This window comes from Proteus sp. PR00224 (assembly GCF_016238105.1).
Taxonomy (GTDB): domain Bacteria; phylum Pseudomonadota; class Gammaproteobacteria; order Enterobacterales; family Enterobacteriaceae; genus Proteus.
Genome location: NZ_JAEHQU010000001.1, coordinates 634,385 through 692,055, shown reverse-complemented (window position 1 = coordinate 692,055; position 57,671 = coordinate 634,385). Strand labels below are relative to the sequence as shown.

Here is a 57,671-nt window from a genome sequence, read left to right as displayed (position 1 = left end):
TGATATAACCAATTGCACCACAATATCCATGGCGACGATGAGGCTCTAATTCTTCAATGATCTCCATAGCTCTGATCTTCGGCGCTCCGGTAATTGAACCACCAGGGAAAGCTGCTCTTAATAGATCCGTTGCTTTTAAATGCTCAGGAAGCGCTGCGGTGATGGTACTGACTAAATGGTGTACTGCAGGGAAACGCTCGACAACAAACAATTCAGGAACCTTAACAGAACCTGTTACTGCAACTTTGCCAATATCATTACGCATCAAATCTACAATCATTAAGTTTTCAGCGCGATCTTTACGTGAATTTGCTAATAATTGAGCTTGTTCATCATCTTCTTTTGGCGATGCTTTACGAGGTAGTGTGCCTTTTATAGGACGTGTTTCAATTTTATTATCAACTAAATGAATAAAACGTTCAGGTGAAACACTAATCACAAAGTTATTTGGCAAACACATAAACGAAGAAAAAGGTGCCTTATTAGCTTGATTCAATGTTAAGAATGCGTTCCACTCACTGCCTGTATAGCTTGCACAAAAACGTTGAGCTAAATTAACTTGATAGCAGTCACCCGAAAGTAAGTATTGATGAATTTTAGCAATTTTCTCGTTATATTCATCACTACTAATGTTTGATTGCCAATCTGTTGTTAAGGTGAATTGTGAATCAAGAGCAGTGGAAGTTTGGCTTTCTAACCACTGTAAGCGCTCATCAATATTGTGATAGCTAATTAAAGTGGCTTTTTTTAAGTCGTGATCGACAATAAGTGCCCAATCATAAATACCAATTGCCATATCTGCGAAACTAAGTTCATTTTTCGCTATTTCAGGTAGATTTTCAAAACGACGACCTAAGTCATAACTCCAGATACCTAAAGCGCCACCCAAAAAAGGCAATGAATCACTTTGTTCTGGGTGAAAATCGAATTGGTCCAACGCAGATTGAATGAGAGTGAAGGGATCTTTTTTGGAACGTTTGACCGTACCGTTTTTTTCTTTAATCGTTGTCGTTTGTTTGCGAGTTTCTAAAGTCACAGCAGGATCGGAGACAACAATATCAAAACGATTATGAGGATGTTCGGCAAAGCCAGAATGAAGTAAACTAGACCAAGGCAATGACGCAATAGGAGAAAATACCCGCAATGCTAGATCAGGGGTATAAGTTAGTTCGCGTTGTTGTAATTGCATATCCATCTTATGACCATGTAAACAAAGTGTGTTGTATTATTTGCACAATAAATTGTAATCAAAAAGATTACATTCATGTAAATACAAAATAGACGTTAATAAAGATAAGAGTAACATTATGTTTCTAGGAATGCCTACATTAACACATGAAGAGCAACAAAAAGCGGTAGAAAAAATCCAATCTCTTATGGCTGAGGGAATGAGCAGTGGAGAGGCTATCCAACTAGTAGCTCAAGAGTTAAGAGAGAAACACGCGACCCGTGAATCTGTTTCTATTGTATTTGATGATGAAAATGAATAAAACAATTTTTTAACAAATGTCACAATTGTGTTATTAACCATATGCTATGCTTAATGAAAACACATCCTGTTTTAAGGGATATTTTCGGGAGGTTATATGAAATTAAGCAAGCTTGTGAGTCAAACAGGGATACTTGGAGCAGGTCTTTTACTTGCCGTTTCTTTTGGAGCATTTGCAGAAAATATCGAAAATGTGAATAAAGATATTGTGCGCTCTGCACCATTTTCGAGTTGTGTTAATTTAGATAACAATCAACTTGTTACAAGAGTAAAAAATGATTATTTACAAAATCGTTTACCTCGCTGGCAAGATGATAAAAATGCATTAGGATCAAAACCTGTTGCAAGTATTAATGCTAATGAAGTTATCAAGATGGATAATAACTATCAGATGGTATTGAATGTAAGAGGGGCGAGAACAGATCTTCGTTACAATGTTCAAGTCAATTGTGATGACAATACTATTACTTATGTTTCCCCTAAATAATAGATAGGTGATAGTGAGTTGTAGTTAATCGATTGAAAGAAAAAGAGATAAACCAAGGTTTATCTCTTTTTTTTACCATTATCAAAATAACGGAGAGTGTTTGACTATTTTTTTACCGGTGGGTCATAAGGTAAACGAGAATAGTGTTGGCTTCTTGCACGATAAAATACCAGCCTTTCTTGAAAGAAGGCTTGAAAAGCTTGAGGCTGTTCTCTTAAAACAGCATCTGCTACAACGGGCATGTTATAGCGCTCTTTAAAAGCAACGCCTGAAGCGGCTAAGCTTATATTTAGCTTATCTTTTTCTTCTTGTGTTAATTCTGAAAGGTTATAACTCATTATCTTTCCCTCTATAACAATATAAGTAAGGTAAAAGAGCGTGCTTATTAATGCAAGTAAATAAAGATATTAGTCATTAATGTGTAGTAAAAATGATGTGCTTTATTTGGGTCGATTTTTAATCAAGGTCATTAAATATAACAATAAAAGTCTATCCTTCTTGAATTGTTATACCACTTTATGAGTAATTCAAATAAGGCTAATGATAAAATGAGCATTTTTAATCCTTATTAAATAGATTTTAAAATAGAGAAAAAAGCAGTTTATCTCTGAAAAGAGTAAATAATATGAATGTTTAATTTGATTTAGATCAATGAAAAGAGTGATGGATTTTGCATTAAAAATAGGTAAATAATGTTAATTTATTAATGAGATATTTCATGTGTTTTTATTTTGTATTATTTGACAATGAGTTATGATAAGGCACTGAAATATTGAGATAAAAAAATGCCCTGTTGGGGAAACAGGGCGAAAATTAATACAACACCAGGGAAAAACATAGTATAAATAAAATTAACCAAATGGTTAATAGGTAAACTTACGTGATTCTACATTTTTTTATTAATATTAAATAAAGGTTATTAAACTTTAATTAATGTTCAAAAAAGAATAAGGTTATTAATGAATAGCTAGTGAATAAAAAAGAGAAGAGAAAGCAATCAACAGTATTCATTAAAAATGAAAGATAACAAACCATGCTAGAATTAATGCATTAGGAAAGTATGATAAAATAAAGATGTAAAGTTTATTTTTATCTTATTTTAATATATTATTAATATTAAAGCATTTTATTGACATGACAATATAAAATATTTATTGTTAATTGTTATAAAAATCTTTATTTCTTAAATGTTAATTACTGAAATTTTAAATCTGACATTAAAGAAAATCTTAATTAAACACTTTAATAGTTCATTTAAATCTTATTTTAGATAAATAGAAAAGATTATTAATTGATGTTTTTTTAATCTGTTTGTTCTTTTTTCTAAAATGACTGATTAACTTAATGACTAAAGTATTTACTTTACTTTTCTGAGTTAATAAAATAAAGAAATAATTATTTATCCTAATGATATGTATGGTTTTTTATCTTTTAAATATTGTTCATTTTAGTTAACGATATAATTAAATTAAAATAATAACATGTAAAAAAATAAACAAAAAATATACATATCACGCAATATTGTGTTACATTTAGTTCGCTTTTCACACAGTAATTTTTGATATTACTTTAAGACGGATTCGGATCAGTAATTGACTCAATTACACGATATCTGCTTACTTTTTTATTTCAATAGCGATGTAAGGATAGGTTATATACGTTATTACATAAGGGGATTGATTTGACAGGGCTAATAAACTTTGCGAATAACATTTTATGGGGATATGTTCTTATCTACTTACTTCTTGGAGTAGGTATTTACTTTACTATCCGTACTGGATTTATACAAATCCGACATTTTAGTCATATGTTCTCTATTTTAAAAAATAGCCATAAGTCAGATAAATCAGGGATTTCTTCCTTTCAGGCATTATGCACCAGTCTAGCTGCGCGTGTAGGTACTGGAAACTTGACGGGAGTCGCGATTGCTTTAACTGCGGGCGGCCCTGGCGCTATTTTTTGGATGTGGGTAGTCGCTTTAATTGGTATGGCGACATCATTAATAGAAAGTACACTCGCACAACTTTATAAAACAAAAGATGATGATGGTAACTACCGTGGTGGTCCTGCTTATTATATGACAAAAGGACTGAAAATGCGCTGGATGGGGGTTCTCTTCGCCATTTTCTTAATTATCGCTTTTGGCTTAGTTTTTAATGCTGTTCAAGCGAATTCGATTGCTCAAGCTACAGCTTCTGCCTTTAATTTTGATCCACTCTATGTGGGGATCTTTTTAGTACTCACCAGTGGATTTATTATTTTTGGTGGCCTGCGTTGGATTGCTCGTGTTGCTGAATTAGTTGTTCCTGTCATGGCAACAGCTTATTTATTATTAGCATTTTGGGTTGTTGCAGATCATATTGAACGCTTACCCGAAGTTTTCATTTTAATTTTTAAAAGTGCTTTTGGATTACAAGAAGCGGCTGCTGGTGCCATTGCTTACGGTATTAGCCAAGCGATGACACAAGGTATTCAACGCGGTCTCTTTTCTAATGAAGCTGGTATGGGTTCTGCACCGAATGCGGCTGCTTCAGCAACACCTTATCCACCGCATCCCGCATCTCAAGGCTATATTCAAATGCTAGGTGTTTTCATGGATACCTTGGTTATTTGTAGTGCCACTGCGGTGATCATTTTATCATCAGGTGTACTAGACAGTTACCCTGAAGGTATTAACGGTATTCAATTAACACAATTAGCCTTGTCATCTAGTGTGGGTGGTTGGGGAAGTACTTTTATTGCAATTGCAATTTTCTTCTTTGCTTTTACCTCCATTATTGCCAATTATGCTTATGCTGAGAGTAATATGATTTTCCTTGGACGTAATCACACAACAGGGCTATTTCTTTTACGTTCAGCGGTTTTAGCTATGGTGATGTTTGGCGCTTTAGCGGATATGCCTCTTGTTTGGAAAATGGCCGATCTCTCAATGGGATTAATGGCAATGACTAATTTAATTGCAATTATCTTGCTTTCTGGTGTCGCCTTAAAATTAGTTAAAGATTATAACCAGCAACGACAAGCAGGTTTACTGCCGACATTTGATATTCGCCAATATCCAGAGTTACAAGATGACATTGAGGAAGGAATTTGGGACGAGAATATTGTTCCTGATGAACCTTTAGTTCGATGTGAAAAAGTGAGCAATAACTAAAGCACTAATAAAAAAGAGTCAAAACGCAGAACCCATATTCTTTAATATGGGTTTTTTTATTACAATTTAACTTTGGGAATAATCAATCAAGGATCAGAAATGAGGTCTAGTCGGTATTATATAGGATTACTTATTGCAATAAGCCTCCTAACCAGTTGTGCCAAACAACCAGTATTTATTGATAGAGGTGAATATATAGTTAAAGTTATTCCTAATAAGCAGGAAGCAAATGACTGCGTAAAATATCTGGTGATGCACTATACCGCGCTAGATGATGAACGCTCGCTTAAGGTTCTTACTGGGGGGCGAGTCAGTAGTCACTATTTGATCTCTACACATCCTTCATCTATTGATGGAAAGCCAGTGATTACTTCATTAGTGGATGAAAGGCAAATTGCATGGCATGCGGGCATTAGTCAGTGGGGAGACGCAACTAGCTTAAATAATTGCTCTATTGGGATCGAGATAGTCAATCTGGGTTACCGTGATAATGGCAAGTTTAGGTATTGGTATTCTTATACAGCGGATCAAATCGTGACGATTTCAGCGGTAATGAAAGATATTATTGACCGTTATGATATCGAACCTCAAAACGTTTTGGGTCACAGTGATATTGCACCTCTCAGAAAAGTTGATCCGGGTCCTTTATTTCCTTGGGAAAGATTAGCCAGTCAAGGTATAGGTGCTTGGCCTGATAAGCAATTAGTGAAAACTTATTTAGCAGGTAGAGATCCTTCAGAGCCTGTTGATGTTGCGAACTTCCAAAAGTTATTACAGCAATATGGTTATCAAACACCAACGAATGGTGTGTTAGATAATAATGCACAAAAAGTAGTGAAGGCTTTTCAAATGCATTTTAGGTCGAGCAAAGCAGATGGTATTCCTGATGCTCAATCAGAGGCGATTTTAAAGGCATTGATTGAGAAATACCGAACTTAAAGTTTCCTGTGATAAGCTGTACTGAATAGATAGTAAAAATGCAGGTAATAGAAAAGCAAAAAGCGTCTCCAATATAAAATTTGGAAGACGCTTTTTTTATCAACTTATAATCAGCATTACAAATTAGGTGATATATGCTGGTTATTTCGCTGTATTTTCTATTGGAAGATTTTCTTCTTTAAAATTTAAGCTAACAACCAGCGAGATCACAAATGCAATCGCACCTGGTAATACCCAACCTAAGCCATAATCAGACAGTGGGATATAGCTAAATAATTGCAGTAAATCAGCATTTAACCATTTCAATTGTTTCAACGTATCGAAAAGGCTCATCAAAACAATGATTGCAATTGTAAAGCGATAGGTAAAGCGAGGCGCTTTTAATTTATTACGAATAAATTGCAGTAATACCAATGTGACTGATGTTGGATAAATCATTAATAATGCAGGAATAGTCACTCGTAATAGTGTATCAAGACCAAACGTTGATACGACGGTGGTCATTAATGTAAATACCACAACCCAAAAGCGATAGCCTAAACGGTGATGGAATGTCGCAAAGTAGTCTGCCGCAGCACTTGTTACACCGACAAGTGTTGTCATACTGGCTAATAAAACAATACCTCCCATCAACCAAGTACCCACAGAGCCAAATAACGCATCAACATAACGTGAGAAAATCTGGCCACCGTTAGTAGCATTGAGTGCTGGATCAGCAAAAACAGAAACAGAGTGGCTTGTTGCACCTAAGTAGAAAAGGCACAGATAAAGTGCTGCTAATAGTAAGACTGAAATCATACCTGCTTTTATGGTAATAAAACCGATCTGGCGTGGTTCAGTAATGCCTTTGGTATATAAAGCACGAGCAACGATACCACCAAATGCCATAGCAGAGAGGACATCCATGGTTTGGTAACCATCAATAAAGCCAGAGAAGAAGCCATTTACCGCATAAAGGCCTGTTGGTTCACCAATTGGGGAAATCGGTTTAGCCACAACAGCAATGCCCACAACCACCAGCAGAATTAACAGTGCTGGTGTCATAAACTTACCAATGGCGCTTATCATTGTGCCTTGTTTGAGCATGAAAAACATACTTGTGATATTGAAAACAAGTGCGAAAGTAAGGTGTGTTGCCGTATTTTTCTCAATAAGCCCTAAAGGTAAGAAACCCATTTCATAAGCAGTATTGGTGACACGAGGCATCGCAAAAGTAGAACCTACGATAAGATACAGTGCTACCCAGAAAATCACAGCCACCCATGAAGGCAAATCAACAGAAAGGCGCTCTCCACGTCCACGAATTGCGACGATAACCAAGGTAAGAAAAGGGAGTAAGACACCTGTAACCAGGAAACCTAAAGATGTACTAAACCAGAGGCTTCCTGATTGGAAACCCGCCATAGGAGGGAAAATAATATTGCCAGCGCCAAGGAAGAGTGCGAAAACCATCATCCCAAGAACGAGCATGTCTTTTGTAGAAAGCATAACTAAAACTACCTGTCTGTGAAGAAAATATATTAATGATTTATATTTGTTATTCTATATCTAGCCTAATTAACAGCTTAATATGTTGTGAAAATGCAGTTTGAATAACGAAAAGTGAATTGATAGTAACAAATTCTGAAGGATATGTAAGAAGAAAGGCAGATTTAACGCTCATTTAACAGTAATTATAGAATAATAAAAGGCTATGTTTTTGGTCGAAAAGCAGTGTGATCCTCTGCTGAGGATCACAATTGCTATATAATTTTGTAGACATTCGCGATAAAACACAAAAAAGATCGTGTTTAAATAAATTTATCGATAGCTACTGCAACACCGTGCTCTTCATTAGAAAGTGTGACGAATTTAGCGACTTTCTTCACTTCTTCAGGCGCATTTCCCATCGCAACACCTAAACCCGCATATTTTAGCATTGCCAAATCATTACCTTGATCACCAATACACATGATTTTTTCTGGTGTGATTTTCAAATGTTCAGCAACTTTTTTAACCGCACTCCCTTTATTGACATTGGTATTTAATACTTCAATAAAATAAGGGGCACTACGTAATATGCTGTATTGTTCATAAATATTAGTAGGAAGATATTGAATAGCATTATCCAAAACGGCAGGTGCATCAACAATCATAAACTTACTAAAATACATATCAGTTTGCATTTCATTCAGTGGACGATAATAAAGCGGAGTCCAAGATAAAAAGGCTTCTTGGCAGGTGAAATGGCTAATATGACTGTTGGTAGTATAAATCTTATTATCGCTGATAACGTGAAAATGGACGCCAATCTCACGAGCAAGGTTTTCAAAATAGAGATAATCTTCAAAATTGAGCAGATCTTGAATAATCACTTCACCATTATCTGCTTGATGGATTTGGCTACCATTATTGCTGATGCAGTAACAATCAGAGGTATCAAGACCGAGTATTTTTAAATAGGGATAGATGCCATTGAAGGAGCGTCCTGAAGCTAATACAATCTTAACTCCCGCCTCTTTTGCTCGCTGAACTGCTTGTTTTACTTCTGGCGTAATTTCGTGTTGTTTGTTAAGCAAGGTTCCATCTAAATCAATCGCGATAAGCTTAATACTCATTAGCATCCCCATATTAAATAAAAGCAATTATGATAAAGGAAGGGCGAAGCGGTCTATCATCACATAGCTTGAGTATTATTTATGTGACATTAAAGGCTATCTGTATAATGCCACATAAATGGAAGGGTTAATCACAACAAGGTGATTGTAAATGTAAAGGCTGTTTGGTTTCTAAAACGATCTCTTGATTTTGCCGAAAGTCGAAAGGCGTGATGCCATACTCTTTACGGAACATATAAGTAAAGTGAGATTGTGAACCAAAGCCGAAATCAAGGGCGATATCGAAGATAGAGCGCTCACTGGTACGTAATAAGTGAATAGCACCAGCTAATCTACGCTGACGGATATACTTTCCTAAAGAGGTGCCCGTGACTTCTTTAAAGATTTTCTGCATGTGCCAAAGAGAATACCCAGAATAAGCCGCCAACTCTTCAAGATGGATAACACGGCCTAAATGCTCCTCAATCCATTTACTTAGGGCGCAAACCAATGCGAGATGATTATCTTGTGGCATTACAGTTCCATTCTATCAATGAAGTTAAGGTAAAAATCAAAATTAACTCCCTAATCTTATACAAAAAATAGCAGACAGAGAAATCCATATTAATGGATAGCTATCTCTAATCGTTGGCAAAATGTGTACTTAAATAATATAAGGTCATTTTACATACAGTTTAGAGCGAAATAATGCAAATTATCTGAAGTCTGTCGAGGAAGCGTTTACCTTTCATAATGAAAGTTATGCTAAATTTACTCATAGAGATAATTGATTGCGAATTTTATAACAACAACTCCCTGTCTTGTTATCGTATTTAAGCGAATGCTTATAATGTGATAAGTCATACTAACAAAATGTATTTAAAGGATTTTAAATTGAACGCAAAGAAAATAATTATTAGCTTAATTATTGCATTAGTCATTACCTTTGGCCTCTATCTTGTGGCTTTAGATAATTTTTGCGATCGAGGAGAGGATTTCCAACAAGGTCTTTGTCGCTTTACCACATTATTCCCCTCTAAGCATCACTAAAAGATAGCTTTTCTTATTATTTTTCGCCTAGCATAAAATGTATTTGTTATTCAAGTCAGAATAGTGTTTTAATGGTGGCTTGAAATAAACAAAATCGTAAATATTAGTTTACACGTTAAGTTGATAAAATAATAAAGAGAAGAGGATGTATGGCGAGAGAGTCGCAACAGACAGAACTTAAGCGCGGTCTGAAAAATCGACATATCCAGCTAATTGCGCTGGGTGGTGCTGTCGGCGCTGGTCTGTTTCTTGGTATAGCGCAAACTATTAATATGACAGGCCCATCAGTAATATTAGGATATGCTATTGGTGGTTTTATTGCGTTTATGATCATGCGCCAATTAGGCGAAATGGTTGCCGAAGAGCCAGTTGCGGGTTCGTTTAGTCACTTTGCTAATAAATATTGGAGCCCATTTGCTGGCTTCTTATCTGGCTGGAACTATTGGGTGATGTTTATTCTTGTCGGTATGGCAGAATTAACAGCAGCAGGTAAATACATTAACTATTGGTTACCTGATATTCCTGTTTGGGTTTCCGTTGCTATCTTCTTTGTGGCAATCAACTTAATCAATTTGATCAACGTTAAGATGTATGGTGAAACAGAGTTCTGGTTTGCCATTATTAAAGTATTAGCGATTGTTGGTATGATTTTATTTGGGAGCTACTTACTGGCAAGTGGTAATGGTGGTCCTCAAGCTTCGGTTAGCAATTTATGGGAGCTAGGCTTTTTCCCTCATGGTTTTACGGGGTTCATGTCTGCATTAGCCATTGTGATGTTCTCTTTTGGTGGACTTGAGCTGGTGGGGATCACTGCGGCTGAAGCTGAAAACCCAAAAGTGAGCATCCCAAAAGCGACTAACCAAGTTGTTTATCGTATTTTAATTTTCTATATCGGTTCATTGTTAGTGTTACTTTCACTTTATCCTTGGACTCAAGTTGTGAAAGGTGAAAGCCCATTTGTTCTGATTTTCCATAACTTGGATAATTTCTTAATCGCGAATATTTTAAATGCCGTGGTATTAACTGCTGCACTGTCTGTTTATAACAGTGGTGTTTATTCTAATAGTCGTATGCTTTATGGTTTGGCAAAACAAGGTAATGCGCCACATGCGCTTTCTCGCATTAATAAACGTGGTGTACCGGTAGTGTCGTTACTATTGTCAGCAATTGCGACTTCATTAGGTATCTTAGTTAACTATTTATTACCTGATCAGGCACTAGAACTATTAATGGCGTTGGTTGTAACCACGTTAGTACTTAACTGGATCATGATCTGTCTAGCGAATTTAAAATTCAGAGCGGCAAAAACAAAAGAGGGTGTAGAGCCTTTCTTTAAAGCACTTTGGTATCCATATGGTAACTATATCTGCCTGGCTTTCTTATGCATGATTTTAGTGATTATCTTATTTATGCCACAAGTGAATATTTCGGTGATTTTAATGCCATTCTGGATTGCGTTCTTATGGGTTGGATTTAAGATTTCCCGCATGAAGAAAACACCTAATAGCACTCAAGTAAGCCAAGATATTTAAATATTACTGACTTATTTGGATAATAAAAAACGCATCATTAAGATGCGTTTTTTATGTTCTATTTTTATCATTTGCAATTATTCTGAACGGAAAAAATAAAAAATTACTGCCAACGTAACCAAGCAAATAACACGTTACCATTGTTATAAGTACCAGGCACATAAGTGGCTTGTAATGAAAGATGTCCGTAACCGACAGAAACTAACGGTAACGGGAGTGGCATAGGAATATAGTTGTATTCATGGCGCGCTGTAATACTTAGTGTAAAACCTGCGCCCATACGAAACCCGTCTTTATCACCGGGATACCACATTTTCTCAAAACCATAACCCATAATAGGCTGTACACGGTTATTTGAGTCCATAAATGCCATCGCATAAAGAGAGTGCCAATCACCATCGTTGTCATAACGATATTTCCCCATACCAAAGCCCCAAGGTGTTTCGTTATAGCGATCCGTTTTTTCTTTATCGTAAGTAAAACGATTATGCCAAGTCCATACAGGCAAATAGTAGTTATATTGGTCATTGTCCCAAGTTTGATTGACATTACGTTTGAATTTTCCCCAGTAGCTTTCTTCATTATTAGATTGAGATGGATTACTGGTGATTTGTTGGTTTTCTGTCGTAATAATCTGATGGGTATTGGAATTATTTTCAGAAGCGAAAGCAGACGTTGTTAATGCAAGAGACAACAGCGTTGTGGCTAATACGCTAGGGTGAAAATAGGATGATGACATAATATAACTCCGAGTACGGCATAAACAGTGATTCTGGTGATGACAAATAAACATTATTAATAGTGTTATTTAATCGACAAGTATTTAAGATAAGAGGTATCTGAAACTTTACTTCTTAAATAAAATCTTAAGGGATAAGAATCGGTTATAAAGAAAATAAATAGATTTATTATATTTATGGATGTAATTTTGTCTGATATTAAATGCTGTTTATCTTTATAATAATGTATTGTTTTTAATGAAAAATTAAGTTTTTATTAGATTGCTAATAAATAGCTGATAAATAAGGTTAAAGAGAAATAATTTTAGGTTGGTCATTTTCAACAGCAAAATTCCATAAAATAGCTATTTTTATGACTTAATGAAAATATTGAGATAAATTTAATATCAATAACATTAGGTTATAAAAAGAGATTAATTTCCAGCGGATAATAGAGTAACGAATAAGAAGAGTTAAATAAAAAAAAGAAAAAAACAGAGGTTGGTTTATAAAACGTTTAGGTTTAAGCGCTAACAACAGGAGTGTTGTCTGTTTTTTATACAGACAATCCTATGTTGAAAGAGTGCAAATTAAAGAATTGTTGCTTACACTCTCTCAACGTGAAGAAAGCATTTATTGAGATAATTTTTCTTGGCTAATAACAAGGAGTCGGTGAGTATGAGTATCACGATCCTTACCCCAGCAGAAAGCGTCCCACTTATTGTAGAAATCTTCAATACTGTTAATTAAGTGTAATGGTCTATCTTCTTCTGTTCCATCTGAGGCATAAATATAATGACCTTTACTAAAAGCCCATAAAATCATATCAATCCAAAAACCTTTACCATCAGAGGTTTGTTCTTCATCAGTAACAACGATATTATGAACTTTTAAAAGATTACAGAAAAAAGTACGAGGTAATTCTCTTATAGCATTACGATGTTTAGGTATACGGGAACGCCACACTTTTATTTGAGTGCATGTTGTTTTTCCATAAACTATGTCTTGTCGGAATCTAAGCTCAACAAGATAGGCTGTTTCACTTTCTTTGTCTGTAGTGACAAGCCTGTACTGATCTTTACGTAATGATTTAACTAAACGGTATCCTATTGGAATGTCAAAACCTTCCAAATCAACATCTTTTACACCTTGAGTGAGAAACTGAAGTGTATGTTCAATATTTTTAGCTGGTAGTTTCAACTTTTCATTAAAATCTGCATCAGGAATAAGATAAGGCATTGATTGTCCATTATTCTGTTGCGATGGTTCATTTTTCATTTAGCCCCTCCGCATTGTGTGATTGTCCAGAAATGCATTATAAATACCTCATCTAGCAGATAATATATCGATTGTCGTTAAAACGAACAAAATAATTTATTTTATTCTTATTATTTAAATATAGCTGAAATATATTCCTTAAATTGATGTGTCATGCAATAGAAGCCATCGGCTTAGTATTTATTATATACAACCTTAGCTGATTTATCTTACTGAATCACAAATCTCAACAATAGAGAATCGATAGATTGAGATGAGCTATCAAACTAGCTTCTTTATCTTGAGCATGCGATACTCCTTATCGCCTGAATTTACAGGCTTTGGCTCGGGGCGCCTTATGGCTGAGATGAACCCGTATAACCTGATCTGGATAATGCCAGCGTAGGGAAGTCAAGGTAGCTCTGCTGATTAACAGAGTCCGACTTTTCTGTAACTGGTGAAAGGAGGAGTTAATCAGTGAGATTCAATGCATTGTCTATCGCAGGCACCGACCCTAGTGGTGGTGCAGGTATTCAGGCCGATCTGAAAACATTTTCCGCACTGGGTGTATATGGCACAACCGTAATGACGGCACTAGTTGCCCAAAATACCTGTGGTGTCCGTAGTGTCTATGATTTATCCCCTGATTTTGTTGCAGCTCAATTAGATGCTGTCTTGTCTGATGTTCGAATTGATAGTGCCAAAATTGGCATGCTCTCTAATGCCTCAATTATTGATGTGGTTTGCGACAAACTTCAGCAATATGCGATCCCTTTTGTTGTACTTGATACCGTGATGATTGCAAAAAGTGGTGATCCTCTATTACAGTCTGATGCGGTTAATAAAATGGTTACTCAGCTTTTGCCTCTGGTTGATTTGATCACGCCTAATTTACCTGAAGCGGCAGCACTGCTAGGTTGTGAAGTTGCTCAAGATGAAATAATGATGAAGCAACAAGGCTATGCATTGCTAAAACAGGGATGCCAAGCGGTGTTGATGAAAGGCGGGCATTTAACCGAAAATGAAAGCCCTGATTGGTTGTTTACTCAAGAAGGTGAGTGGCGATTTACCTCAAAACGCGTTAATACAAAAAATACGCATGGGACAGGATGTACACTTTCAGCCGCTTTGGCCGCTATTCGTCCTCAAGTTTCTAACTGGCAAATTTGTGTTGAACAAGCAAAAGCCTATTTACAACAAGCATTAGAACATGCCGACAGTTTGGAGGTTGGACAAGGTTTTGGTCCTGTACACCATTTTCATCGCTGGTGGTGATGTAAAAAAGCCCCTATAAAAGGGGCTTTAGCGTGTCGCAGAATTGTTTTTTTAAGCAATAGTGACAGATTTGTTTAGATAAACATCTTGTACTGCATTAATTAGCGCAACGCCATCTTTCATTGATTTTTTGAAGGCTTTACGACCTAAAATTAAACCCATACCACCCGCACGTTTATTGATAACCGCAGTGCGTACAGCATCTTCAAGGTCATTATTACCTGAAGCGCCACCAGAGTTAATTAACCCTGCACGACCCATATAGCAGTTTGCTAATTGATAACGAACTAAATCAATTGGGTTTTCAGTGGTGAGTTTGGTGTAAACACGCTCATCAGTATGACCAAAACCAATCGCTTTAAAGCCACCGTTATTTTCAGCCATTTTTTGTTTAACGATATCCGCACCAATTGTAGCGGCTAAATGGTTCGCTTGACCTGTTAAGTCTGCACTTGCATGGTAATCAACACCGTCTTTTTTAAATGCAGGGTTACGTAAATAGGCCCACAATACGGTGACCATACCTAATTCATGAGCGCGTTCAAAGGCCATTGAAATCTCTTCAATTTGGCGACGGCTTTCTTGTGAACCAAAGTAAATGGTCGCACCCACTGCAACAGCACCCATTTCAAATGCTTGTTCTACACTGGCATACAGTGTTTGGTCATATTGCGCTGGGTAGCTTAAGGTTTCATTGTGGTTTAACTTCACAAGGAAAGGAATTTTGTGTGCATAACGACGAGAAACAGAAGCAAGAACACCATAAGTAGAGGCAACACAGTTACAACCCGCTTCAATAGCCAACTCAACAATATTTTTTGGATCAAAATAGAGTGGGTTTGCGGCAAAAGAGGCCGCGGCAGAGTGCTCAACACCTTGGTCAACAGGTAGAATAGACAGATAGCCCGTTCCCGCTAAACGTCCGTGATTAAACAGGGTTTGCATTGAACGTAACACGCTATTAGGGCGATTGTTATCAATCATAACACGATCAACAAAGTCAGAACCTGGCAGGTAGAGATTTTCGCTTGGGATGGTTTGGCAACGATGTTCTAATAATGATTTTGCATCAGCACCTAACAAACTTACTATATCAGTCATTACATACTCCAGTTCATGATGAGATGAGAGTGATTGTCATTTATCTACACTAAGATAACAAGTCACATTGAGGCGGTAACCGGCAGTGGATCGCTTCAGGTAACACAATAAATTCAAATTTATTCCCTAAAAGTGGTTCTCCATCTAAATTAAATACCATTTCATGAGAAGCACTAATGTTTACCCAGCGACTGTCGCGCTCGATAATCTTGTCGTTTTTTTTACGATCAAACAGGCTATTCAAAAGAGAAGGGAGTAATTCGTGTGCTTCAACAATGGTGATATTGAGTTTATTGTCGTTAATTAATGCTTCGGGGCAGAGTTGTTGTCCTCCTCCTGCTTGACGACCATTACCAATACCTAAAATCAGTGATTCACCTTCCCAGTGAAAATTTTCAGCTTCAATTGTGCAATGATCCGCTTTTAAAGAGTCAATACTTAAAAGGCCATTAATAAAATAGGCGACCCCACCTAATGCTGATTTTAAGGCTTCAGGGGTTTCTGTTGTGATTTTTGTTCCAAAGCCGCCTGATGCCATATTGATAAAATAGTGAGTCTTATTCACAGCGATAACATCAATTGGTACAGCGCGACCTTTAATGGCTAAATTAAGTGCATTTTCCATATCACGAGGGATTTGTGCGCTGGTCGCAAAATCATTTGCTGTGCCTAATGGAATAATACCTAGAGTGGGAGGAGATGAAGGTGAAAGATGAATTAATTCAGATGCAACACGATTAATTGTACCGTCACCACCAGCTGCAATAACAGTTTCAGCATTTATATCAATAGCTTCTTGTACAAAACGTTGCACATCACTCGATTCCCAAGTCACTCTCACTTGGAGATCAAAATCTTCATCACGTAATTGGTAAACGGCGTTTCTTAATGCGCTATTATTCGCGCTTTTTCCATTAATGATTAGCAAACTAATTTTACTCATTGATGAGTTCCTTTAATTGAATCACTCTTTTAAAGGTAATGGATATCGAGAAAATTACTATGTTTTTTACAAATGATAACGAAAAAAGGAGTGTGTTTTATACAAAAGGGGGATTGATAAGAAGGGAACAAAAAGAAAAGGCAAATCCAAGGGAGATTGGATTTGCCAAGGAGGTGGTTCCTAGTCTTACTGTATTCATTCTAGTTCTTTATTTTTCGGAACTGATGATACGGTAAACAAATCATTATTGATGTGATCTGTATTTGAAATTGACCACTTTAAATCAGATTATGACGCTTTACTTCACTTCTACCGCATCAATTTTATGTGGTTGACGTGTTGTTGTACCTTGTAGGTTGCGGATCAGCAGTGCAAAATCTAAATCAACATCTTCAGGAACAGATAAATAAACCATGTGACCATTACCTGGTGCAACATCCGTTGGCTGCTGTTTTTTGTTAAACAGCGCTTCTAGCGTAAATTGAATATTTCCCGTTGGTGTCATTAATTCTAGGCTATCACCTAAAACAAATTTATTTTTAACATCAACTTCAGCTAAACCGTTTACGCGTTTACCTGTAAATTCACCGACAAATTGTTGAGTGTCAGAGACAGAATAACCATATTCATAAGTTTGGTACGCATCATGGGTATGACGACGTAAGAAACCTTCTGTATAACCGCGGTGTGCTAAGCCTTCTAATGTAGTTAGCAACGTTGGATCAAAAGGTTTACCTGCAACAGCATCATCAATTGCACGACGATACATTTGTGCAGTACGGGCACAGTAATAGAAGGATTTAGTACGACCTTCAATTTTCAGCGAATGTACACCCATTTGAGTTAATTGCTCAACGTGTTCAATCGCGCGTAAGTCTTTAGAGTTCATGATATAAGTACCGTGTTCATCTTCGAACGCAGTCATATATTCACCAGGGCGTTTTGCTTCTTCGATTAAGTAAACTTTGTCTGTTGGCGCGCCAACACCTAAAGTAGGCTCAACGTTTTTAACTGGGATTGGTGTGTATTTTTCAACGATATTACCAACCTCGTCTTCTTTGCCTTCTTCGACTTTATATTCCCAACGGCAAGCATTAGTACATGTACCTTGGTTCGGGTCACGCTTATTGATGTAACCAGATAACAGGCAACGGCCTGAGTAAGCCATACATAATGCACCGTGAACGAAAACTTCTAATTCCATATCAGGAACTTGCTTACGAATTTCAGCAATTTCATCAATAGAGAGTTCACGAGAAAGGATCACGCGAGTTAATCCCATTTGACGCCAAAATTTTACGGTTGCCCAGTTAACGGCATTGGCTTGCACTGAAAGGTGGATATCCATTTCAGGGAAGGCTTCTCGTACCATCATGATCAAACCCGGATCAGACATAATCAGCGCATCAGGGCCCATATCAATGACGGGTTTTAAGTCACGGATAAAGGTTTTTAATTTAGCATTATGAGGTGCGATATTAACCACAACATAGAAGCGCTTACCTAATTCGTGGGCTTCTTGAATACCTTTAGCAAGGTTTTCGTGGTTAAACTCATTATTACGCACACGTAAGCTATAACGTGGCTGACCTGCATAAACGGCGTCTGCGCCATAAGCAAATGCATAGCGCATATTTTTTAATGAGCCAGCAGGAGAGAGCAATTCGGGTGTAAACATGGTTAATTTCCTGGTTCTGATTTCAAGTCAGTCCCCCCACACATTGGGTAGGGGTATATCATAAAGGGGTGGATTCTAGCGCTTAAGTGTAGCGAGGTTCAATGTATTCCTGAAAAAATATCATCGAAAACGGTAAGCTTGGGTTTCCCAACGATAACCTTGACCATAAATTGAGCGAATAAATTCAATTTGATCGTTAAGTTGCTCAAGTTTACGTCGTAAGTTTTTAATATGACTATCAATGGTTCTATCCGTCACAATGCGGTAATCATCATAAAGATGATCCATAAGCTGATCTCGCGTTAATATCTTGCCTGGTTGTGTGGCTAAGGCCTTTAATAGGCGAAATTCAGCGGTGGTTAAATCGAGAATTTTATTATTGTATTGGATTTGATAAGCCTGTTCATCAATCACAACTAACTTATCGCTCTGAACAATATCTTGAGGACGATAAAAACGACGCAATAACGTTTTGACTCTGGCGACCACTTCTCTTGGGCTATATGGTTTGCAAATATAATCATCAGCACCAATTTCAAGACCTAATAATCTATCGACTTCTTCTGTTTTGGCAGTGACCATAATAATGGGAATGTCGGAGAATTGGCGCAACTCTTTACAAATTGTGATGCCATCTTTTACAGGTAACATAAGATCTAACAAAACTAAATCATAGTGCTGCTGTTTTACACAATGGCTGACTTCCGCGCCATCGGCTAACCAATGTGTTTGATAACCTGATGCTTGCAGATAATCAATGAGCAATTGTGCAAGTTTGGGTTCATCTTCAACAATTAGGATTGAATAGGGTGATTCAGTCGTTGTCATTTATCAGCTCAATAATTATTAGCGCAAAATGATAAGGCTTAATTATCATCAGAATATGCAGGTAATTCTATAAGGATTTTCATACCACCTAAAGAGGAAGGCATGGAACTTATCTTACCATTATGAGCTTCAATAATATTTTCGCAAATCGCAAGCCCTAATCCAGACCCACCACTTGCTCGATTTCGTGAACTTTCAGCACGATAAAAACGCTGAAAAACCGCTTTATATTGCGATTCATCAAGCCCTGGTGCGCTATCTTCTAATGAAATTAGCACACTATTATGGCCTTTCTTGGTACTGATATGTAATTGACCTCCAGAATAGGTATAACGAACGCTATTTTCTAACAGATTGTGAAAAAGCTGGATAAGCCTATCTGGATCGGCTTGTACAATCAGCGACGATAAATCATCTAACTCGGTGAATAGGGCAATATCTTTGGTTTGATAAGTGTGACGATAAGAGGCTACCGCTAATAAAATTACTTCATTAATATCAACAAAGTCTTTGCGATAGGTTAAAGAGCCTCTATCTGATAATGAAAGCTGGTGGAGATCATTGACGAGTTTAGTCAGATTCGTCACTTCAAATAACAGAGAATTTAAGGTTTCGGCTGTAGGTTTTCTCACACCATCTTGTAATGCTTCAAGCTCACCTTTTAAGATAGCCAGTGGTGTTCGCAATTCATGAGAGATGTCGGCCATATAATCACGGCGAATTTGCTCATTTTTTTCTAATGTACTGGCAAGTTGGTTAAAATCAGTGGCGAGTTGGCTGATTTCATCTTTACTAGTAGGATGAACCCGAACAGAGAAATCGCCAGCAGCCAGTTTATGGGTTGCTTCAACCAAACGCTTAACAGGGCGTATCATGCTGCGAGAAAGAACCAATGTGATTAGCAGTGCAAACAGAACAGTTGCACCTGCAATAATCCAACTGGTACGCAGTTGTTGCTTATCAAAACTGATATCGGCTTCACTACTGATTTTATCTGCGGCACTGACAATCACCCATCCAACAATTTCATCGTGAAAGGTAATAGGCTTTTTAAATGTCTCTGCGGGAAATTGATTGTCATGTCCAAATAAGCGCTTCATGTCTTTATCTACAATCCAAAACTGTGTACGCCAACCGCGAGGCGGAGGGCCATCACCACTTTGGCTTATCTGATCAATGGTTCTTAATATTTGATAGACAGAATGTTCATCTTTGTATAAAAAATGCCAATCACCAGCTAATTCATATTGTTCAGTTAAGGCTTCTGCAATATGAGTTGCTCGCTGTTCACTGTTTTTCTTGATATAGCCAATAAAGCCTTGTTGAAAGCTACTACGAATACCAATATGCATAGCAAAGACAACCACCATGCACGTTGCGAAAATCACCAGAAACAGCTTGCTTCTCAATTTCATGCATTTGCCTCTTTTTTGCTGATACGTCGTTGTTGCCAACGTTCACGCAATCCATCAAAAAATAGATAAATAACAGGGGTGGTATAGAGCGTTAATAGCTGGCTCATTAATAAGCCACCGACGATGGTAATACCCAAAGGTTGTCTTAATTCTGCACCATCACCACTGCCTAACATTAACGGCAAAGCACCAAATAACGCCGCAAGTGTCGTCATAATAATAGGACGAAAACGCAATAAGCTGGCTTGAATAATCGCCTCTTTGGCAGACAATTTACCTTCACGCTGTGCGGTAATTGCAAAATCTACCATGATAATGGCGTTTTTCTTCACAATACCAATAAGCAACATAATGCCGATAAGTGCAATTAGGCTAAAGGGGGTATCGAAAAGCTGTAACGCCAATAACGCACCTACGCCCGCAGAAGGAAGGGTAGATAAAATGGTTAGCGGATGAATATAGCTTTCATACAGCACACCTAACACTAAATACACCGTGACTATTGCTGCCAAGATAAGAATAAGCTGTGACTTTATGGTTTCTTGGAAAACCTGTGCAGTGCCCGCAAATGTGCCTCTTACCGTATTGGGTACACCCAATTCAGTCATTGTGCGTTCAATAGAATTAATGGCATCAGCTAACGTATAGCCTTCAGGTATATTAAAAGCAATAGTTGACGCTGCGGATAATCCTTGGTGATTCACACTTAATGGTGCGTTAGCAGGATACCAACTGGCGAATGCGGATAATGGAATACGTTCACCTTGTGAATTGACCACATACATTTTATCTAATGCAGAGACATCTTGGGTATATTGTTCAGACACTTCCATCACCACTTTATACTGATTTAATGGCGCATAAATGGTGGAGATCTGGCGTTGACCAAAGGCATTGTTAAGTAGATTATTCACATCACTGACATTAATACCTAATTGCGACATCGTATCGCGATCATAAGTCAGAGCCATTTCAGCGCCTTTGTCTTCTTTATCTGAGTTAACATCCACAAGCTCAGGTAATTCGCCTAAGGCTTTACGTACAATAGGCTCCCATTTACGCAACTCGCTTAAATCATCGGCTAATAATGTAAATTGATAACTGGCATTGGCTTGACGCCCACCCGCTCTTACATCCTGTACGGGCATTAAAAAGAGGTTAGCTCCGGGTTCATTCGCTAATTTTGTGCGTAAACGATTAATAACTTGATTCGCACTGTCAGTTCTTTCTGACAACGGATTGAGGGAGATAAACATAAACCCACTGTTAATGCGGCCGCCACCAGTAAAACCAGTCACGCTATCCACGTCTTTATCCGCATTAATTTCCTGCATAAAGCGAGCCATTTTTTCTTTCATCGACTGGAATGAGATGCTCTGATCCGCTCGCACAAATCCCATTAATCGACCTGTATCTTGATCGGGGAAAAAGGTTTTGGGCGCGCTAATATATAAATAAACATTTAAGCCCAAGGTTGCGAGAAAAATCGTCATAACCCAGCGTTTATGGCGCAATGCAGCTTGTAATGTGACGCTGTAACCTTGTTGAGCGCGGAAAAGTAACTTACCAAAACCTCGTAAATGCGACTGTGCTTTCGGTTTCATTCCTTTTAATAAATGTGCGCACATCATGGGGGTTAGCGTTAACGAAACAAACAAAGAGATAGCGATTGCTGTCGTTAACGTAATGGCAAATTCTTTAAATAATCGCCCAACAAGACCATCCATTAACAGTAATGGAATAAAAACGGCAACAAGAGAAATGCTCATCGAAAGTACGGTAAAACCCACTTCACCGACACCTTTTAGTGCGGCTTGTTTAGGCTTTAAACCATTTTCAATATGACGAGAGATGTTTTCAAGTACGACAATCGCATCATCAACCACAAAACCTGTAGCAACCGTTAATGCCATTAATGAAAGGTTGTTTAAGCTAAAGCCACAGAGATACATCGCTGAAAAAGTACCAATTAATGAAACGGGTACAGCAACAGCAGGGATCAGAGTGGCGCGACCTGAGCGTAAAAATAAGAACACCACTAAAATGACTAACGCCACCGCAATGGCTAACGCACGTTCAACTTCAGCTAGGGATGCGCGAATAGTCGGTGTTCTATCTTGTGCAACTTTTAAATCAACACTGGCAGGAATAAGCTCACGCAATTCAGGAAGTTCATCACGAATACGATTAACGGTTTCAATAATATTTGCACCTGCTTCACGGCGAATAACCAACAAGATAGCAGGCTCACCGCCACTCATACCCGCAGCGCGTGCGTTTTGTACGGAATCAGTCACTTGTGCCACATCACTTAGACGCACAACCGCATCTTGATTGTAATGCACAATAATTGGGCGATATTCAGCGGCTTTGCTTAGTTCATCATTGGTTTGAATTTGCCAACGATTATCATCATTATTCACAAAGCCTTGAGGTCGTCGCACATTAGCTTGGTTTATGGCTTTTCTGACATCATCTAGGCTTACGTTTTGATTGAACAATGCATCAGGATTAAGGGCGACACGAACCGCAGGTAGTGAACCGCCACCGACAGAAACTTCACTGACGCCTTCAATTTGTGAGATTTTTTGTGCCAATCGTGTTGATGCTAAATCGTAAAGCTCACCCGTGTTTTGTGTGTCGGAGGTGAGCGTTAAAATCATAATCGGTGCATCAGAAGGATTCGATTTATAATAACGTGGGCGGCTTGGCATCCCTGAAGGTAGCAAGCTTTGTGATGCATTTAATGCCGCCTGTACATCTCGTGCCGCCGTATTGATATCTTTATTTAAATCGAAAACCAGTGTGATATTGGTACTCCCTAGCGAACTGCTTGATGTCATCTCATCAATCCCCGCAATACGCCCTAAAGAGCGCTCAAGCGGCGTAGCAACAGAGGATGCCATCGTTTCAGGAGATGCCCCAGGCAATGAGGCATTGATATTAATAACGGGGTAATCCACCTGTGGCAAAGGCGCCACAGGAAGTAACATAAAGCCCAATACACCGCAAAGTGAAATTGCTAAACTGAGCAACGTGGTTGCTACAGGTCGTTGAATAAAGAGGGCGAAGAACTTCATGATACAGCCCCGTTATTATTTTCAACGTGTTTATTGCGGTTGATATAGAGCGATAATTTATCAAATAACAGATAAATTACCGGTGTCGTAAATAGGGTTAAGATCTGGCTCATAATTAAGCCTCCAACCATACAAACCCCTAATGGTTGACGTAATTCTGCCCCTACACCTGTACTCAACATTAAAGGTAAAGCACCTAAAAGCGCCGCCATTGTGGTCATTAAGATTGGGCGGAAACGTAATAAACACGCTTGATGAATAGCTTCGTAAGGCGTTAAACCTTGTTCTCGTTCAGCGGCAAGGGCAAAGTCTATCATCATGATCGCATTTTTCTTTACGATCCCGATAAGCAAGATGATCCCAATAATCGCAATAATATCAAGCTCATTGCCTGCGGCCATTAAAGCAAGTAATGCCCCAACACCCGCTGTTGGCAGTGTAGATAAAATCGTAATAGGGTGAATAAAACTCTCATATAGCACGCCTAATACAATATACATTGCTACAATTGCCGCGATAATCAGCCACAAAGTACTCGAAAGCGCGCTTTCAAATGCCAGTGTCGCCCCTTGGAATTGGGTGGTAATATCTTTTGGCATAGAAATCTGCTCTTCAGCCAATTTCACTGCATTCACCGCTTCTTCAAGAGAGGATTGTTCAGCGACATTAAATGAGAATGTTGCTGAAGGAAATTGTTCTTGATGATTAATAGAGAGCGGTGCCAAGCGTTGCTCTACGGATGCAATAGATAATAAAGGTACCATCGCACCATCTTTACCCGTTAAATGCACGGCTGAAAGTGCCTGTAATCCATCTCCGTTGCGAATATTTTGTTCTAATACCACGCGATACTGATTTGCTTGAGTGTAGATAGTGGAAATTAAACGCTGACCAAACGCATTATAAAGTGCATTATCAATATCACTCATTGAAATACCTAAACGGCTTGCTGAGTCTCTATCCACTTTGATATACGCCATCATGCCGTTATTTTGCCAATCACTGCTAATATCAGTCAATTCAGGGCTATCTTTTAATGCTTGAGAGAGTTTTGGTACCCAAGAGGCCAATTCATCTAATGATGTTGCTTGTAGCGTAAATTGATACTGAGTACGAGAAACTTGCGTATCAATCGTTAAATCTTGAGTTGGTTGTAGATAGAGAGTCATTCCTGAAATAGAAGCAATACGCTCTTGTAAACGAGGAATAATCACATCTATCCGATCTTCACGCTGATCAAGAGGCTTCAACGTAATTTGTAAACGACCAGTGTTTAAGGTTGCGTTGCTTCCATCAATACCCACGAAACTAGCAATATTATCAATAGCAGGATCATCAATTAATTTATCAACGACCTGTTGCTGTTTTTCTACCATTGCTTGGTAAGAAATAGATTGTGAGGTTTCAATGGTGCCTTGCAATAGCCCGTTATCTTGTAATGGGAAGAAGCCTTTAGGAATAAACATATATAGCAATACGGTTAGTACTAATGTGCTAAGTGCTACGCCAAGCATTATCCATTGATGGTTTAAAACACGTTTGAGCCAAACTGCATACACTGCAATCATTTTTTCAAAAAAACGCTCGCACGCCATTTCAAAACGGTTGTGTTTGATTTCATTTTCAGGCTTTAGCAATCGAGCACACATCATTGGCGTTAATGTGAGCGAAACCACCGCAGAGATTAGAATGGCAACAGCAAGGGTGATTGCAAACTCTCTAAATAGACGACCAACAATATCTCCCATAAATAATAGGGGGATCAGTACGGCAATCAGAGAGAAAGTGAGTGAAATAATGGTAAAGCCAATCTCGCCAGCTCCTTTTAAAGCGGCTGTTAACGGTTTATCACCACGTTCGAGATAACGGGAAATATTTTCAATCACAACAATGGCATCATCGACAACAAAGCCTGTGGCAATGGTTAATGCCATTAAAGTGAGGTTGTTGACAGAGAATCCACAAAAATACATCACCGCAAACGTACCTACTAATGAAAGCGGTACGGCAATACTTGGGATTAAGGTTGCGACACCATTACGTAAAAAGAGATAAATGACCATTACCACAAGGGCGATAGCTAAACCAAGTTCAAACTGCACATCTTTAACTGAAGCGCGGATCGTTGTCGTTCTGTCTGTTAAGATCTCAACATTAACGGATTTTGGTAAATTAGAGACTAAATCAGGCAATAAATTACGAATATTATCAGTGGTATCAATAACGTTAACACCAGGTTGTCGTTGAACATTAATAATAATCGCTTGCTCATTATTCGCCCATGCCCCTAATTGATTGTTTTCAGGTGCTTGTTCAATAGTGGCAATATCAGATAAACGGATTGGTGCGTTATTTTTATAGGTAACGATTAATTGGCGGTAATCTTCTAATGATTTCATCTGATCATTAGCAGATAACGTCACAGAGCGAGTTGGCCCATCAAGGCTCCCTTTCGCTGAGTTAACGTTCGCATTATTGATTGCTACACGAATTTTTTCGCTATCTAAACCGTAAGATGCTGCGGCTTGTGCATTGAGTTTGACTCTAACAGCGGGGCGCTGACCACCCGCTAGTGCCACCAAACCCACGCCATTAACTTGTGAGATTTTTTGCGAAATACGGGTTTCAACCATATCTTGCAACTGTGTCATTGGTAATGTTGAGCTAGTAACCGCCAAGGTTAAAATAGGCGGATCAGCCGGATTGACTTTGCTGTAAATCGGAGGATAAGGTAAATCGGATGGTAGCAGATTAGTCGCTGCATTTATCGCAGCTTGTACCTCTTGCTCTGCAACATCTAATGGTAATGTGAGTTGAAACATCAGTGTGATCACTGATGCACCACCAGAGCTTTGTGACGACATCTGTTTTAATCCAGACATCTGCCCAAATTGACGCTCTAATGGCGCGGTAACCGCGGATGTCATTACATCAGGGCTTGCACCAGGGTAGAGTGTAACAACTTGAATTGTTGGGTAATCGACTTCTGGCAAGGCAGACACTGGCAACATACGATAGCCAACAATACCCGCTAACAGTATGGCAACCATAAATAAAGTTGTTGCAACAGGGCGCAGAATAAATAAGCGAGAAGGACCGCCACCTGTACCGTGTGTTTTTTCTGTCATTACGCTTTCTCCGCGACAACACGGTCATTTTCTTTATTTTTTGGTGCTGTTGGTGTCACGATATCGACTTTTGCACCTTGTGTTAATCTATCCACACCATCGGTTACAACACGTTGATTTGCTGATAAACCCGAAGCGATAACCACTTTTTCTGCATTTTGTAATGCAACTTCAACACGTAATTTGCTCACTTTATCTTCGCTATCAACAACCCAGACAAAGTGACCTTCATTCCCCATTTGCAATGCTGCATTAGGAATAACCACTGCCTTTTCTAACGTGGTGACGTAAAGGCGTACATTCACGAATTGATTAGGGAATAGTGTATTTTCTTGTTGAGGGAAACGGGCTTTTAACTTTATGGTGCCTGTCGCTGCATCAATTTGATTATCAACACTAAATAGTGTGCCTTGTGCTAATTCAAATTGATTATTTCTATCTAACGCCGTAACAGGCAAATCTGCATTGTTTTTACGTGCTTGAATAACATTCGCTAAATCTTGTTCTGGCAAAGTAAAAAGCACATCAACAGGGTCCATTTGATTGATAACAACGATAGGCGTGGATGAACCGCCAGAAATATAGTTTCCTACATCAACTTGCTTTAAACCCACTCGGCCTGAAATAGGTGCCGTGATTTTGCTGTAGGTTAATTGCAGTTGTGCATTGCTGATAGTGGCTTCATCAATACGAATACTGGCTTCAGATTGTTTTACTAAAGCTTGCTGGTTATCTAACTCTTGTTGTGAGACTAAGTTAGTTTTCGCTAATTTCTGATAACGCACTAAATCAAGGCGTGCATTTGCTAATGTGGCTTGATCTTTTGCTAGCTGTCCTTTGGCTTGGGCTAATTGTACTTCAAAAGGGCGCGAGTCAATTTCAGCTAAGAGATCGCCTTTTTGAACTTGTTGGCCTTCGGTGAAATGTAGCGCCATTAATTGACCTTCAACACGGCTAGTGACGGTCACGCTGTTAGTGGCTTTTACTGTACCTAAAGCAGATAAAAATTGAGGGACATCTTCTTGTGTTGATGTTGCAAATTGAACAGGCGGTAAAGGAGGACGACGAGATCCAGATGTACCTCTACTCTGGGTGTTTGTTGCTTGAGTCCCTTTATTTTCGGGCGACGCTGTTTTTGCTGCATTAAATTGCCAATAGGCGTAACCACCTGCGATTACGACGATTAAAGCGATAATGAGAGAAACTCTTTTTTTAGCATTTTTGTTTTTATTCATTACTTTTGTGATCCCACTGGCAACTAGCTAATCAGAAATACTGAAATGAAAATCTGGAATGGTGACATTCTACCTGTTTCTTCACAGTTAAAAATGGAGGAAATATGGAAATTAAGTCAAGGAATGTGTTTTGTTGGCGTTATTTTAATCAGTTAAAACAAATTGCTACTGGCATTATTTTACCGTTGTTATTCAATAAGAACTAATTTAGCAAAATATAGGTAAACAGTAGCGTAGCTTAATTGTTTATATAGGGATAATTAAGTGAAAAATAAATTATTGATTATCAGTGAGTTATTTTGTTTGATGTTTTTTTAATCGCATAACTATTTTGTACAAATGCCTGTAACTATGATAAAACGCAATAGTTAGTTATAATTCTTAGATAATTATGCTTTCCAGTGATAGAATGCCAACCTTGTTTTTCTCTGCGTTGAACTCTTTTCAAAGAATAACAATCCAGTATGAAATTCACCGAGCTTTAACTCTGTCTTAAATAACGAAATTTTTGTAAAAAATTAGCCTAAATATAAAGGCGTAATAGAATAATTAGAGGTTTTTAGTGTCAACTGCAAACACACCTGACGATGGACAAAAACCGAGCCTGAATGCATTTAAACAGCCTCGCGCGTTTTATCTTATCTTCTCAATCGAGTTATGGGAACGTTTCGGCTATTACGGTCTTCAAGGGATCATGGCCGTTTACTTGGTTAAAATGCTGGGCATGGGTGAAGCGGAAGCTATCACTGTTTTTGCTGCATTTACCGCGTTGGTCTATGGTTTTGTTGCTATCGGTGGATGGCTTGGGGATAAAGTCCTTGGTACTAAAAGGGTTATTATTCTTGGTGCAATCGTACTGGCAATTGGTTATGCAATGGTGGCATTCTCTGATCACGATAAAGACGTGATTTATTGGGGACTTGCAACGATTGCGGTAGGTAATGGTTTATTTAAAGCTAACCCATCTTCATTATTAGCAACTTGCTATGAGAAAGATGATCCGCAATTAGACGGTGCATTTACCATGTACTACATGTCTATCAATGTGGGTTCTTTCTTCTCCATGTTAGCGACACCATGGTTGGCGGCTAATTATGGTTGGGATGTTGCATTTGCACTGAGTGTTGTGGGTATGCTGATCACACTAGCAAACTTTGTTGTTTGTCGTGGTTGGATAAAAGATAAAGGTTCTAGACCTGACTTTGAACCGCTTAACTATTCAAAATTATTATTAACGCTGGTGGGTATTGTTGCACTGGTCGCTGTATCCACTTGGTTGCTACATAATAATGAAGTGGCAAGTTGGTCTTTAGCAATCATCTCATTAGGTATCATCCTGATTTTTGCGCGTGAAACGTTCATGATGAAGGGCGCTGCTCGCCGTAAGATGATTGTTGCATTCTTGCTGATGGTTGAAGCGGTTGTATTCTTCGTTCTTTACGATCAAATGCCAACTTCTTTAAACTTCTTCGCGATCCATAACGTTGAGCACTCAATCTTAGGTTTCAGCGTTGAACCTGAACAATTCCAATCACTTAATCCATTCTGGATCATGTTAGCAAGCCCGCTACTAGCGGCTGTATATAACTTTATGGGTGATAAACTACCTATGCCATATAAATTCACTGTGGGTATGTTCTTGAGTGCGACCGCATTCTTAGTTCTGCCATTAGGTGCTAGCATGGCAAATGAAGCAGGTATTGTGTCTTCATGGTGGTTGGTCGCAAGTTATGGTTTCCAAAGTATTGGTGAGCTGATGATTTCTGGCTTAGGTCTTGCGATGGTTGCTCAACTTGTACCACAGCGTTTAATGGGCTTTATTATGGGCGCTTGGTTCTTAACTTCGGCAGCCGCTGCAATTATTGCAGGTAAAGTTGCGAGTTTAATGGCAGTACCAGAAGACGTACAAAGTGCTCATGCTTCATTAGAAATTTATAGCAGTGTCTTCTTACAAATTGGTATTGTAACAGGTGTTATCGCAGTTCTAATGCTGATCACCGCACCGATGCTAAGTAAAATGACACAGTAATTTGTGCTCTTAAAAATAAAATTTTAAGAAAAAAATACCGCTCTGATTAAGGGCGGTATTGTATAAGGGGACTGGTAGAACGATTTTGTGATATTGATAAAGGCCTAACTGACCACTTTATCAATCTGCAATGCAACATTTTTTTCTCTTGTGGTGGGTTTTACAGCCGTCCAACCTTTATAAGCTAAAGGTAAGAAAGCGACTGCAATAGCTAATAATGATACGCCTGCAACATAATATGCACCTGCCATTGCAGTTTTTTCTAACCATATTCCTGTTAACATTGGCGTTAATCCACCGAATAAGGCATAAGCCATATTGTAAGCAAAAGACAAACCAGAAAAACGAATTGATGGTGGAAATGCTCTTGTGCTAACGATAGGTGTAGTTGCAATCGCCCCGACAAAAAAGCCCATCAAACCATAGTTAAACGCTAACTGAAAACCTGACATTGCTGCATCTAAACTGCCATAGAAATGGAATGCAGTAACAATCAAACCACCCCATGATAATGTCATTGACGCGCGTGTTCCTAATTTGTCACTAATCCAACCCCAGAATATGCAACCTAAGGTTAAGGTTAATGTTGCAACGCAGTTCGCTTCTAATGATGTCGTTCTATCAATTTTGTAGATCCCTTCAACAATGACACCGGGGGTCATCAAAATGGTGACAACAATAGCTGTTGATAAAGACCATGTTAATGCAGCAGTAATTAAGCACGCTTGCTTGTGATTTTTAATAACTGAAACCACAGGCATTTCTTGTGCTAAGGCTTTTTTTGCAGCCATCTCTTTAAAGATAGGTGTTTCTTGTAAGAAGCGACGTAAGTAGACAGAAATCAAACCGAATACGCCACCTAAAATAAACGGTATACGCCATGCAAAGTCATTTACTTCTTGGCTGGTATAGCTACGTTGAACGATAATTGCCACGATTGAACCTAATAAAATACCGCCTGTAATGCCTGAGGTTAATGTTCCTACACCTAAGCCATAACGTTGTTTTGGCGTGTGCTCTGCGATAAACACCCAAGCACCTGGCATTTCACCACCAATGGCCGCACCTTGCATAATGCGCATTAACAACAACAATAATGGTGCAGCAACACCAATACTGGCATAAGTTGGTAATAAACCAATAACTAATGTTGGTACAGCCATTAAGAAGATACTTAAGGTAAACATGCGTTTACGTCCAATAATATCTCCGTAGTGTGCCATAATAATGCCACCCAAAGGGCGGGCAAGGTAACCAGCAGCAAAAATACCTAATGTCTGCATTTGTGCAATAAAGGCGTTATCACCGGGAAAGAACAAGTGGCTCAATGTTTTCGTAAAGAATACGAAGATCACGAAATCATAGAACTCCAACGTTCCCCCTAGCGAGGATAAACCCAACGTTTTATAGTCGTTGCGGTTCAATGGTCTTGCCGTAGGTTGACTCAACGGCTGAGTGGAGTGTGATTGTGATGTCATAATTACAACCTATAATAATCATCGTGATAAAAAAATAATGCGTAATAAGATCACAAGTAAATTCTTTGAAAATTAACGAATAAAATAGGGTGAAAATAAATAACATCGAATGGTTATTTATAGGCTATTTATGCGAGAAAGAATAATGTTGTGATGATGGTTTAAGTTATAACAGGAAGCTCTTAATAATGTAAATAGATGAAATTAAAACAACTAAATGAACTTTATTATTATTATTTCTTGTGTTTTTATGTGGTTTAATTGTAGATACTTAATATTAAACTCTTATTTTATTTTCTTTATTGATATATTGTAAAAATATTACAATGCTTATTAATAAGTGAAATTTCGATATTATCAAATAAAATAGATATTATATTGAATATATTTATTACGATTTAAATTATAAATTGAATAATAAATTCAGTCATAATTTAATTTATTATTTTTCGTTAATAAAGTAATTATTAGATAATTAAGAAAGTTATTCTCATCAATAATGAAAGATATGATCTGATAGAAAATAGATTACTAGAATATTCTGCTATATGTTAAAAATATTTTTGATAAACTTAAATTTCAAAAAACTCAATGAAATTGAAATTCAATGCCAATAAATCTTGGGTGTATAATCATATTTTTGTGTTTTTATGCATTGTGTGATTTTTTTGAATTTTATTGTCGAATTAGAAATAAAAACAAAAATAAGCGTCAAAAAAGTGATTGTTGGTTATAATTACATCAGTAAGTCAAATTGAACTGTCGGAGGATTTATGGTCTCTATTTCAATGAGTGCTGTTCTTTTAGCTGCAATTATTTTGTTCGCATCACTTTCTATCGTTGCATTAGGTGGTGGTTTAGTACTAAAAGCCATGCTTAATGACACCAATCAAAATGGCAGTTATCTATTAAGTGCCTCTGTTAAAAAGACTTTTATTACTTCATTGGTTATTGCATTGTTGCTTGTCTATTATTACCTATCAACAACGGCTTAATATTTGTTTGATTGATATAAAAAACGCCACTGCATTTTATTATCAGTGGCGTTAGTGTAATGAGAAAATGTCTTAAACTAAGAAGATAGTTGCTAAACCTAAGAAGATAAAGAAACCACCTGTATCCGTAATAGCGGTTATCATAACGCTTGAACCAATGGCAGGATCTTTACCAAATTTTATCATCGTCATTGGTATTAATACGCCCATAATGGCAGCCATTAACAGGTTGAGCACCATTGCCATTGTCATCACGGCACCCATTGCAAGGTCGCCATAGAGAAGGAAGGTGACAATTCCCATGATCCCTCCCCACACAATACCATTGATAAAGGCAACACCAAGTTCTCTTAAAATTAAGAAAGAAAAGCTTCCAGTTTGAATTTGGTGTAGAGCTAATGCACGGACAATCATTGTGATAGTCTGATTACCTGTATTTCCCCCAATACCAGCAACAATTGGCATCAGTGTTGCTAAAGCGACTAATTGGGAAATGGTGTGTTCAAACACGCCAATAACACGAGAGGCAACGAAAGCAGTACATAAGTTGATAGCAAGCCAAGTCCAACGTGTTTTAACCGCTTGTCCTACTGGTGCAAAGACGTCTTCTTCTGGGCTCAAACCACCCATACGACGAAGATTGGTATCGCTCTCTTCATGCATGTTATCAACGATATCTTCAACAGTTAATCGCCCCATTAGAAGGCCATTACTATCAACAACAGCCGCAGAAATTAAGTCGTAACGTTCGAACGCACCCGCCGCGTCTTCGCCTTTTTCTTCTGGCATAAAGCTCACGGTGTCTGTTTTCATTACATCAGAGACAAGCTTATCAGGAGATTGCGTTAAAACAGTGGTTAATGGAAGCTCGCCCAATAGATGATTTTTATTATCAATAACGAAGATTTTATCCGTTGCTTCAGGAATAGAGCCTCGTTGGCGTAGATAGCGCTGTACCGTTTTTAACGTAACATTACCTCGCACAGTGACGAACTCAAAATCCATCATCTGGCCGACGCTGTCTTTTGGATATTGAAGAACTTCTCTTATTCTATTACGCAGACTTGGTTCTAAATAGGTAAGAAGTCGACGCATCGTATCGCGAGGTAAGTGCTCTGCGATGTACGCTTGCTCATCCACATGTAATGTGGCGACCGATCGTAATAATTCACGGTCAGTCATATCTTTAATTAAGCTGTCCCAAACGGCGACAGAAGCTTCGACTAAAACAGCACCACGTTCATTATTATCAACCAAATGCCACAATGCGAGACGTTCGTCATAGGGAAGGGCTTCAAGAATATCTGCAATATCTGCCGCGTGTAGATCTTGTAGTAATTCTCTAACAGTGGTGATTTTTTCATGAAGTTCATGGTGGCTCAGCCTATCATTTTCACTTGCTTCACCTAAAACGGTTTCAACAAAATGATCATCTTCGAGAAAGATGCTCAAAATTTGCTGACGCAGGTGTGCCACTTTTTGTGAATACGGATTGATGGCAGCCGCAGTATCATTGTTGATAGCTGGTTGAGACATGTTATTCCTTTTTAATTCTTACGAGGGAGATAACCATTGACACTAATTATTCCATTTTAGGATGATTATCGGTCTTCTCCGTATAAAAAATATGAATCTTGAACAATATTGCGTTGGTGATGTTCATATTATCGTCACAAATCAAACCTATGTTGTTATGTGATAGTTGTTGTATGATAGATGCAACAAAAGACGCATTGACTAGCGTCTTTTTCTGTATAATATCATATTGTTAAGCAGATTCCTCTTTTATATCCAGTTTCCACCCCGGAACTGACTGCCAATGTTCTTGTTCTTTTTCTAAATCCAATTCCATCAATGTGTTATCAGAAAGATAATTTGCAGGAAAATAAAGCGTCCAATGATTTTCATCTGTAACTAAACGCAAAGATGCAGGTTTTGTCGTCGATTGTCGCTGATTATTAAGTAAAGTTGCTAATCTTAGTATTTGTACGAGTGGAAAATACTGTTTCTTTTTATAAAGATTAAATTTAGGTAACTCATCTAACTTGATCCCCTTTCGGTGATAGCGAACGAGAGTTGTTAATAACAGTTGTTGCTCTTGATTAAAGCCAGGTAAATCAGTATTTGAAAGAATATAAGCAGAATGGCGATGTAATCCACTTAAATTAATACTTAATCCCACTTCATGTAACATAACAGCCCAAACTAAAATAGCCTCTAAATCAGGGCGAACTAGCTTAGGATTTTGCTGTGCCCACTGAGCGTAAAGAGATTGCATAGTTTCAAGAACACGTTTTGCTTGTTCTCTATCGATATTATAGTGTTCTGCAAGGCTTTTAGCTGTGCGCTGGCGGATATCTTGATGGCGAAATCTGCCTTCCATTTCATAAAGCACACCTTCACGTAATGCACCGTCAGATAGGTGTAGAGCTTTTAATCCTAATGAATCAAAAATACCGCATAAAATCGCCAAACCTGGCACAAAAACATGTTTACGTTCATCGGATAAACCTGGAAGGGCGATATCTTTAAATTTCTTAAATCGTAAAACTTGTTTAGTGAGCATAAGTAGGCGTTCTGGAGTAATAACACCGTCTTTTTCACCAAACTCAACTAAGATCTCATGAGCCGCTTTAATTGTTCCTGATGCCCCTAAAGCCACATCCCAGCCAGTCATTTTGTATTGCCATGCAATTTTTTCCATTTTACGCGCTGCCTTTTCTCGCGCTTTGCGAAAAGCAGATTCGCTAATTTTTTGTTCTGGGAAAAATTGACGGCTAAAACTAACACAACCCATGCGTTGGCTTTCGATTAAAATTGGCTCAAAATTTTCACCAATAACCAATTCTGTTGAGCCACCACCGATATCGATAACGAGCTTTCGACCTTTTTCAGATTGAGTGTGCTCAACTCCCATAAAAATAAGTCGAGCTTCTTCATGCCCTGAAATAATTTCAATAGGATAAGGAATAACTTCTTTGGCTCGTTGAAGAAAGACTTTCGCATTAGTGGCGACACGCAAAGTGTGTGTTCCCACGACGGTGACATTTTCTGCGGGAAAACCCTGTAACCTTTCAGCAAAAAGGGAAAGGGCGGAGAGCCCACGTAACATAGCCTCTTCGCTTAATTCGTTATCATCATCAAGTCCATCAGCAAGATAAACTCGCTGTTTTAAACGACTTAAGACTTGTAATGCGCCATTAACAACACGCGCAATTATCATATGAAAACTATTAGAACCGAGGTCAATAGCCGCAATTTCTAAAGGACGTGGTGAAGAGTCATCTTGTGATAAAGGCATAAAATTACGCTCGTGAACCGGGTTGTTCTAACAATTTAATATACTCATAGACAGCAAGCTGGGAACGGATCTTACGTTTATTTCCACGAGGAACATAGCTATTTGTTAAATCTTTATCGATATAACGTGCTTTTACGGTGTCATTAAATTGAATATCCAGTATATCAAGAACGCGCTGTTTAAGTTGAGGATCAAGCAAAGCTACTGCAACTTCAATGCGATAATCAAGATTTCGCGTCATCCAATCGGCAGAGGAGAGAAAGATTTTTTCATCCCCTTTATTGGTGAAAACATAAACACGATCATGCTCTAAAAAGCGGTCAACAATACTGGTTACTTGAATGTTTTCACTAAATCCCGGCTGATTAGGCACTAAAGAACACATTCCTCGCACTAACAGTCGTACTTTTACGCCTGCTTCTGAAGCGTCATAAAGGCGATTAACTAATTCTTCATCAACTAAATTATTCACTTTTAATGTAATACCCGCAGGATGCCCTGCTTGTGCACTGTGAATTTCATTGGTGATTAATTGATTTAAAAGGGTGCGCGAGTTTTGTGGCGAAACCATTAAATGCTCAAAGGTGACAGGGCGATAAGGGTTTTCAATAAAGCTAAAAACGCGACGTACTTCATTGGTAATTTCAGTGTTAGCCGTTAATAGTGAATAGTCAGTATAAAGACGCGCTGTTTTTTCGTTAAAGTTCCCCGTACCGATATGAGCATAGCGAATGATTTCACCATTTTCTAAACGTGAAATGATAAATAACTTCGCGTGAATTTTTAAACCCGGTGCAGAGAAAATAACGTGAACGCCCGCTTCAGTCAGGCGTTTTGCCCAGTGGATATTCGCTGCTTCATCAAAACGTGCTTGTAACTCAACAACTACCGTGACACGTTTGCCGTTATGCGCAGCGTGGATCATCGAATCAATAATTCGAGAGTCTTTAGCAACACGGTAAATATTGATTTTGATTGAGATAACACTTGGGTCAAAAGAGGCTTGGCGCAACAATTCCAACACATGCTCAAAGGTATGATAAGGATAATAGAGCAAAACATCACGCTCACGTATCGCATCAAAGCCATTACGGAAGTTATCAAACCAAATATGGCGTAAACGTGGAATAGGCTTATTTAATAGAAATTTACTACCCTCATTTGGGAAGTTAATAAAATCTTTAAAATTATGATAACGACCACCAGCAATGACGGAGTCATTATTCGATAAACCTAATTTACTGCGCAGCAACGCCACCATTTCATCAGGCATATCGCGTTGATAAACAAAACGGACAGGCTCTGCGGTAAGGCGTTGTTTTAATGTTGATGACATCATTTCAAGTAAACTTGATTCCATTTCTGTTGCAAGATCGTATTCTGCATCTCGCGTCATTTTCATGGAATAAGCACTTAATGAGTCATAATCAAAGAAGCCTTTAAACACCTCATCAAGACAGTAGCGTAAAATATTATCCAATAAAATCATGGATTTTTTCTTACTACGCCCTTGGTCTGTCGGCAGAATAACAAAACGAGGTACTTTATCTGACGGAATTTCTAACAGGGCATAATGAATAATTTGCCCTTGCACAATTTCAACCGCTAAATAGGTGTAGTCATCTTTAAGAAACTCAACCAAGTCTGTTTCAGGATTAATTAAAATAGGCGTGATGTGTTTTCTTAAATTTTGACGGAAATATTGGCGTAACCAGATTTGTTGATTAGGCGAGATTTGGCGTTCATTAATTAAAAAGATTTGGTTTCGCGCCATTTCAAGTAACAAATCATTATATAAAGCATCAAACTCTTGGTCGGCTTTAGCTACTTTTGATTGAATTTTCTTTATAAGATGACGAGCATGGCTTGATGCAGAGCGTGAGCCACGTTCTTCATTAATCAAAATACGGCGTTTTACATCGGCAAAACGAACCTTGTAAAACTCATCAAGATTATTTGAATAGATCCCCAGAAACCTGACTCTTTCAATTAACGGGTTTCTTTTATCAGCCGCTTCTTGTAATACACGTTCATTAAACGCAAGCCAACTGATCTCTTTATCAATATAGAGTCGTTCCTGGGACATCTGAACTCCAACAAGGGTTAAAGTTAAAACTTAATATCTGAATAAATCAGACGTGTTGCTTAATAGTCGCACCCGGTTTAACAAAATTCTCGGGTTTCGCCTCTTTGGCTTTTTGTTCAAAATAAGGTGCTTGGAAAGTACACATTCTAATCGCAGAACGGTAGGCACCGTTAACAAAAAACTCATCTATTAAATCACCTTCTTTTTTAAAGCCAAGCTTTTCATAAATATGAATCGCTTTAGCATTCTCTTTATCGACGATTAAATAGAGTTTGTATAAATTAAGTACAGAAAATGCATAATCCATCGCAAGTTTCGCCGCGCGTGCAGCATATCCATGGCCTTGATGCGCAGGAGCGATGATAATTTGGAATTCAGCACGACGGTGAACATAATCAATTTCAACCAACTCGACAAGTCCAACTTTAGTGCCGTCACTTTCGGCAATAAAACGGCGTTCACTTTGGTCGTGAATATGTTTTTCATAAAGGTCACTTAACTCGATAAAAGCCTCATAAGGCTCTTCAAACCAATAGCGCATAACGCTGGCGTTATTATCAAGTTGATGGACAAAAGAGAGATCTTCTCGTTCGAGAGGACGTAATTTTATAGGTGGAACTTTCTTACCACCGGACATAAGCACCTCGGTGAATGCATTGAATAAAAAGAGAAAAGGGTGACATAAAAAAAGTCACGCGGGCTACAGTGTAGCACAATGTGACTTTTTATCTTAAACGAAATAGTCAACCAAGGTTGTCGAAAAGCGCAATATCATCGAGAAAGGCTTGATTATTCTGCATTTTTAATCGCTCGTCAGCTAACCAACCGATCGCTAATGGATAAATACGATACTCTTCTGCTTGTATTCTTGTTTGTAATGATTGTTCAGTATCATCTGGTAAAACAGGAATGCGAGCTTGAATAATCATGGGACCACCATCAAGTTCTTCTGTAACAAAATGGACGGTAACGCCATGAAAAGAGTCTTTATTCGCTAAAACTTGGCGATGAGTGTGTAATCCGGGATATTTAGGAAGTAAAGAAGGATGAATATTTAATAATTTATGCTGATAATGAGTCACAAAATCAGGCGATAAAATACGCATAAAACCGGCTAAAACCACAATGTCGGGCTGATAAGCATCGATTTTTTCAATTAATGCTTTATCGTAATCAGCTCTGTCATTATATAGAGTTGGATCAACAAAATATGCTGGAATATCAGCAAGTTTTGCCCGTTCAAGACCATACGCATTAGCTTTATTACTTAAGACAGCAACCACATTACCCGTGATTTTATTTGCCCTACAGGCGTCAATAATCGCCTGTAGGTTGCTGCCGTTTCCTGAGATGAGGACGACAATATTTTTCATTCACATGTTTTCATTAGTTAATAATAACTTGTGCTTCACCCGCAGCTTGTGGCGCAATTTCACCAATTAACCATGCGTTTTCACCACACTCAGCAAGATGTGCTAATGTTTTTTCAACGTCATTTGGGTTAACGGCAATTAACAATCCAACACCACAGTTAAAGGTGCGATACATTTCATGTGTGCTGACTTGTCCCGCATCTTGTAACCATTTAAAAACCAGTGGCCATTCCCAGCTTTTACTATCAATACGCGCTTGCGTCTTTTCAGGTAATACACGAGGAATATTTTCCCAGAATCCGCCACCTGTAATATGTGCCACAGCATGGATATCCACATTTTCAATTAATGAAAGTAGTGACTTTACATAAATACGAGTAGGGGCTAATAGGTGATCAGCTAATGATTTATTGCCTAAGGATGTGTTTTCAGCTTGTGTATTGCTGACTTCAAGAATTTTTCTGACTAATGAATAACCATTAGAATGAGGACCACTTGATGCTAAAGCGATTAGAGCATCGCCAGCTTTAACTTTGCTGCCATCGATAATTTCTGATTTTTCAACCACGCCGACACAAAAGCCTGCGATATCATAATCATTACCGTGATACATTCCTGGCATTTCAGCAGTTTCACCACCGACTAATGCACAACCAGATTGCTTACAACCTTCTGCAATACCTGTTACTACGCGTGCTGCGGTATCGACATCTAATTTTCCTGTGGCATAGTAGTCAAGGAAGAAAAGGGGTTCTGCACCTTGAACAATTAAATCGTTGACACACATTGCGACTAAATCAATCCCGATGTCATCATGGCGATTTAAATCCATCGCAAGGCGAAGTTTAGTTCCTACGCCATCTGTGCCTGAAACTAAAATAGGTTCGCGGTATTTAGATGGAATTGCACAAAGTGCGCCAAAGCCACCTAAACCCCCCATAACTTCAGGACGGCGGGTTTCTTTTACTACACCTTTGATACGATCGACTAAAGCATTACCTGCATCAATATCGACACCGGCATCTTTATAGCTGAGAGAGGATTTGTTAGTCACGTAGAGCCCTCACGGCAAGTTGCTGTTAAGAAAAAATGTGTGCGAGCGCTATTCTAACAGGCAAAGCAAACGTTTGCGAGGATCTTCTTTATAGGTCACAATTATTCATGTTGGTGTGGTTAAAAGCTGTGCGCTTGATCAATATCAATAGAAAAACGATGGAATGTTGGCAAAAAAGCGGTATAATCTCGCGATTTTTTTGTCAGGCTGCGTCGTACATTAGGAGAAATTATGAAGATCGTTGAGGTAAAACACCCACTCATTCAACATAAATTGGGGCTGATGCGAGATCATGATATAAGCACTAAACGCTTTCGTGAACTGGCTTCAGAAGTTTCCAGTCTACTGACGTATGAAGCTACCGCCGATTTAGAAACAGAGACGGTAACAATAGAAGGTTGGTGTGGTTCGGTAGAGATAGAACAGATTAAAGGAAAAAAAATCACAGTAGTTCCTATCCTCCGTGCAGGTATCGGGATGATGGACGGAGTATTAGAAAATATTCCTAGTGCCCGAATCAGTGTAGTTGGCGTTTACCGCGATGAAGAAACATTAAAACCTGTCCCTTACTTCCAGAAATTAGCATCCAATATTGAAGAGCGTATGGCTCTTGTTGTTGACCCTATGTTAGCAACAGGCGGCTCTATGATTGCCACAATTGATTTATTAAAAAATGCGGGTTGTACTTCAATTAAAGTATTAGTACTGGTTGCTGCTCCAGAAGGTATTAAGGCATTAGAAGAAGCTCATCCAGATGTGGAATTATATACTGCATCTATTGATAGCCATCTTAATGAGCACGGGTACATCGTTCCAGGTCTTGGCGATGCTGGTGATAAGATATTTGGTACAAAATAATAATTAAGCCGACTTTGATAGTCGGCTTTTTTTTGAACCTAATTATCTTGTTCTATAGTTAGAAATATACAAACCAATTTCACATTCATATTAAAGAGAGGTCGTAAGCATGACTCGTCGTGCAATCGGGGTAGAAGAGCGCCCACCATTATTACAAACAATCCCGTTGAGTCTTCAGCATCTGTTTGCAATGTTTGGCGCCACCGTACTTGTGCCAATTTTATTTAAAGTTAATCCGGCAACAATATTATTATTTAACGGGATCGGAACCCTGCTTTATCTCTTTATTTGTAAAGGACGCATTCCTGCTTATTTAGGTTCAAGTTTTGCGTTTATCTCACCTGTGCTTTTGTTGTTACCTTTAGGGTATGAATTAGCACTTGGGGGATTCATCGTCTGTGGTGTGTTATTTTGTATCGTTGCTGGTATTGTCAAAATAGCAGGGCGAGGCTGGATTAATGTGATGTTCCCGCCTGCGGCAATGGGCGCAATCGTTGCCGTCATCGGGCTTGAATTAGCAGGAACCGCGGCGGGAATGGCAGGATTATTACCAAGTGCAGATGCACCAGTTGATAGTCAGACACTGCTTATTTCTATGGTGACTTTAGGTGTGACTATCTTAGGCTCTGTGATGTTTAGAGGATTCCTTGCTATTATTCCTATTCTTATTGGGGTATTAGCAGGTTATGCACTCTCTTTCTTCTTGGGCGTTGTTGATATTACACCAATTAAAGAAGCTAACTGGTTTGCACTACCGACATTCTATTCACCGCGTTTTGAATGGAGTGCTATTTTTATTATTCTACCTGCCGCATTAGTTGTTATTGCTGAGCACGTTGGGCACCTTGTTGTTACAGCAAATATTGTACAACGCGATTTAATGAAAAACCCAGGTTTACATCGTTCTATGTTCGCAAACGGTTTCTCTACCATTATTTCGGGTTTCTTTGGTTCAACACCTAATACCACTTATGGTGAAAACATTGGTGTTATGGCTATCACTAAGGTTTACAGCTCATGGGTTATTGGTGGTGCGGCAATTCTCGCTATCTTATTATCTTGTGTCGGTAAACTGGCTGCGGCTATCGCTGCTGTACCTGTTCCTGTTATGGGTGGGGTTTCATTACTGCTTTACGGTGTTATTGGTGCATCAGGTATTCGTGTCTTGTTAGATTCAAAAGTGGATTATAATAAACCGCAAAACTTGATATTAACTGCCATTATTCTGATTGTCGGTGTGAGTGGTGCTTCCATTCAAATTGGTGCTGCTGAATTAAAAGGTATGGCATTAGCAACCATCGTGGGTATTGTTTTAAGCTTGATCTTTAAATTAGTGAGTGTTGTTCGCCCTGAAACAGAATTAGTGGATAACACCATTGAATCGGTTAGTGGTACAGCAAACAAAAAGTAATCGATTAAGTAAATCTAAAGCAATATGCTGAAATTAATAAAAAAGGTGGATGATCTCCACCTTTTTTATTGTGTTTTATTTTTATGTCATATTAAAAACTAAGATTTTTGATATTTTAAGTATTAAAAACTTAGAAAAGCATGATTAATTCAATCATGATGTTTATTTAAATAAAATAAATGAGACAATGGGGGTCTGTTCTTATGCGAAATAGGCATTTTATCTGCTATTTAAGTGATATTCGTTTTAAGGTTGGGGTGTTTCAAAAAAGGTATAACGTAATTTATGGAAAAGCTGATTGAAATTTATGATTTCATTACATCAAAGCAGATTTTTACCACAATATTTTTAGTTATTGTGTTGCTGGTGGTGTGGTTTCTCGCCAAAATGATTTTCCGCCGAATAGCAAAGCGTTTACTTTTTTTATTTACTGAGCTTTCAGATGAAGAAACCATAGAAGATATTGCTAAAAAGAGCGCATCTATTGTTGCAGTTACACTTGTTCTCTATATTAATCAGCTACTACCGTCTTTTTCAGCTGAAATGAATATTATCTTTGAAACGGTTGCTCGCGCCTTTATTATCATCAATATCGCTTCATTGCTTAATAACGCTCTTGATATCTTCAATATTAGGCACGCTAAAAAAGCGTGGCATCGAAATAATTCCATCAAAGGCTATATTGAAATTGCCAAAATTGTGGTCTGGATTATCTCTTTTATCCTGATTATTGCGTTATTTACTGAGCAATCACCACTTATTATTATCTCAAGCTTTGGTGCCATTGCTGCGGTGTTAATGTTTGTTTTTCAGCATACACTTATCTCTTTTGTTGCCAATATTCTTATCTCTAACGGAAAAGTATTAAAGCTTTATGATTGGATTGAATTACCCAGTAGTAATATCAGCGGTGAGGTTATTGATATCGCATTACATACGATCACTGTACGTAATTGGGATAATACAATTTCCCGTATTCCAACCAAAGACTTTTTGACCGAAAAATATACTAACTGGCAACCGATGTTTTCATCGGGAGGGCGTCGGATTAAACGTAGTTTTTATATTGACCAATCTTCGATTTCATTTGCAACGCAAGAGTTAGTATTAGAATTAAAAAATACAGCGCCGCTTCGTAAAAGCATAGAAACGATGCTTGAAGGAAAAGAAGAAGAAATTGGCGATATTAATGAGTGGTTAGAAACAAAAGGCGTGACTAACTTACAGTTATTTCGTAAGTACATGCTAAATTGGATAAAAATGCGTGGTGATGTTCGACCTGATATGTATTTAGTGATCAGAACAATGCCACCTACACCAATGGGACTACCTGTAGAGTTATATTGTTTTACTCGTGCAACCACTTGGGTTGAATATGAAGAAACTCAATCTGAAATTTTTGAGTATATAAATGCATCAGCCAAATATTTTAAGCTCGACATTTATCAGCAACCTTCTGGTAATGATGTTGCGAAATTAAAATTCAGATAATAAAGTAAAACTAATTAAACACGGAATGCTTTCTGATTTGGCTCTAAATAACTCGAGGTACAGTTAGGAAACCCTTCAATGAGGTGATAGGAGTATATAAAATAGGCTTATCTCGGTGATCTTGCTGTTATCTTAATCAGTGCAATGTGCTTTTTTAATATTGGTTCTGACCTTGTGAGAATTTGTGTTAGAATCACCACGTTTATTAAACTATTCAGGTGAGGTGCTTCTGAATACGCCGTCACAGCTATCATTACCACTATCTCTGCCCGATGATGAGACATTCGATAGCTTTTATGCAGGGGAAAACGCGTCGTTAGTCGCGGCAATTCGAACCGCCATTCATCAATCTCATGGCAGTTATATCTATTTCTGGTCCCGTGACGGAGGTGGAAAGAGCCATCTATTACATGCCGCTTGTGCTGAGCTTTCATTAAAAGGTGATGCTGTTGGGTATGTTCCCCTTGATAAACGTGCCTATTTTGTTCCCGATGTTCTTGAAGGCATGGAACATTTATCCTTAGTTTGTATTGATAATGTTCAGTGTATTGCTGGTGATGAAGAGTGGGAACTCGCCTTATTTAACCTTTATAACCGTGTTTTAGAGCATGGACGAACCTGTTTATTAATTACAGGGGATAGACCGCCTCGCCAAATAGAGTTACAACTTCCTGATTTAGCATCTCGCCTTGATTGGGGGCAAATCTACCGTTTGCAACCTTTAAGTGACGAAGAAAAAATTCAGGCGCTGCAATTAAGAGCAAAACTTCGTGGGTTTGAATTACCTGAAGATGTGGGTCGTTTTGTATTAAAACGTTTAGATAGAAAAATGCGCACCTTATTTGAAATGCTTGATGAACTTGATCACGCTTCTATTGTTGCTCAACGTAAACTGACCATCCCATTTGTGAAAGATATACTCAAACTTTAAATAGCCTCACTCATCTCGTTAGGTGAGGCGAATAATCTCAATCCTACCTCTCTTTTTCAAATTCAACACCCATTGAAGGTAACAAATATTTGTTATTTATTAAGGGTGAATTTTCTATTTTTGTCTTTTCTAATAAAAACACAAGATAAAAAAACCGCTTGTCTTTATACAAGGCAAGCGGCGAGAGACACAAACAATAAAGGAGGAGGGTTAAATAATTAGTTTGCTTCTACTACTTTGGCTTTCTTCTGAGGAACCAGTAAGAAAATCAGATAAAGTGCAGTGATTGCAACCGTGTAGCCAGTGAAGATTAACCAGAATGATTTCCAATCAACCGCACCATTGGTGGTATATAAATCAATGACCCAGCCACTTAACATTGCACCTAAATAAGTACCAAAACCGTTCACTAAGGTCATAAACATACCTTGTGCTGTTGAACGATATTGTAAAGGGATCTCTTTTTCTAAGAACAGTGAACCAGAGATATTAAAGAAGTCGAATGCACAACCATACACAATCATTGATAACAATAAGACGATTTGACCTAGTGATGTGTAGTCACCGTAGGCAAAGAAGCCGAAACGTAAGATCCAAGCAACCATACTGAATAAAACGATCGTTTCGATTCTTACACGTTTTAATAACAGTGGCAGAAATAGAATAAATACGACTTCTGAAATCTGTGAAATAGATAAGAACACAGAAGGATAACGTGCAAAGAATGAATCATCTGCATTTGGAGATTGTGCGATATCTTGTAGGAATGGCACACCAAAGGTATTGGTAATTTGCAGTACAGATCCTAACAGTGTTGCGAAGAATAAGAAAACAACGACATTTTTCTTTTTAAATACTTGCAAGATATTAGTGATACTAAATGCCACTTCTTCGGCTTTAGTTTCATTTTTGTCAGCTGCTTTAGTTGCAGGTAAGAACATTGCAAATACAGCTAAAACAATAGAAGCGATCGCTGCAACGAAGAGCTGGTGGTAACTATTACCTAAACCTAAGAAGCTAATAACCCACATGGCTGCAATAAAACCAACAGTGCCGTAAACACGAATTTTAGGGAAATAGTTATTAGGCTCTAAATGTTTTTGTTCTAACAGTTCGAAAATGATGCTGTTTGCCATTGAGATACTTGGCATAAAGAACAATAAATGTAATAAAGTTGCAAAAAATAGTGTGGTTACTGTCGTCATTTGCGACATTAACACTAATGCTAATGCAGAAAAAATATGCAGGGTAATAAACACTAATTTGCGGTTGTTTATTTTATCTGCAATAAATCCCATGATGACGGGTGCGATAAGTGAGGCAAGTCCAAGAGCACTGAAAATAAGCCCAACATCACTACCTTTAAAATGCAGCTCTCCAAAGAGATACGAGGCAAATGTTACAAGCCAAGATCCCCATATAAAGAACTGGAGGAATGAGACAAGTTTTAATCTAAGTACGATATTCATCTGTTTTCCTATTAGCCTAGCAATCACCCGACACCAATAATGGCGATTGGTTAGTTTTAATTGCCCATAATGTTGGCTATAACGTTGTTTATTTCATATACATCTACAACTTCGTTTCACACTGACTAATTGTTATCAAGTTAAAAAAACAACAATAAAAGAAGAGATAGAGTAAATAACAAATTGAAAGCTTATTGCTGTGTTGCAGTATTGTTTTAAATGTGTGTTTTTTGTTAATTTCTTTCTTGGATGATAATGAAAAAATATTTTGGCGAGAATTTATTGTTTATCAATTCTGCTATCATATTTTCTGATATCCATGATATGTAGGAATGCATTTGTGTAAAGAGACTTGAGTCACAATATAAATGAAACACATGATTATTTTTTTCTTATAATTGTGAGTTTATACGATGTCGTGTGATCTCGATAGAAGTTTTCAAAAATGGCGATTTCTTACTCATAAAAAATATGAGGTTGAGATGAAAAATTTTGAAAGCATAAAACGATTGGTTTTTTCTATTGTGGAAATAAGAAACACTTTGCTAATTGTAATGTTTACAATTTAACAACATTTAATAATTTATTTATTAATTGAGAAAAGAGAGTAAACGGTTGCGGGATTAATAGTGAAGTAAATAGAGAGAAGCCCATATATGTAAGAACATAAATATGGGCTTTAAATTTTGAAAATTAAATAAACAGTTCTTTTACTTGCTCTGGTGGACGGCCTAAACGGGCTTTATTACCGACAACCACAATAGGGCGTTCAATAAGTTTAGGGTTTTCATGCATTGCTTGAATTAATGCATCTTGTGATGTTTCATCAGCCAGTTTTAGCGTTTTATAAATTTCTTCTTTTGTGCGCATTAACTCTCTTGCATCATTAAAACCTAATGCTTTGAGCAGTGTTTTAAGCTCCGTTACTGAAGGTGCTGTATCTAGATAGTGAATAACATTAGGCGTTATTTGCATTTCTTCGAGTAAATGTAAGGTTTCACGGCTTTTTGAACAGCGTGGATTATGATAAATCGTCACTTTTTTGGTCATGATTGTCCCTTATTTAAATTGGCTGTCTCTTTGCTGAATTTTTCTTAATTGGTCTATGCGAGCATCAAAGCGAGCTTGATCATTGCTACCCAGCTTAACTTGTCTGCTTGCATCACCTAAGTAACGGATCGCTGTTTCAAAGTCACCTCTGAGTGCTAAATCTTCCGCATAAGCAGCTAATTCATGAGCTCTATCACCTTGTTTGGCTGAATTTTCTGCCATTAATTGCCAGCCAATAGGATCGTTTGGGTTATCAAAGGTATAACGATAAAGTAGGCGATTAGCTTCGTTATATTGCTTATTATGCATATATGAGTTCGCTAAGTTGGCAATAAGGACATTGTTATTGGGCCTTTGCTTTAATGCGAGTTGTAATCTTGCAACCGCATCACCTGCACGGTTTTGTTCTAAATCGATATCTGTCATGGCATCAATAAGCCAAATATTGTTAGGTTCTTTTTCTAACATCGGAGTGAGCAATTTTCTTGCGTCATCAAATTTGCGATCACGAGAATAGAGCAGTATTAGCGCATAATTTGCGGCTGACTTTTCAAGAGCAGTACCTTGCTTAAACTGATCAAGTATCGTTTGTAATGCATTCTCTGATGTTGGGTTTTTCGTCAGCATGGTTAATACACGCATTTTAGCAAACAGAAAGTCAGCTGACTGTGGAACCTGCCGAGCAGGAAATTGACTGGCTCGGCTTCTTGCATCGGATAAACGGCTATCAGGTAAGGGGTGCGTTAATAACATTTCAGGCGGTTTAGAGCTATATCGTACTTGGTCAGCAAGAATTTGCATAAAGTCAGGCATCCCTTTGGGATCAAATCCTGCTCGATAAAGTGTCTGTATTCCGATACGGTCTGCTTCTTGCTCGTTCATTTGTGTGAATGTGATCATATTTTGCTGCATACCCGCCATACTTCCCGTAAAGGTTGCAAGACCTGCATTCGGGTTTGCCATAAATATCAAAATAGAACCTAATACACCTGCAAGAGCAAGAGGTGTTGTTTTAGCCTGATCTTCAAGCATTCTCGCTAGATGTCGTTGAGTAACGTGTGTGATTTCGTGAGCCATAACAGAAGCTAATTCGCTTTCTGTTTGGCTATATCGAAAGAGGGCAGAATGCAAAACAATGTTTCCCCCAAAATAAGCAAAGGCGTTAATATTGGGGTTGTTAACTAAGTAGAAGTGAAAAGGGGTTTTGACTGAGCTGGCGTTAGAAACCAGTTTTTGTCCCAAATTATTAATATAGTTAGAGAGTAATGGGTCAAAAACTAATGGTGCACTATTTCGCAGTTGGCGAGTATAGTAATCACCCATAGCAATTTCTTGATTGATGCTTAATGTTGAACCTGCGGTCGTTCCCATATCAGGTAAAGAGTCTTCAATATCAATCGCAGCATTCGCTGGCACTACTGATGTTGATAGCAACGCAGAAACAAGAAGCGCGACTAAGGGTTTTTTAAGTCTGAGTTTCATACAACTGTATCCTGATGGCTATCTTAACGAATAATTAATAATTAATGATGTATGATAGCAAAACCTAACGTAAAATCTGTCAAAAGATTATTGCTTATGTAAATGAATACATATAGCTCTATTGTTCTGATTATTATAAAGGATCTTTATTTTCATGCTGGACTTGCTTGTTCAATGGTACAAACGCCGATTTGCTGATCCACAAGTTATCGCCCTTGTGGTCATTTTGATTGCCGGCTTTTCAATTCTGTATTTTTTCAGTGGCATACTTGCTCCTTTATTGGTGGCAATTGTGCTTGCTTATCTTTTAGAGTGGCCAACTCATTTACTTGAAAAATTAGGATGTGCCCGTATATGGGCAGTATCGATAATTCTGACACTCTTTATCGGTATTAGTGCCATTGTTATTTTGATTTTAGCGCCAACGGTGTGGCAACAAGGGATGACACTGATTTCAGATATCCCAAATATGATCAATAAGTTCAATGCATTTGCACATGAATTACCCGATCGCTTCCCTGCATTAATGGATGCCGGCATCGTTGATATGATGGCAGAAAATTTACGCAGCAAGTTCTCAACGGTGGCTGAATCTGTATTAAAAGTATCTTTAGCTTCGTTAATCGGAATTATTACACTGTCTATTTATCTTATTCTTGTTCCTTTAATGACGTTCTTCTTACTTAAAGATAAGCAACAGATGCTTAATGCGGTTCGTCGTGTTTTGCCGAAAAACAGAATATTGGCAGCACAAGTTTGGATTGAAGTTAATCAGCAAATTACCAATTATATTCGCGGTAAAGTCACTGAAATGATAATTGTGGGTATTTTTACTTATTTTGTATTTGCTTTCTTTGACTTACGCTACTCTGTATTACTTGCTGTTATTGTCGGTGTTTCTGTTTTAGTTCCTTACGTTGGTGCTGTTTTAGCAACGATCCCAGTTATTGTGATTGCATTATCGCAGTGGGGATTAGGCTCTGATTTCTGGGCGTTATTTATCGCTTATCTTGTTGTTCAAGGATTAGATAGCAATTTATTAGTACCAATTCTGTATTCTGAAGCCGTAAATATGCACCCGTTAGTCATTATATTATCAGTGATTATATTCGGTGGAATGTGGGGATTTTGGGGCGTTTTCTTTGCTATTCCATTAGCAACGCTGATAAAAGCAGTATTGCATGCATTACCCGATGAAATTGCGAATGAGCAAAATATAAAGAAAAGCTAAGTACCTCATTGAATATATTAATAAAAAACAGATAAAAAAACAGACAGTGTAAGCTGTCTGTTATCTTATCAATTCGAAGTATTAATTATGGATGTTGAGCGAGATAGTCGAGAACGACTTGATGGTGGTTACTGGTTTTAAAGTTATCAAATACGTGTTCGATAATACCATTTTTATCAATTAAGAATGTTGTACGATGAATACCATCGTAAGTTTTTCCCATAAATTGCTTTTCTCCCCAGATACCAAACTCTTCTGCGATCTTATGATCTTCATCTGAAAGCAACGTAAAATTTAACATCTCTTTTTCAGCGAAACGGGAAAGTTTTTCTGATTTATCTGTACTGATACCTAATACTTCAACTTTGGCTTTTTTTAGTGCATCCATTTCATCACGTAAGCCACAAGCTTGGGTTGTACAACCTGGTGTCATTGCTTTAGGGTAAAAATAAACGAGCACACGTTGGCCAGCGAAATCAGATAAATTAATCGTTTCTCCATCTTGGTCGGGCAGACTGAATTGAGGCGCCTTTTCACCGGCTTTTAATGGGTTCATTAGGTCATTCTCCATTTTTTACTGTTTCATCATCAGACTATTTACGATACTTATTGTGCCTTGAGCGTTCAGCTCTGTACATAATTGATTAAATTTCTCATTAATAACAATACCATGATCATCTAATGGATTATGCGCCGTAATCTGTATTTCTAAACGGGCAGGTGAGCCATCTTCTGATGGATGTGTTTTAGATATTAATTCAGCAAGATTAAAATTATGTTGGCTAAATAGATTAGTAAAGCGTTCTACAATACCGGGCGCATCTTCAATATCAACTTTCGCTGCAATTGTTGAAGGATAGGTAATTGGTGCACCATTGGTCGTTCTTTTCATTACGGTCAATAAATCCAGTTCCGCACTTTTAATGGGCAACAACGCTTCTAACTGTGCAATAGCGTTCCAGCCACCTGAAAGTAGCATGATAAACGTAAACTCTTGACCAAACATCGCAAGTCGGCTGTCCTCGATATTACATCCGCATTGGCTGACTAATTGTGTAATGGTATCAACAATACCAGGACGGTCAGCACCTAATGCAGTAATGACGAGAAAATGTTTATCAGGTATGGGCAAAATAAGGTTCCTTTTGACTTTCAGTTTATTCTTAACAGGTAAACACAAATTTCGATTTCTGCCAAGATCCCTTGCTCACTATCTTCAATTATTATATCTCTTTAATTCATATCAAAGAATATTAGCAAATTTCATTAGAAACCTAGAGTTAAGTAGTTTTCAATAGAGCAATGAATGAGTACCATTGAGTATACGTCTATCTCGGAGCAATGATTATGGTGAATAACGAATTTAATTTTACAGGCAGTATGGTGGCATTGGTGACACCAATGGACGCAAAAGGCAACGTTGACCGGGTTAGTTTACGTAAATTAGTTGATTATCATGTTAAGGCAGGCAGTGCTGCAATTGTTTCTGTCGGTACAACTGGAGAATCTGCAACATTAGGTCATGACGAGCATGTTGATGTCGTTTTAATGACATTAGATATGGCTGATGGGCGTATTCCTGTCATTGCCGGTACGGGCGCTAATGCAACATCTGAAGCAGTCTGGTTTACACAACAGTTTGAAAATAAAGGTATTGCAGGTTGTTTAAGTGTAACGCCATATTATAATAAACCTTCACAAGAAGGGTTATATCAGCACTTTAAAGCGATTTCTGAAAGCACCGAGTTACCACAAATCCTGTATAATGTACCGGGTCGTACTGGATGCGATTTATTGCCTGTAACTGTTGCACGTTTAGCCAAGTTGGATAATATTGTGGCAATTAAAGAGGCGACAGGGAACTTAAGTCGTGTTAGTCAAATCCAAGAGTTGGTTAATGATGATAGTTTTATCTTATTAAGTGGTGATGACGCATCATCATTAGACTTTATGCAACTTGGCGGTCAGGGTGTTATTTCGGTTACTGCTAACGTTGCTGCGTCAGAGATGGTAGAATTATGTCGATTAGCAAATGCGGGTGAGTTTGCGAAAGCGCGTGAACTTAACCGACGTCTGATGGACTTACATCATCAGTTATTTGTTGAACCTAATCCAATCCCAGCTAAATGGGCGTGTCAACGTATTGGATTGATTGAAGACGCCACATTGCGCTTACCTATGACTCCGTTGACATCATCAGGTCAGCAAATTGTTGAGAAAGCGCTGTTAACAGCGGGAATACTGTAAAACTTAGGGAATTTTAATGGCAACACTATTGCATAAATCAAAGATTATGAAAGTCGCGGGTCTGTCGCTGGTGGTCTTACTGGCAGCCTGTTCAAGTGATCAGCGCTATAAACGTCAGGTCAGTGGTGATGAGTCTTATTTAGAGACAGCAGGGCTAAAGAATTTAGCGATTCCGGCGGGTATGGTGTTGCCTTTGCAAAATGGGGAATATGACATTCCAACCCCTAAAAGAACTGAACCTGTTGGTTTAGCGCTTGATATTCGTCCACCAACTCAAGCATTGAATCTATTAAGTGGTTCTCGTAGTGAAAATAATGCAGATAACAGCCGTTTGCTATTACCAAACTCACCTGAAAACACAACACTATATGAACAAGTTAGCTCTATCTTAAAAGAGAAAGGTATTGCGATTGTTAAAAGTGATGCTGGACAAAAAGAGCTCCATACTGATTGGATCACATGGTTACGTGCTGATGAAAACGTACCTTTCCAAACACGCCAGCGTTTAGTAATTGCTCAGTCAGGTAATGTTATTTCGTTAACAGTGACTAACGAAGGTTTACGCCAAGGCGAAACTGAAATGACTGATCCGGCTGAAGTGAAGCGTTATAATATTTTAATGCTTAACGAATTGGTTGATGGCTTAAACCGTATGCGTAATTTAAGCGAAAATACGGCAAGCAGCAACATACAAGGTATTATCGATGTCCAAAGCGGCAGTGATAATGCTGGCCTTCCAGTGATCATCGTTCGTGCACCATTTGATGTGGTTTGGGATAGATTACCTATTGCATTAGAAAGTGTTGGTATGAAGATGGGCGATCGCACACGTTCTAAAGGTTCAATTGAAGTAACCTATAAAGGAATGAGCAGTGCAAACTGGAGTGCGTTAGGTGTTGATAGACCAACTGTTGAAGAAGCGGATTATAAATTACAAGTCGGCGATTTAAATAACCGCAGTAGTTTACAATTTATCAGTGATAAAGGTAAACCATTAACACAATCACAAAATGATCAAATGGTTGCTGCACTGAAAGCTGCTTTCAGTAAGCCTGTAAAATAAGTATTCTTCTTTAAAAATATGAGAAGCCGCACAATATATGTTGTGCGGCTTTTTTTATGATCTTAACTTAATTGTATTAATTTAAATTAAACATCATTAATTGAATGCTCTTTTAATGATAGGGTTTAATTTAAATTTATTAATAATATTAATCTTAATGCAATACGCTTAATTTTATGCAATATTGCGTCAATTCTTATTCTTAAATAAAAATAACAAAGCATTCTCTGACTATATGAAGGAGTATTTATGAGTGCAGGTGATATGATTATTCACTTGATATTAAGTGGGATACTTATTGTAGGTGTTTATCAATTTTATTTTTTTACTCAACGATATACATTGAGAGAAGTGAAAATTATTAATTCACCGATTGATGAAAAGATCCCTTTCTGGCCATGGTGGTCATGGATCTATAGCTTTTTATATTATCCTGCAATTTTATATCTCAATTGGATCATTCAAGACTCAAGACAATTTATTATGATTGTTTTTAGTTATATTGTTTTGTTAGTTATGCAAATGTTTTTCTTTGTTGTGTTCCCTGTTGCAACCCCAGCACATTGGCGTACCTTAAACCCAGGAAAAACAGCGTCAGAGAAATTTCTTAAGTTTGTTCAGTATTTTGATGATTCCTCAAACTGCTTCCCAAGTATGCACGTTTCTGTTGCAACACTCACAGCGTGTCTCGCTTATGCAACTTTAGGACCATGGGTTTTCTTATTCCCTTTATTTATTGCATTATCTTGCATGTTTACAAAACAACATTACTTAATTGATTTACCTGCCGGCGCTTTATTAGGTTGGTTTGCTTATGAGATCTACTGTTTTATTATTTAATAAAGCATTATGTTATTACGAGATAACATGAATTTTTTTAATATAAAAATAGATAAGAGATAAATCATTAAAACTTGTTAATGCTAATATTGATAACCAGATTAATTTTCAATAAAAAGAAATTAATCTGGTTTTTTTATTATTGATTACTCAAAATAGATGTAATCTGAAACACATCTAAGGTCTATTAAGAATATCATCTGAAAATAGAAATAATAAGGTGATATAATCTATAATTATTCTTATTCTGACTTTTTATATTTTATATATCCTAATTTTACTAAACCACTCTTTATATTGATTATGATAACTTTAGTTATTAGCGCAGTTATTCAATAGAATTAATTGAAATATGATTTCTAATTATGGTGTGGTTTTCAACAAAAAAACGTTGTGAGCAATGCGTTGTCGCTGAGATTTTTTAGTGATAGTACTCACGTTTTAAAAGCTTTTTTATCTAATCTAGAGTAGAGTATGGGAAGCAAATTTCTTGTTAAACCTATCACATCTTTGGAGTGTGTCAGATGCAGAAAAAAGCTGAGTTGTATCGTGGAAAAGCCAAAACGGTCTACGCCACTGAATCTTCTGATTTTCTTATCCTTGAATTCAGAAATGATACATCAGCGTTAGATGGCCAACGTATTGAACAGTTTGATCGTAAAGGAATGGTAAATAACAAATTTAACCATTTCATTATGAATAAACTGGAAGAAGCGGGTATCCCAACGCAGATGGAACGTTTGCTTTCTGATAATGAAGTGCTAGTAAAAAAACTCGATATGGTACCTGTTGAATGCGTTATCCGTAATCGTGCAGCGGGATCATTAGTCAAACGTTTAGGTATCGAAGAAGGTACACTTTTAAATCCACCAATCTTTGATTTATTCTTGAAAGATGATGCTCGTCATGATCCTATGGTCAATGAATCTTATTGTGAAACCTTTGGTTGGGTGTCTAAAGAAAACCTCGCAGAAATGAAACGTTTGAGTTATAAAGCAAACGATGTCCTTAGCGAACTCTTTGATAAAGCAGGACTTATTTTAGTCGATTTTAAACTTGAGTTTGGTCTATTTCATGGCAAAGTTGTATTAGGAGATGAATTCTCTCCTGATGGAAGCCGTCTATGGGATAAAAACACCTTAGATAAAATGGATAAAGACCGTTTCCGTCAAAGCTTAGGCGGATTAATTGAAGCATACGAAGAAGTTGCACGTCGAATCGGTGTTTCTTTAGACTAAATACGCAAACGATTACGTCAAGTTAAACAAGATGTAATTAGAAAAGGTCAGCTTAAAAGCTGACCTTTTGTTTTAAATATCACGTTTTAAATGAAAATGTATTAAAGAACATAATTAAGCAACTATACAGATAGCTTGATTGAATTATGTTTAATAATAAGAAAATTTATCGTAATCCTAAGCTTTCTAATAATTGTTTAATCTCATTATTAAGCGCAAGGCTATCAATATATTGATTAATCAGAGGTGTAGGCTGGATAAGCGCATACTTGCACAAAAATATAAGGAAATAACCCACATAAATATCAGCGGCAGTCAGATTTTTACCACAAAGATAAGGTTTGGCGCTGGCTAAGCCCGTTTCTAAGCAATGAAAAGTGCGTTCAAAAGAACCAAAACCAGATGATTTTTGCTGTTCTTCATTAAGTTCAATACCAAGCTCTTTCACCGTAAATGCAGATTCAATAGGGCCTGCTGTAAAAAAGAACCAACGATAATAAGCAGCACGCTCAGGTGAATTAAGGGCAGGAGCAAATCCTTTTTCAATAAACTTATCTGCTAAATAAGCACAAATTGCCGCTGTCTCTGTAACAACGGTTTCGCCATCGACTAATGCAGGAACTTTTGCCATCGGATTAATAGCAAGATATTCAGGGGTGCGCATTGGTTCGCCATATTCTAATTCAACACGCTGATAAGACACATCTAATATTTTTAAGAAAAGTTCAACGGTGTTACCGCGAGACATTGTATTAGTATAAAGAATAAGTTCACTCATAATGTTTCCTTACTGTGTTGATTAATATGAAGTTGTTTAAACTGAAACTATAGCTAAACAAAGAACAGCGAACAGCAAGGAAGATATTACGCAAACGGTGCGTCAGTTTTTGTCAGGAGCCTCTTTGAGGATCTCTTTTTTCCATCGAGAGAGTAAATAGTTTTTAGGGTAAGGCAAATTCTCACTTAATACTTCATAAGAGATAATTCTATCGAGCCTAAAATGGCGATAGCTTTGGCGTAGTTCACACCATGCAGCAATCACTTGTGAATCTTGAAAGTAACCCACAGCAATAGGCCAAATAATTCGAGTGCTTAATTGTTTTTGAGCATCTTTATAATCTATTTTGGCTTTTTTTTCTTCGCGTAAACTAAAACGCATATCTTTAGCAATGGTATGATCAACTTCAATAATTCGGTTAGTGGGAACAAACAATGTATTTTGTTCAAGCAATGTTTGATGCTGTGTTGTTATTACAGCATTGATTTTATTAATTGCCCGTAACGCCGAGTGACTTAACTCTTTATCTGTATTACTTTCTACCCAACGTAAACCTAAAATAAGTGCTTCAAGTTCATTAATATCAAAGGTTAATGGCGGTAGGAGTAAACCTGATTTTAGCTGATAACCTATACCTGCTTCACCCGTAATTTCTGCACCTTGATTACGTAAAGACTCAATATCACGATAAATAGATCTGACACTAATTTGTAATTTATCTGCTAATACCTCTGCCGTTATCGGATAGCGATTTTCTTTTAAAATCTGCAATAAAGTGAGTAAACGTTGAGTTCGAGTCATTAAATTATCTATTTATTAGTGAAGAAAAAATACAAAGGCAAGAAATAAGAATTCTATTATGAAATCGTTAAAAAAGCAGTTTTAATTCCTTATGATGCTTATTTTTTTCGTTGTGACAACGGGTACTAGCTTACTCTGATAGTCTCTATTATCTTGCTCTTAAAAAATAGGGAATAGAGATTGCAATTATTTGTTATTATCTCAAATCAAGTGATAAATTTGTTCATAATAAATCTAAAGTCGTCTATTTAAAATGTGGGGATAAGTTATGCGTTGGAATGATCGCCGAAGAAGTGACAATGTTGAAGATAGAAGAGGGCAATCTTCTCCCGCATCAGGCGGTGGCAATCTCCCATTAGGATTAATTGCACTTTTGTTACGCACTAAATATGGGTTTGTGGTTATTATTGTTTTAGTGATAGCCAGTTTTATGGGATTTGACTTTAACTCATTAACGGGTGAAACCGACCAATCGCCACAACGCAACGAACAACAAAGTGCCCTTTATAATGAAGCCGCAGATTTTAGTAGCGTCGTTTTAGCCAGTACAGAAGATTTTTGGCAAACTATTTTTGCACA

48 protein-coding genes and 1 riboswitch (2 of these 49 running past the window's edge) are annotated in these 57,671 nt (G+C 37.7%); of the genes, 19 read left to right on the top strand and 29 right to left on the bottom strand.

Annotated features, from left to right (window positions below; all coding sequences use genetic code 11):
* On the bottom strand, positions 1-1,195 hold the 5' portion of the coding sequence (gene pabB / locus JEP71_RS03200) for an aminodeoxychorismate synthase component 1 (RefSeq protein WP_198621012.1). 191 nt of this gene lie to the left of the window's left edge; 1,195 of the gene's 1,386 nt are visible here — the first part of the coding sequence; it begins with the start codon at positions 1,193-1,195; the stop codon falls past the left edge of the window.
* Positions 1,196-1,307: 112 nt separating this feature from the next.
* On the opposite strand from pabB, the gene JEP71_RS03195 reads away from it, so the two are divergent.
* Both JEP71_RS03195 and yebF read left to right on the top strand, forming a co-directional pair.
* Positions 1,308-1,490 (top strand): YoaH family protein, encoded by a 183-nt coding sequence (locus JEP71_RS03195; protein WP_109374208.1) that lies wholly within the window; start codon positions 1,308-1,310, stop codon positions 1,488-1,490.
* Between the two features lie 96 nt (positions 1,491-1,586).
* Complete coding sequence (gene yebF, locus JEP71_RS03190) at positions 1,587-1,976, top strand: protein YebF (RefSeq protein WP_198621013.1); 390 nt, start codon at positions 1,587-1,589, stop codon at positions 1,974-1,976.
* 104 nt (positions 1,977-2,080) lie between these two features.
* Here yebF and JEP71_RS03185 read toward each other — a convergent pair whose 3' ends face one another.
* Positions 2,081-2,314 carry a DNA polymerase III subunit theta gene (locus JEP71_RS03185; protein WP_100160381.1) on the bottom strand — a complete coding sequence of 78 codons (234 nt, stop codon included), beginning with the start codon at positions 2,312-2,314 and terminating at the stop codon, positions 2,081-2,083.
* 1,343 nt (positions 2,315-3,657) lie between these two features.
* Here JEP71_RS03185 and JEP71_RS03180 point away from each other — a divergent pair.
* Together JEP71_RS03180 and JEP71_RS03175 are read left to right on the top strand one after the other, a co-directional pair.
* The gene (locus tag JEP71_RS03180; protein ID WP_198625734.1) at positions 3,658-5,130 is read left to right on the top strand and encodes an alanine/glycine:cation symporter family protein; all 1,473 of its coding nucleotides are present in this window, start codon (positions 3,658-3,660) and stop codon (positions 5,128-5,130) included.
* Between the two features lie 99 nt (positions 5,131-5,229).
* A complete protein-coding gene (locus JEP71_RS03175; RefSeq protein ID WP_198625733.1) occupies positions 5,230-6,069 on the top strand; it encodes an N-acetylmuramoyl-L-alanine amidase in 840 nt (279 codons plus the stop codon).
* A gap of 141 nt (positions 6,070-6,210) precedes the next feature.
* Here JEP71_RS03175 and brnQ read toward each other — a convergent pair whose 3' ends face one another.
* From brnQ to JEP71_RS03160, 3 genes are all read right to left on the bottom strand, one after another.
* Positions 6,211-7,557, bottom strand: a complete 1,347-nt coding sequence (brnQ, locus tag JEP71_RS03170) for a branched-chain amino acid transport system II carrier protein (RefSeq protein WP_198621016.1) — start codon at positions 7,555-7,557, stop codon at positions 6,211-6,213.
* A 302-nt stretch (positions 7,558-7,859) separates the two neighbouring features.
* On the bottom strand, positions 7,860-8,666 hold the full coding sequence (gene yidA / locus JEP71_RS03165; RefSeq protein ID WP_198621017.1) for a sugar-phosphatase: 807 nt from the start codon (positions 8,664-8,666) through the stop codon (positions 7,860-7,862).
* Between the two features lie 127 nt (positions 8,667-8,793).
* Positions 8,794-9,180 carry a helix-turn-helix domain-containing protein gene (locus tag JEP71_RS03160; RefSeq protein WP_006533085.1) on the bottom strand — a complete coding sequence of 129 codons (387 nt, stop codon included), beginning with the start codon at positions 9,178-9,180 and terminating at the stop codon, positions 8,794-8,796.
* Positions 9,181-9,518: 338 nt separating this feature from the next.
* Here JEP71_RS03160 and mgrB point away from each other — a divergent pair, with 338 nt between their 5' ends.
* Positions 9,519-9,695, top strand: a complete 177-nt coding sequence (gene mgrB, locus JEP71_RS17495) for a PhoP/PhoQ regulator MgrB (RefSeq protein WP_229096604.1) — start codon at positions 9,519-9,521, stop codon at positions 9,693-9,695.
* Between the two features lie 149 nt (positions 9,696-9,844).
* Positions 9,845-11,227: an amino acid permease gene (locus tag JEP71_RS03150; RefSeq protein WP_109374214.1), complete on the top strand. Its 1,383-nt coding sequence runs from the start codon at positions 9,845-9,847 to the stop codon at positions 11,225-11,227.
* 103 nt (positions 11,228-11,330) lie between these two features.
* Here the strand turns inward: JEP71_RS03150 and pagP are convergent, their stop codons facing one another.
* Positions 11,331-11,966 carry a lipid IV(A) palmitoyltransferase PagP gene (pagP, locus tag JEP71_RS03145; protein ID WP_160230446.1) on the bottom strand — a complete coding sequence of 212 codons (636 nt, stop codon included), beginning with the start codon at positions 11,964-11,966 and terminating at the stop codon, positions 11,331-11,333.
* Positions 11,967-12,579: 613 nt separating this feature from the next.
* On the bottom strand, positions 12,580-13,224 hold the full coding sequence (locus JEP71_RS03140) for a hypothetical protein (protein ID WP_196573928.1): 645 nt from the start codon (positions 13,222-13,224) through the stop codon (positions 12,580-12,582).
* Between the two features lie 316 nt (positions 13,225-13,540).
* A riboswitch (TPP riboswitch) is annotated at positions 13,541-13,629 on the top strand.
* A 51-nt stretch (positions 13,630-13,680) separates the two neighbouring features.
* On the opposite strand from JEP71_RS03140, the gene thiD reads away from it, so the two are divergent.
* Positions 13,681-14,478 (top strand): bifunctional hydroxymethylpyrimidine kinase/phosphomethylpyrimidine kinase, encoded by a 798-nt coding sequence (gene thiD / locus JEP71_RS03135; RefSeq protein ID WP_198625732.1) that lies wholly within the window; start codon positions 13,681-13,683, stop codon positions 14,476-14,478.
* A 51-nt stretch (positions 14,479-14,529) separates the two neighbouring features.
* Here thiD and fbaB read toward each other — a convergent pair whose 3' ends face one another.
* The 8 genes from fbaB to JEP71_RS03095 all read right to left on the bottom strand — a co-directional run bounded on the left by fbaB (position 14,530) and on the right by JEP71_RS03095 (position 27,886).
* Positions 14,530-15,579, bottom strand: a complete 1,050-nt coding sequence (fbaB, locus tag JEP71_RS03130; protein ID WP_006533078.1) for a class I fructose-bisphosphate aldolase — start codon at positions 15,577-15,579, stop codon at positions 14,530-14,532.
* A 49-nt stretch (positions 15,580-15,628) separates the two neighbouring features.
* The gene (gene yegS, locus JEP71_RS03125; RefSeq protein WP_198625731.1) at positions 15,629-16,522 is read right to left on the bottom strand and encodes a lipid kinase YegS; all 894 of its coding nucleotides are present in this window, start codon (positions 16,520-16,522) and stop codon (positions 15,629-15,631) included.
* A gap of 298 nt (positions 16,523-16,820) precedes the next feature.
* Positions 16,821-18,200, bottom strand: a complete 1,380-nt coding sequence (gene trhP, locus JEP71_RS03120; protein ID WP_109374219.1) for a prephenate-dependent tRNA uridine(34) hydroxylase TrhP — start codon at positions 18,198-18,200, stop codon at positions 16,821-16,823.
* 120 nt (positions 18,201-18,320) lie between these two features.
* Positions 18,321-19,028, bottom strand: coding sequence for a two-component system response regulator BaeR (gene baeR, locus JEP71_RS03115; protein ID WP_198621022.1), 708 nt, complete (start codon positions 19,026-19,028; stop codon positions 18,321-18,323).
* A 38-nt stretch (positions 19,029-19,066) separates the two neighbouring features.
* Positions 19,067-20,443: a two-component system sensor histidine kinase BaeS gene (baeS, locus tag JEP71_RS03110; RefSeq protein ID WP_198625730.1), complete on the bottom strand. Its 1,377-nt coding sequence runs from the start codon at positions 20,441-20,443 to the stop codon at positions 19,067-19,069.
* A complete protein-coding gene (gene mdtC / locus JEP71_RS03105) occupies positions 20,440-23,523 on the bottom strand; it encodes a multidrug efflux RND transporter permease subunit MdtC (protein ID WP_198621024.1) in 3,084 nt (1,027 codons plus the stop codon). Before mdtC ends, baeS begins: the two co-directional genes overlap by 4 nt.
* Complete coding sequence (locus tag JEP71_RS03100; protein ID WP_198625729.1) at positions 23,520-26,651, bottom strand: MdtB/MuxB family multidrug efflux RND transporter permease subunit; 3,132 nt, start codon at positions 26,649-26,651, stop codon at positions 23,520-23,522. The genes mdtC and JEP71_RS03100 overlap by 4 nt, the downstream gene beginning before the upstream one ends.
* The gene (locus tag JEP71_RS03095; protein ID WP_198625728.1) at positions 26,651-27,886 is read right to left on the bottom strand and encodes an MdtA/MuxA family multidrug efflux RND transporter periplasmic adaptor subunit; all 1,236 of its coding nucleotides are present in this window, start codon (positions 27,884-27,886) and stop codon (positions 26,651-26,653) included. Before JEP71_RS03095 ends, JEP71_RS03100 begins: the two co-directional genes overlap by 1 nt.
* 562 nt (positions 27,887-28,448) lie before the next feature.
* Here JEP71_RS03095 and dtpA point away from each other — a divergent pair.
* Positions 28,449-29,915 carry a dipeptide/tripeptide permease DtpA gene (gene dtpA / locus JEP71_RS03090; protein WP_109374225.1) on the top strand — a complete coding sequence of 489 codons (1,467 nt, stop codon included), beginning with the start codon at positions 28,449-28,451 and terminating at the stop codon, positions 29,913-29,915.
* Between the two features lie 104 nt (positions 29,916-30,019).
* Here dtpA and JEP71_RS03085 read toward each other — a convergent pair whose 3' ends face one another.
* The gene (locus tag JEP71_RS03085; RefSeq protein WP_198625727.1) at positions 30,020-31,393 is read right to left on the bottom strand and encodes an MFS transporter; all 1,374 of its coding nucleotides are present in this window, start codon (positions 31,391-31,393) and stop codon (positions 30,020-30,022) included.
* A gap of 773 nt (positions 31,394-32,166) precedes the next feature.
* On the opposite strand from JEP71_RS03085, the gene JEP71_RS03080 reads away from it, so the two are divergent.
* A complete protein-coding gene (locus JEP71_RS03080; protein WP_198625726.1) occupies positions 32,167-32,388 on the top strand; it encodes a hypothetical protein in 222 nt (73 codons plus the stop codon).
* A gap of 72 nt (positions 32,389-32,460) precedes the next feature.
* On the opposite strand, the gene mgtE is transcribed toward JEP71_RS03080, so the two are convergent.
* From mgtE to purM, 6 genes are all read right to left on the bottom strand, one after another.
* On the bottom strand, positions 32,461-33,924 hold the full coding sequence (gene mgtE, locus JEP71_RS03075; RefSeq protein ID WP_109373665.1) for a magnesium transporter: 1,464 nt from the start codon (positions 33,922-33,924) through the stop codon (positions 32,461-32,463).
* A gap of 232 nt (positions 33,925-34,156) precedes the next feature.
* The gene (ppx, locus tag JEP71_RS03070; protein WP_196532479.1) at positions 34,157-35,689 is read right to left on the bottom strand and encodes an exopolyphosphatase; all 1,533 of its coding nucleotides are present in this window, start codon (positions 35,687-35,689) and stop codon (positions 34,157-34,159) included.
* 4 nt (positions 35,690-35,693) lie between these two features.
* Entirely contained in the window at positions 35,694-37,775 is a 2,082-nt protein-coding gene (ppk1, locus tag JEP71_RS03065; RefSeq protein WP_196532480.1) for a polyphosphate kinase 1, read from the bottom strand.
* A 46-nt stretch (positions 37,776-37,821) separates the two neighbouring features.
* The gene (speG, locus tag JEP71_RS03060) at positions 37,822-38,412 is read right to left on the bottom strand and encodes a spermidine N1-acetyltransferase (protein WP_088495291.1); all 591 of its coding nucleotides are present in this window, start codon (positions 38,410-38,412) and stop codon (positions 37,822-37,824) included.
* Positions 38,413-38,518: 106 nt separating this feature from the next.
* Positions 38,519-39,148, bottom strand: a complete 630-nt coding sequence (gene purN / locus JEP71_RS03055; protein ID WP_198625725.1) for a phosphoribosylglycinamide formyltransferase — start codon at positions 39,146-39,148, stop codon at positions 38,519-38,521.
* A 13-nt stretch (positions 39,149-39,161) separates the two neighbouring features.
* Complete coding sequence (gene purM / locus JEP71_RS03050) at positions 39,162-40,202, bottom strand: phosphoribosylformylglycinamidine cyclo-ligase (protein WP_198619852.1); 1,041 nt, start codon at positions 40,200-40,202, stop codon at positions 39,162-39,164.
* Positions 40,203-40,433: 231 nt separating this feature from the next.
* On the opposite strand from purM, the gene upp reads away from it, so the two are divergent.
* The 4 genes from upp (at position 40,434) to hda (ending at position 44,893) form a co-directional block, all read left to right on the top strand.
* Complete coding sequence (gene upp, locus JEP71_RS03045; protein WP_023581896.1) at positions 40,434-41,060, top strand: uracil phosphoribosyltransferase; 627 nt, start codon at positions 40,434-40,436, stop codon at positions 41,058-41,060.
* A gap of 109 nt (positions 41,061-41,169) precedes the next feature.
* Complete coding sequence (gene uraA, locus JEP71_RS03040) at positions 41,170-42,471, top strand: uracil permease (protein WP_109373660.1); 1,302 nt, start codon at positions 41,170-41,172, stop codon at positions 42,469-42,471.
* A 285-nt stretch (positions 42,472-42,756) separates the two neighbouring features.
* The gene (locus JEP71_RS03035) at positions 42,757-43,962 is read left to right on the top strand and encodes a mechanosensitive ion channel family protein (protein ID WP_088495294.1); all 1,206 of its coding nucleotides are present in this window, start codon (positions 42,757-42,759) and stop codon (positions 43,960-43,962) included.
* A gap of 223 nt (positions 43,963-44,185) precedes the next feature.
* Positions 44,186-44,893 (top strand): DnaA inactivator Hda, encoded by a 708-nt coding sequence (hda, locus tag JEP71_RS03030; protein ID WP_006533048.1) that lies wholly within the window; start codon positions 44,186-44,188, stop codon positions 44,891-44,893.
* A 218-nt stretch (positions 44,894-45,111) separates the two neighbouring features.
* Here the strand turns inward: hda and JEP71_RS03025 are convergent, their stop codons facing one another.
* The 3 genes from JEP71_RS03025 to JEP71_RS03015 all read right to left on the bottom strand — a co-directional run bounded on the left by JEP71_RS03025 (position 45,112) and on the right by JEP71_RS03015 (position 48,894).
* The gene (locus JEP71_RS03025) at positions 45,112-46,362 is read right to left on the bottom strand and encodes an MFS transporter (protein WP_109373658.1); all 1,251 of its coding nucleotides are present in this window, start codon (positions 46,360-46,362) and stop codon (positions 45,112-45,114) included.
* Positions 46,363-47,055: 693 nt separating this feature from the next.
* Positions 47,056-47,412: an arsenate reductase (glutaredoxin) gene (gene arsC / locus JEP71_RS03020; protein WP_109373657.1), complete on the bottom strand. Its 357-nt coding sequence runs from the start codon at positions 47,410-47,412 to the stop codon at positions 47,056-47,058.
* Between the two features lie 9 nt (positions 47,413-47,421).
* Positions 47,422-48,894, bottom strand: a complete 1,473-nt coding sequence (locus JEP71_RS03015) for a M48 family metalloprotease (protein WP_198619853.1) — start codon at positions 48,892-48,894, stop codon at positions 47,422-47,424.
* 154 nt (positions 48,895-49,048) lie between these two features.
* Here JEP71_RS03015 and JEP71_RS03010 point away from each other — a divergent pair, with 154 nt between their 5' ends.
* The gene (locus tag JEP71_RS03010; protein ID WP_109373655.1) at positions 49,049-50,125 is read left to right on the top strand and encodes an AI-2E family transporter; all 1,077 of its coding nucleotides are present in this window, start codon (positions 49,049-49,051) and stop codon (positions 50,123-50,125) included.
* Between the two features lie 85 nt (positions 50,126-50,210).
* On the opposite strand, the gene bcp is transcribed toward JEP71_RS03010, so the two are convergent.
* Together bcp and JEP71_RS03000 are read right to left on the bottom strand one after the other, a co-directional pair.
* Positions 50,211-50,681 (bottom strand): thioredoxin-dependent thiol peroxidase, encoded by a 471-nt coding sequence (gene bcp / locus JEP71_RS03005; RefSeq protein WP_198625724.1) that lies wholly within the window; start codon positions 50,679-50,681, stop codon positions 50,211-50,213.
* Positions 50,682-50,699: 18 nt separating this feature from the next.
* Complete coding sequence (locus tag JEP71_RS03000) at positions 50,700-51,257, bottom strand: glycine cleavage system transcriptional repressor (protein WP_088495300.1); 558 nt, start codon at positions 51,255-51,257, stop codon at positions 50,700-50,702.
* A gap of 215 nt (positions 51,258-51,472) precedes the next feature.
* Here JEP71_RS03000 and dapA point away from each other — a divergent pair, with 215 nt between their 5' ends.
* From dapA to purC, 4 genes are all read left to right on the top strand, one after another.
* Positions 51,473-52,372 carry a 4-hydroxy-tetrahydrodipicolinate synthase gene (gene dapA / locus JEP71_RS02995; RefSeq protein ID WP_198619854.1) on the top strand — a complete coding sequence of 300 codons (900 nt, stop codon included), beginning with the start codon at positions 51,473-51,475 and terminating at the stop codon, positions 52,370-52,372.
* A 16-nt stretch (positions 52,373-52,388) separates the two neighbouring features.
* A complete protein-coding gene (bamC, locus tag JEP71_RS02990) occupies positions 52,389-53,435 on the top strand; it encodes an outer membrane protein assembly factor BamC (RefSeq protein WP_109373653.1) in 1,047 nt (348 codons plus the stop codon).
* A gap of 249 nt (positions 53,436-53,684) precedes the next feature.
* Positions 53,685-54,275 carry a phosphatase PAP2 family protein gene (locus JEP71_RS02985; protein WP_023581905.1) on the top strand — a complete coding sequence of 197 codons (591 nt, stop codon included), beginning with the start codon at positions 53,685-53,687 and terminating at the stop codon, positions 54,273-54,275.
* A gap of 524 nt (positions 54,276-54,799) precedes the next feature.
* Complete coding sequence (purC, locus tag JEP71_RS02980) at positions 54,800-55,513, top strand: phosphoribosylaminoimidazolesuccinocarboxamide synthase (RefSeq protein WP_088495303.1); 714 nt, start codon at positions 54,800-54,802, stop codon at positions 55,511-55,513.
* A gap of 166 nt (positions 55,514-55,679) precedes the next feature.
* Here purC and JEP71_RS02975 read toward each other — a convergent pair whose 3' ends face one another.
* A complete protein-coding gene (locus JEP71_RS02975) occupies positions 55,680-56,291 on the bottom strand; it encodes a glutathione S-transferase family protein (RefSeq protein ID WP_198625723.1) in 612 nt (203 codons plus the stop codon).
* A 102-nt stretch (positions 56,292-56,393) separates the two neighbouring features.
* On the bottom strand, positions 56,394-57,092 hold the full coding sequence (locus JEP71_RS02970) for a helix-turn-helix transcriptional regulator (RefSeq protein WP_198619857.1): 699 nt from the start codon (positions 57,090-57,092) through the stop codon (positions 56,394-56,396).
* Positions 57,093-57,360: 268 nt separating this feature from the next.
* On the opposite strand from JEP71_RS02970, the gene ypfJ reads away from it, so the two are divergent.
* Positions 57,361-57,671, top strand: the beginning of a protein-coding gene (gene ypfJ, locus JEP71_RS02965; RefSeq protein WP_198619858.1) for a KPN_02809 family neutral zinc metallopeptidase. The gene runs 574 nt beyond the window's last position; the window shows 311 of its 885 coding nt (coding positions 1-311); it begins with the start codon at positions 57,361-57,363; the stop codon falls past the right edge of the window.

What these genes read in the sequence shown, in the direction of transcription:
- JEP71_RS03195 (WP_109374208.1), top strand. Translation starts at nt 1,308, where the DNA reads ATGTTTCTAGGAATGCCTACATTAACACATGAAGAGCAACAAAAAGCG.
- yebF (WP_198621013.1), top strand. Translation starts at nt 1,587, where the DNA reads ATGAAATTAAGCAAGCTTGTGAGTCAAACAGGGATACTTGGAGCAGGT.
- JEP71_RS03185 (WP_100160381.1), bottom strand. Translation starts at nt 2,314, where the DNA reads ATGAGTTATAACCTTTCAGAATTAACACAAGAAGAAAAAGATAAGCTA.
- JEP71_RS03175 (WP_198625733.1), top strand. Translation starts at nt 5,230, where the DNA reads ATGAGGTCTAGTCGGTATTATATAGGATTACTTATTGCAATAAGCCTC.
- brnQ (WP_198621016.1), bottom strand. Translation starts at nt 7,557, where the DNA reads ATGCTTTCTACAAAAGACATGCTCGTTCTTGGGATGATGGTTTTCGCA.
- yidA (WP_198621017.1), bottom strand. Translation starts at nt 8,666, where the DNA reads ATGAGTATTAAGCTTATCGCGATTGATTTAGATGGAACCTTGCTTAAC.
- JEP71_RS03160 (WP_006533085.1), bottom strand. Translation starts at nt 9,180, where the DNA reads ATGCCACAAGATAATCATCTCGCATTGGTTTGCGCCCTAAGTAAATGG.
- mgrB (WP_229096604.1), top strand. Translation starts at nt 9,519, where the DNA reads ATGTATTTAAAGGATTTTAAATTGAACGCAAAGAAAATAATTATTAGC.
- JEP71_RS03150 (WP_109374214.1), top strand. Translation starts at nt 9,845, where the DNA reads ATGGCGAGAGAGTCGCAACAGACAGAACTTAAGCGCGGTCTGAAAAAT.
- pagP (WP_160230446.1), bottom strand. Translation starts at nt 11,966, where the DNA reads ATGTCATCATCCTATTTTCACCCTAGCGTATTAGCCACAACGCTGTTG.
- JEP71_RS03140 (WP_196573928.1), bottom strand. Translation starts at nt 13,224, where the DNA reads ATGAAAAATGAACCATCGCAACAGAATAATGGACAATCAATGCCTTAT.
- fbaB (WP_006533078.1), bottom strand. Translation starts at nt 15,579, where the DNA reads ATGACTGATATAGTAAGTTTGTTAGGTGCTGATGCAAAATCATTATTA.
- yegS (WP_198625731.1), bottom strand. Translation starts at nt 16,522, where the DNA reads ATGAGTAAAATTAGTTTGCTAATCATTAATGGAAAAAGCGCGAATAAT.
- trhP (WP_109374219.1), bottom strand. Translation starts at nt 18,200, where the DNA reads ATGTTTACACCCGAATTGCTCTCTCCTGCTGGCTCATTAAAAAATATG.
- baeR (WP_198621022.1), bottom strand. Translation starts at nt 19,028, where the DNA reads ATGACAACGACTGAATCACCCTATTCAATCCTAATTGTTGAAGATGAA.
- baeS (WP_198625730.1), bottom strand. Translation starts at nt 20,443, where the DNA reads ATGAAATTGAGAAGCAAGCTGTTTCTGGTGATTTTCGCAACGTGCATG.
- mdtC (WP_198621024.1), bottom strand. Translation starts at nt 23,523, where the DNA reads ATGAAGTTCTTCGCCCTCTTTATTCAACGACCTGTAGCAACCACGTTG.
- JEP71_RS03100 (WP_198625729.1), bottom strand. Translation starts at nt 26,651, where the DNA reads ATGACAGAAAAAACACACGGTACAGGTGGCGGTCCTTCTCGCTTATTT.
- JEP71_RS03095 (WP_198625728.1), bottom strand. Translation starts at nt 27,886, where the DNA reads ATGAATAAAAACAAAAATGCTAAAAAAAGAGTTTCTCTCATTATCGCT.
- JEP71_RS03085 (WP_198625727.1), bottom strand. Translation starts at nt 31,393, where the DNA reads ATGACATCACAATCACACTCCACTCAGCCGTTGAGTCAACCTACGGCA.
- JEP71_RS03080 (WP_198625726.1), top strand. Translation starts at nt 32,167, where the DNA reads ATGGTCTCTATTTCAATGAGTGCTGTTCTTTTAGCTGCAATTATTTTG.
- mgtE (WP_109373665.1), bottom strand. Translation starts at nt 33,924, where the DNA reads ATGTCTCAACCAGCTATCAACAATGATACTGCGGCTGCCATCAATCCG.
- ppx (WP_196532479.1), bottom strand. Translation starts at nt 35,689, where the DNA reads ATGCCTTTATCACAAGATGACTCTTCACCACGTCCTTTAGAAATTGCG.
- ppk1 (WP_196532480.1), bottom strand. Translation starts at nt 37,775, where the DNA reads ATGTCCCAGGAACGACTCTATATTGATAAAGAGATCAGTTGGCTTGCG.
- speG (WP_088495291.1), bottom strand. Translation starts at nt 38,412, where the DNA reads ATGTCCGGTGGTAAGAAAGTTCCACCTATAAAATTACGTCCTCTCGAA.
- purN (WP_198625725.1), bottom strand. Translation starts at nt 39,148, where the DNA reads ATGAAAAATATTGTCGTCCTCATCTCAGGAAACGGCAGCAACCTACAG.
- upp (WP_023581896.1), top strand. Translation starts at nt 40,434, where the DNA reads ATGAAGATCGTTGAGGTAAAACACCCACTCATTCAACATAAATTGGGG.
- uraA (WP_109373660.1), top strand. Translation starts at nt 41,170, where the DNA reads ATGACTCGTCGTGCAATCGGGGTAGAAGAGCGCCCACCATTATTACAA.
- JEP71_RS03035 (WP_088495294.1), top strand. Translation starts at nt 42,757, where the DNA reads ATGGAAAAGCTGATTGAAATTTATGATTTCATTACATCAAAGCAGATT.
- JEP71_RS03025 (WP_109373658.1), bottom strand. Translation starts at nt 46,362, where the DNA reads ATGAATATCGTACTTAGATTAAAACTTGTCTCATTCCTCCAGTTCTTT.
- arsC (WP_109373657.1), bottom strand. Translation starts at nt 47,412, where the DNA reads ATGACCAAAAAAGTGACGATTTATCATAATCCACGCTGTTCAAAAAGC.
- JEP71_RS03015 (WP_198619853.1), bottom strand. Translation starts at nt 48,894, where the DNA reads ATGAAACTCAGACTTAAAAAACCCTTAGTCGCGCTTCTTGTTTCTGCG.
- JEP71_RS03010 (WP_109373655.1), top strand. Translation starts at nt 49,049, where the DNA reads ATGCTGGACTTGCTTGTTCAATGGTACAAACGCCGATTTGCTGATCCA.
- bcp (WP_198625724.1), bottom strand. Translation starts at nt 50,681, where the DNA reads ATGAACCCATTAAAAGCCGGTGAAAAGGCGCCTCAATTCAGTCTGCCC.
- dapA (WP_198619854.1), top strand. Translation starts at nt 51,473, where the DNA reads ATGGTGAATAACGAATTTAATTTTACAGGCAGTATGGTGGCATTGGTG.
- bamC (WP_109373653.1), top strand. Translation starts at nt 52,389, where the DNA reads ATGGCAACACTATTGCATAAATCAAAGATTATGAAAGTCGCGGGTCTG.
- JEP71_RS02985 (WP_023581905.1), top strand. Translation starts at nt 53,685, where the DNA reads ATGAGTGCAGGTGATATGATTATTCACTTGATATTAAGTGGGATACTT.
- purC (WP_088495303.1), top strand. Translation starts at nt 54,800, where the DNA reads ATGCAGAAAAAAGCTGAGTTGTATCGTGGAAAAGCCAAAACGGTCTAC.
- JEP71_RS02975 (WP_198625723.1), bottom strand. Translation starts at nt 56,291, where the DNA reads ATGAGTGAACTTATTCTTTATACTAATACAATGTCTCGCGGTAACACC.
- JEP71_RS02970 (WP_198619857.1), bottom strand. Translation starts at nt 57,092, where the DNA reads ATGACTCGAACTCAACGTTTACTCACTTTATTGCAGATTTTAAAAGAA.